This window comes from Pedobacter psychrophilus (assembly GCF_001652725.1).
In the GTDB taxonomy this organism is placed as follows: domain Bacteria; phylum Bacteroidota; class Bacteroidia; order Sphingobacteriales; family Sphingobacteriaceae; genus Pseudopedobacter; species Pseudopedobacter psychrophilus.
In genome coordinates, this window is the sequence record NZ_LWHJ01000030.1 from 1 (window position 1) to 57,671 (window position 57,671).

The 57,671-nt window shown below is 33.3% G+C and carries 54 protein-coding genes and 1 riboswitch (1 of these 55 running past the window's edge); of the genes, 44 read left to right on the plus strand and 10 right to left on the minus strand.

Going from position 1 to position 57,671, the window contains the following annotated elements; genetic code table 11:
• Positions 1-504 precede the first annotated feature (504 nt).
• From ybeY to A5893_RS13680, 3 genes are read right to left on the minus strand one after another with little or no spacing between them, the layout of a single operon-like run.
• Positions 505-945: an rRNA maturation RNase YbeY gene (ybeY, locus tag A5893_RS13670; RefSeq protein WP_068823152.1), complete on the minus strand. Its 441-nt coding sequence runs from the start codon at positions 943-945 to the stop codon at positions 505-507.
• Positions 945-1,370, minus strand: coding sequence for an ATP-binding protein (locus A5893_RS13675; RefSeq protein WP_082911448.1), 426 nt, complete (start codon positions 1,368-1,370; stop codon positions 945-947). Before A5893_RS13675 ends, ybeY begins: the two co-directional genes overlap by 1 nt.
• A gap of 3 nt (positions 1,371-1,373) precedes the next feature.
• Positions 1,374-4,697: a DUF4175 family protein gene (locus A5893_RS13680; protein WP_068823153.1), complete on the minus strand. Its 3,324-nt coding sequence runs from the start codon at positions 4,695-4,697 to the stop codon at positions 1,374-1,376.
• A gap of 116 nt (positions 4,698-4,813) precedes the next feature.
• Here A5893_RS13680 and A5893_RS13685 point away from each other — a divergent pair, with 116 nt between their 5' ends.
• The 3 genes from A5893_RS13685 (at position 4,814) to A5893_RS13695 (ending at position 8,930) form a co-directional block, all read left to right on the plus strand.
• Positions 4,814-6,217: an ATP-binding protein gene (locus A5893_RS13685; RefSeq protein ID WP_068823154.1), complete on the plus strand. Its 1,404-nt coding sequence runs from the start codon at positions 4,814-4,816 to the stop codon at positions 6,215-6,217.
• A gap of 11 nt (positions 6,218-6,228) precedes the next feature.
• Positions 6,229-7,890 (plus strand): FAD-dependent oxidoreductase, encoded by a 1,662-nt coding sequence (locus A5893_RS13690; RefSeq protein WP_068823155.1) that lies wholly within the window; start codon positions 6,229-6,231, stop codon positions 7,888-7,890.
• A 173-nt stretch (positions 7,891-8,063) separates the two neighbouring features.
• On the plus strand, positions 8,064-8,930 hold the full coding sequence (locus A5893_RS13695; RefSeq protein WP_068823156.1) for an OmpA/MotB family protein: 867 nt from the start codon (positions 8,064-8,066) through the stop codon (positions 8,928-8,930).
• Between the two features lie 72 nt (positions 8,931-9,002).
• Here the strand turns inward: A5893_RS13695 and A5893_RS13700 are convergent, their stop codons facing one another.
• Positions 9,003-9,737 carry a LytR/AlgR family response regulator transcription factor gene (locus A5893_RS13700; RefSeq protein WP_068823157.1) on the minus strand — a complete coding sequence of 245 codons (735 nt, stop codon included), beginning with the start codon at positions 9,735-9,737 and terminating at the stop codon, positions 9,003-9,005.
• Between the two features lies 1 nt (position 9,738).
• The gene (locus A5893_RS13705) at positions 9,739-10,731 is read right to left on the minus strand and encodes a sensor histidine kinase (protein ID WP_232456865.1); all 993 of its coding nucleotides are present in this window, start codon (positions 10,729-10,731) and stop codon (positions 9,739-9,741) included.
• 231 nt (positions 10,732-10,962) lie between these two features.
• Here A5893_RS13705 and A5893_RS13710 point away from each other — a divergent pair, with 231 nt between their 5' ends.
• The 3 genes from A5893_RS13710 (at position 10,963) to A5893_RS13720 (ending at position 12,783) form a co-directional block, all read left to right on the plus strand.
• Positions 10,963-11,166: a hypothetical protein gene (locus tag A5893_RS13710; protein ID WP_068823159.1), complete on the plus strand. Its 204-nt coding sequence runs from the start codon at positions 10,963-10,965 to the stop codon at positions 11,164-11,166.
• Positions 11,167-11,245: 79 nt separating this feature from the next.
• The gene (locus A5893_RS13715; protein WP_068823160.1) at positions 11,246-12,319 is read left to right on the plus strand and encodes a DNA topoisomerase IB; all 1,074 of its coding nucleotides are present in this window, start codon (positions 11,246-11,248) and stop codon (positions 12,317-12,319) included.
• 68 nt (positions 12,320-12,387) lie between these two features.
• Positions 12,388-12,783, plus strand: a complete 396-nt coding sequence (locus A5893_RS13720; RefSeq protein ID WP_068823161.1) for a hypothetical protein — start codon at positions 12,388-12,390, stop codon at positions 12,781-12,783.
• A gap of 121 nt (positions 12,784-12,904) precedes the next feature.
• On the opposite strand, the gene A5893_RS13725 is transcribed toward A5893_RS13720, so the two are convergent.
• Positions 12,905-14,320 (minus strand): voltage-gated chloride channel family protein, encoded by a 1,416-nt coding sequence (locus tag A5893_RS13725; protein ID WP_232456866.1) that lies wholly within the window; start codon positions 14,318-14,320, stop codon positions 12,905-12,907.
• Positions 14,301-14,380, minus strand: a riboswitch (Fluoride riboswitch). Its footprint overlaps the gene before it by 20 nt.
• Positions 14,381-14,640: 260 nt before the next feature.
• Here A5893_RS13725 and A5893_RS13730 point away from each other — a divergent pair.
• On the plus strand, positions 14,641-15,606 hold the full coding sequence (locus tag A5893_RS13730) for an isopenicillin N synthase family dioxygenase (protein ID WP_068823162.1): 966 nt from the start codon (positions 14,641-14,643) through the stop codon (positions 15,604-15,606).
• A gap of 98 nt (positions 15,607-15,704) precedes the next feature.
• Here the strand turns inward: A5893_RS13730 and lpcA are convergent, their stop codons facing one another.
• Genes lpcA through A5893_RS13750 form a run of 4 tightly spaced genes read right to left on the minus strand, consistent with a single transcriptional unit; the run spans position 15,705 to position 20,143 of the window.
• Complete coding sequence (gene lpcA, locus A5893_RS13735; protein ID WP_068823163.1) at positions 15,705-16,286, minus strand: D-sedoheptulose 7-phosphate isomerase; 582 nt, start codon at positions 16,284-16,286, stop codon at positions 15,705-15,707.
• Position 16,287: 1 nt separating this feature from the next.
• Entirely contained in the window at positions 16,288-17,268 is a 981-nt protein-coding gene (gene pfkA / locus A5893_RS13740) for a 6-phosphofructokinase (RefSeq protein WP_068823164.1), read from the minus strand.
• Complete coding sequence (locus A5893_RS13745) at positions 17,265-19,340, minus strand: protein-disulfide reductase DsbD family protein (RefSeq protein WP_068823165.1); 2,076 nt, start codon at positions 19,338-19,340, stop codon at positions 17,265-17,267. The genes pfkA and A5893_RS13745 overlap by 4 nt, the downstream gene beginning before the upstream one ends.
• Before the next feature lie 29 nt (positions 19,341-19,369).
• Positions 19,370-20,143, minus strand: a complete 774-nt coding sequence (locus A5893_RS13750) for a biotin--[acetyl-CoA-carboxylase] ligase (RefSeq protein ID WP_068823166.1) — start codon at positions 20,141-20,143, stop codon at positions 19,370-19,372.
• Positions 20,144-20,189: 46 nt separating this feature from the next.
• Here A5893_RS13750 and rsfS point away from each other — a divergent pair, with 46 nt between their 5' ends.
• The 37 genes from rsfS to A5893_RS13945 all read left to right on the plus strand — a co-directional run.
• Complete coding sequence (gene rsfS, locus A5893_RS13755) at positions 20,190-20,567, plus strand: ribosome silencing factor (protein ID WP_068823167.1); 378 nt, start codon at positions 20,190-20,192, stop codon at positions 20,565-20,567.
• 23 nt (positions 20,568-20,590) lie between these two features.
• Positions 20,591-22,675, plus strand: coding sequence for an ATP-dependent zinc metalloprotease FtsH (gene ftsH / locus A5893_RS13760; RefSeq protein ID WP_068823168.1), 2,085 nt, complete (start codon positions 20,591-20,593; stop codon positions 22,673-22,675).
• Positions 22,676-22,746: 71 nt separating this feature from the next.
• Entirely contained in the window at positions 22,747-23,391 is a 645-nt protein-coding gene (locus tag A5893_RS13765) for a LutC/YkgG family protein (RefSeq protein ID WP_068823169.1), read from the plus strand.
• Positions 23,392-23,740: 349 nt separating this feature from the next.
• Positions 23,741-26,239 carry a zinc-dependent metalloprotease gene (locus tag A5893_RS13770; RefSeq protein ID WP_068823170.1) on the plus strand — a complete coding sequence of 833 codons (2,499 nt, stop codon included), beginning with the start codon at positions 23,741-23,743 and terminating at the stop codon, positions 26,237-26,239.
• A 432-nt stretch (positions 26,240-26,671) separates the two neighbouring features.
• On the plus strand, positions 26,672-28,555 hold the full coding sequence (htpG, locus tag A5893_RS13775; RefSeq protein ID WP_068823171.1) for a molecular chaperone HtpG: 1,884 nt from the start codon (positions 26,672-26,674) through the stop codon (positions 28,553-28,555).
• Positions 28,556-28,684: 129 nt separating this feature from the next.
• Complete coding sequence (locus A5893_RS13780; RefSeq protein ID WP_068823172.1) at positions 28,685-29,527, plus strand: hypothetical protein; 843 nt, start codon at positions 28,685-28,687, stop codon at positions 29,525-29,527.
• Between the two features lie 533 nt (positions 29,528-30,060).
• Positions 30,061-30,630, plus strand: coding sequence for a transposase (locus A5893_RS13790; RefSeq protein ID WP_068823174.1), 570 nt, complete (start codon positions 30,061-30,063; stop codon positions 30,628-30,630).
• 161 nt (positions 30,631-30,791) lie between these two features.
• Positions 30,792-31,310 carry a hypothetical protein gene (locus A5893_RS13795; protein ID WP_157687563.1) on the plus strand — a complete coding sequence of 173 codons (519 nt, stop codon included), beginning with the start codon at positions 30,792-30,794 and terminating at the stop codon, positions 31,308-31,310.
• A 114-nt stretch (positions 31,311-31,424) separates the two neighbouring features.
• Positions 31,425-31,934, plus strand: a complete 510-nt coding sequence (locus A5893_RS13800) for a thioredoxin family protein (protein ID WP_068823176.1) — start codon at positions 31,425-31,427, stop codon at positions 31,932-31,934.
• A gap of 108 nt (positions 31,935-32,042) precedes the next feature.
• Positions 32,043-33,557, plus strand: a complete 1,515-nt coding sequence (locus A5893_RS13805; protein ID WP_068823177.1) for a cryptochrome/deoxyribodipyrimidine photo-lyase family protein — start codon at positions 32,043-32,045, stop codon at positions 33,555-33,557.
• A gap of 81 nt (positions 33,558-33,638) precedes the next feature.
• Positions 33,639-33,854: a CsbD family protein gene (locus tag A5893_RS13810; RefSeq protein WP_068823178.1), complete on the plus strand. Its 216-nt coding sequence runs from the start codon at positions 33,639-33,641 to the stop codon at positions 33,852-33,854.
• Positions 33,855-34,141: 287 nt separating this feature from the next.
• Positions 34,142-35,734 carry a hydroxymethylbilane synthase gene (gene hemC / locus A5893_RS13815; RefSeq protein WP_068823179.1) on the plus strand — a complete coding sequence of 531 codons (1,593 nt, stop codon included), beginning with the start codon at positions 34,142-34,144 and terminating at the stop codon, positions 35,732-35,734.
• A gap of 109 nt (positions 35,735-35,843) precedes the next feature.
• Positions 35,844-36,812, plus strand: a complete 969-nt coding sequence (gene hemB, locus A5893_RS13820; protein ID WP_068823180.1) for a porphobilinogen synthase — start codon at positions 35,844-35,846, stop codon at positions 36,810-36,812.
• A 37-nt stretch (positions 36,813-36,849) separates the two neighbouring features.
• On the plus strand, positions 36,850-38,220 hold the full coding sequence (gene hemL, locus A5893_RS13825) for a glutamate-1-semialdehyde 2,1-aminomutase (protein ID WP_082911450.1): 1,371 nt from the start codon (positions 36,850-36,852) through the stop codon (positions 38,218-38,220).
• A 2-nt stretch (positions 38,221-38,222) separates the two neighbouring features.
• A complete protein-coding gene (locus tag A5893_RS13830) occupies positions 38,223-39,092 on the plus strand; it encodes a sensor histidine kinase (RefSeq protein ID WP_068823181.1) in 870 nt (289 codons plus the stop codon).
• 10 nt (positions 39,093-39,102) lie between these two features.
• The gene (locus A5893_RS13835) at positions 39,103-39,807 is read left to right on the plus strand and encodes a response regulator transcription factor (protein ID WP_068823182.1); all 705 of its coding nucleotides are present in this window, start codon (positions 39,103-39,105) and stop codon (positions 39,805-39,807) included.
• A gap of 6 nt (positions 39,808-39,813) precedes the next feature.
• Positions 39,814-40,116 carry a hypothetical protein gene (locus A5893_RS18105; protein ID WP_068823183.1) on the plus strand — a complete coding sequence of 101 codons (303 nt, stop codon included), beginning with the start codon at positions 39,814-39,816 and terminating at the stop codon, positions 40,114-40,116.
• The gene (locus A5893_RS18110; RefSeq protein WP_068823184.1) at positions 40,082-40,330 is read left to right on the plus strand and encodes a hypothetical protein; all 249 of its coding nucleotides are present in this window, start codon (positions 40,082-40,084) and stop codon (positions 40,328-40,330) included. The genes A5893_RS18105 and A5893_RS18110 overlap by 35 nt, the downstream gene beginning before the upstream one ends.
• Positions 40,327-41,352 carry a uroporphyrinogen decarboxylase gene (gene hemE / locus A5893_RS13850; protein ID WP_068823185.1) on the plus strand — a complete coding sequence of 342 codons (1,026 nt, stop codon included), beginning with the start codon at positions 40,327-40,329 and terminating at the stop codon, positions 41,350-41,352. The genes A5893_RS18110 and hemE overlap by 4 nt, the downstream gene beginning before the upstream one ends.
• 89 nt (positions 41,353-41,441) lie before the next feature.
• Entirely contained in the window at positions 41,442-41,981 is a 540-nt protein-coding gene (locus tag A5893_RS13855) for a CopD family protein (protein ID WP_068823186.1), read from the plus strand.
• A gap of 44 nt (positions 41,982-42,025) precedes the next feature.
• Complete coding sequence (locus A5893_RS13860) at positions 42,026-43,282, plus strand: pyridoxal phosphate-dependent aminotransferase (RefSeq protein ID WP_068823187.1); 1,257 nt, start codon at positions 42,026-42,028, stop codon at positions 43,280-43,282.
• Positions 43,283-43,448: 166 nt separating this feature from the next.
• On the plus strand, positions 43,449-43,823 hold the full coding sequence (locus A5893_RS13865) for an NADH-quinone oxidoreductase subunit A (RefSeq protein WP_068823188.1): 375 nt from the start codon (positions 43,449-43,451) through the stop codon (positions 43,821-43,823).
• A 119-nt stretch (positions 43,824-43,942) separates the two neighbouring features.
• A complete protein-coding gene (locus tag A5893_RS13870) occupies positions 43,943-44,485 on the plus strand; it encodes an NADH-quinone oxidoreductase subunit B (protein ID WP_068823189.1) in 543 nt (180 codons plus the stop codon).
• Entirely contained in the window at positions 44,485-44,988 is a 504-nt protein-coding gene (locus tag A5893_RS13875; protein WP_068823190.1) for an NADH-quinone oxidoreductase subunit C, read from the plus strand. The genes A5893_RS13870 and A5893_RS13875 overlap by 1 nt, the downstream gene beginning before the upstream one ends.
• A 9-nt stretch (positions 44,989-44,997) precedes the next feature.
• Complete coding sequence (locus A5893_RS13880) at positions 44,998-46,233, plus strand: NADH-quinone oxidoreductase subunit D (protein WP_068823191.1); 1,236 nt, start codon at positions 44,998-45,000, stop codon at positions 46,231-46,233.
• On the plus strand, positions 46,226-46,741 hold the full coding sequence (locus tag A5893_RS13885) for an NADH-quinone oxidoreductase subunit NuoE family protein (RefSeq protein WP_068823192.1): 516 nt from the start codon (positions 46,226-46,228) through the stop codon (positions 46,739-46,741). Before A5893_RS13880 ends, A5893_RS13885 begins: the two co-directional genes overlap by 8 nt.
• Before the next feature lie 345 nt (positions 46,742-47,086).
• Positions 47,087-48,448 carry an NADH-quinone oxidoreductase subunit NuoF gene (gene nuoF, locus A5893_RS13895; RefSeq protein WP_068823194.1) on the plus strand — a complete coding sequence of 454 codons (1,362 nt, stop codon included), beginning with the start codon at positions 47,087-47,089 and terminating at the stop codon, positions 48,446-48,448.
• Positions 48,449-48,593: 145 nt separating this feature from the next.
• On the plus strand, positions 48,594-49,598 hold the full coding sequence (locus A5893_RS13900; RefSeq protein ID WP_068823195.1) for a 2Fe-2S iron-sulfur cluster-binding protein: 1,005 nt from the start codon (positions 48,594-48,596) through the stop codon (positions 49,596-49,598).
• Positions 49,598-50,635, plus strand: coding sequence for an NADH-quinone oxidoreductase subunit NuoH (gene nuoH / locus A5893_RS13905; RefSeq protein ID WP_068823196.1), 1,038 nt, complete (start codon positions 49,598-49,600; stop codon positions 50,633-50,635). Before A5893_RS13900 ends, nuoH begins: the two co-directional genes overlap by 1 nt.
• A gap of 37 nt (positions 50,636-50,672) precedes the next feature.
• On the plus strand, positions 50,673-51,197 hold the full coding sequence (locus A5893_RS13910) for a NuoI/complex I 23 kDa subunit family protein (protein ID WP_068823197.1): 525 nt from the start codon (positions 50,673-50,675) through the stop codon (positions 51,195-51,197).
• A gap of 81 nt (positions 51,198-51,278) precedes the next feature.
• Positions 51,279-51,782, plus strand: coding sequence for an NADH-quinone oxidoreductase subunit J family protein (locus A5893_RS13915; protein WP_068823198.1), 504 nt, complete (start codon positions 51,279-51,281; stop codon positions 51,780-51,782).
• The gene (gene nuoK, locus A5893_RS13920) at positions 51,775-52,104 is read left to right on the plus strand and encodes an NADH-quinone oxidoreductase subunit NuoK (protein ID WP_068823199.1); all 330 of its coding nucleotides are present in this window, start codon (positions 51,775-51,777) and stop codon (positions 52,102-52,104) included. The genes A5893_RS13915 and nuoK overlap by 8 nt, the downstream gene beginning before the upstream one ends.
• A gap of 16 nt (positions 52,105-52,120) precedes the next feature.
• Positions 52,121-54,022, plus strand: a complete 1,902-nt coding sequence (gene nuoL / locus A5893_RS13925; protein ID WP_068823200.1) for an NADH-quinone oxidoreductase subunit L — start codon at positions 52,121-52,123, stop codon at positions 54,020-54,022.
• 20 nt (positions 54,023-54,042) lie between these two features.
• Positions 54,043-55,500: a complex I subunit 4 family protein gene (locus A5893_RS13930; protein WP_068823201.1), complete on the plus strand. Its 1,458-nt coding sequence runs from the start codon at positions 54,043-54,045 to the stop codon at positions 55,498-55,500.
• 8 nt (positions 55,501-55,508) lie between these two features.
• On the plus strand, positions 55,509-56,891 hold the full coding sequence (locus A5893_RS13935; protein ID WP_068823202.1) for an NADH-quinone oxidoreductase subunit N: 1,383 nt from the start codon (positions 55,509-55,511) through the stop codon (positions 56,889-56,891).
• A gap of 52 nt (positions 56,892-56,943) precedes the next feature.
• Entirely contained in the window at positions 56,944-57,609 is a 666-nt protein-coding gene (locus A5893_RS13940) for a DedA family protein (RefSeq protein ID WP_068823203.1), read from the plus strand.
• Positions 57,599-57,671, plus strand: the 5' end (the start) of a protein-coding gene (locus tag A5893_RS13945) for an inorganic diphosphatase (protein ID WP_068823204.1). 476 nt of this gene lie beyond the right edge of the window; the window shows 73 of its 549 coding nt (coding positions 1-73); it begins with the start codon at positions 57,599-57,601; the stop codon falls past the right edge of the window. The genes A5893_RS13940 and A5893_RS13945 overlap by 11 nt, the downstream gene beginning before the upstream one ends.

The window sequence follows — 57,671 nt, forward strand, 5'->3', positions numbered from 1 at the left end:
GCCCGCCTGAGCCGATGGTACTGCGGTAAAACGTGGGAGAGTAGGTCGGTGCCAGACCTTAACGCCCCCCTTCCTTAACGGATCGGGGGCTTTTTTTTGCCCTAAATTTTTCTATCTTATTATAGCCATTTAAGCTTTGCGGTTGCACAACTTAATCCTATTATTCGTTTATAAAAATATCCTCTCTGTATGATAATTTCCCTTTTTGACTCAAAATCCTTGTACTATTTAAGTCAACCGCCTTTTATAAATTAGTAATTATGTTAATTAAGAATGGCGTTTAGTATTAAAGGTATTTACGATTTTATTGTAAAATGAACATTATTAAAAGACTTTATTATTAATCTTTGCAATTATAATAAACTAGAAATTGGTTGCTAAATAGAAGTGCGATAGGTTTTGCGTTAGGGATTGAAACGGCAGCTTTTTTGATAGATTTTCGCTATCAAAAAACTATAGTGGAAAGCCCGTTAAAACGCCATAATTAAAAAAGCAATAAAAATTTTAGGAAATTGCAGGATATAGTTTGGACAGATAACTGTTTTCTTTGGCAGTCATTAACTCTTTTTGCTTTGGGGATTTATCTTTATAACCCAAAAGATGCAACGTACCATGGATCATTATTCGGTGTAACTCGGTATAGAGTTTAACTTTATAAGATTTTGCATTCTCTTTAACACGCTCTATACTTATAAAAATATCGCTTTCTATTTGTTTTTTTATTTCAGAATTATCAAATGTAATAATGTCTGTAAAGGTATCGTGATGAAGGTATTGTTGATTTATTTTTAAGAGGTATTGATCTGAGCAAAAAATAAAATTTATACTTTTTAAACTGTAATTTTCAGACTCAATAGTGTTATTTATCCAATTTCTTGTTAGATTAATCTGTTTTAATTTAAAATTGGAATCTTCATTAAAAAAGTTGATGGCAATTTTTTTCATTAATATTTAAAGTGCAATTCAACTTCGTTACCCTTGCTATTAAAGATGCATTGATCAGCTAACCTTTTCATAATATAAACGCCGCGACCTGTTAGTTTTTCTAAATTTTCTAAATTGGTTGGGTCAGGAATGTTTGTAAAATCGAAACCATTACCTTCATCAGCAATTGTAAATACTAATCTTTTATTATTTACCACTTCCAGGTTAACAAATACTTTTTTATCTGGATCTTGTTTATTACCATGATAAATGGCATTTGTTACTGCTTCATTTAAACAAGTCATTAGGTTCGCATATACATCGTCGCCAATATTTAGTTGTTCTACCAAATCATCGACAAAGTTTTCCATTATGGCAACGCTTTGGGTGGTAGATTGAAGTTGTAGAGAATATAATCCGTCCATAGTTTCTGTTAAATTATTCATATTTTATTCCCCAAGATTTAATTTTTTAAAGTACTCACTTATTTTTGATTTATAAAAATAATTTAACGCTGGAGGTAAAGTTTTTATTTGCTCTACTTCTTTTGCTTTTTGCTTTTGATATTCTTGTAAAATCAAATCATAATTTGGAGTAAAGTCTTTACCTTCTTTACTCTCTCTCTTGTCATCTTGCTCTCTTTCTCTATCAGCTTTATCTGCTTCTAATAATCGGCTTTGAATTTCTTGCTGACGTAAAAGAGCTTCTTGTGTAATTTTTTTGTTTACGAGTTCTGTCTCGGTTTGTTCCATTTGTTTAATGGTTTTATCTAGATTCCCGAGTTTTCCTTGACCGTCTTTATTTAAATTGTTGTTTATTTCTTGTAATGCTTGCCTAATCATCTGCTGTTCCTGAGCCATTTTGGCCATTTGCTCACTCATTTGTTTATTTTTAGATTGACCAGGTTGCATACCCTGTTGCTGCATTTGATCTTTTGCTTTCTGCATATTTTTATTTAACTGCTTCTGCATTTCATTCAATTGGGATAAACCAGGTTTTGATTTTCCTTTACCACCAGATTGAGCATTTTTCATGGCATTTTGCAATTGCTGTAATGCTTCACTCAACATTAAAGCCAAATTATTTATAGATGTTAAAGCAAACTGTTGATTTCTATTTGCTTCATCTATTTTTCTATCAGTTAGTTTATCAATGCCCTGTGTTATTTGCTGATTTATTGTGCTTATTTCTTTATTAACAGTACTTGCAATTTGAGGGACTTTCTTACTTAAGCTATATAAACTATCTTCGACAGTTTTTAAATTATCCTTTATTTCTCGTTGTTTTTGGGCAAGTTTGATAAAGTTAGGGTCGTCTGGATTGATGGTTTTTAAACTTATCATTACTTTTTCCTGATCAAAGGAGGTTTTAAGTAAATTTTGTAATATCTGCCTCAGTTCCTTTTCATTTACTTTATTTTCTTCTTCCTGTCCTCCACCTTGCATTTGGTCTAATTTTTTAGACAACTGTTGCATTTTTTGTGCTGCAGATTTTTGCGATTCTGATGCTTTTTGAGTTTTATTATTTTCTAAATTGTTTTCTGCGTTTTCTAAATCTTTATCAATTCCTTTTTGATCTTCTTCCGGATTTTTAAAATCTGCTGGTTTATCTAATTGTTGATTTTTTTGATCAAGATTATCTAAATCCTTTTTAAGACTATCAAAATCTTTTTGGACATTTTTTTGTTTTTCAAGATTTTCATTTTTGTTTTTATTTAGATTTTCTTTGCTTAAATCTTCTTGTTTTTTAGCAATGTCATTTAATTTATCAATAGCGTCATTAAGTTTTTGTTCTACTTCAAGTTTTTTATATAGTTCTAAAATTCTATCCAATTCTTTTTCTAAAGATTTATTGTCCACTTGCATTTTCTGCAATTGATCTTGGGTAAGTTCTTTTTGATTTTGTTCCATCAGCTTTTGAAGGTTTTCCAAAAGCTTTTTTGTTTTATCATCTAGAACATTATCAAACAAATCTTGAATTTGCTTTTGTTTTTCTAACAGTTTTTGTTGGTCTGGTTTTACTTCTGTCCTTTCTAATAAATTCTGTTTACTATCTTTTTGGATGTCTTTTATTGCTTCTTCTAACTTCTTTTGTTTATCAATTAAATTTTCTATCTGTTTTTTTTGTTCGTAACCTATTGCCTTTTGATCAATTAAATCTTGATTTAATTTTTTTGTTTCCTTTTGTATATTCTCAGCTTGTTTTATAGCAGATTGCATTTTTTGTTTGATGGCTTGAGATGTTTCTCCAATTTTTTTAATGCTTTCTTCTTTTGAAGCTAATTTATAAATAGACGTAGCAGATTTGGTATGCTTAGGCCCAAAAACGCCATCGTTATCTGCAACTTCAAAATAATATGCTATTTTTTCGCCAGGTAAAACTCCTAATGCTTTTAATGGCCATAAATAGAAAAAATTAGTATTTGAAGACGTATTATCAAACTTTATTGGAACATTTATCAACTTTCCTTTTCTGTTTTCATCTTCAGACTTTAAGATTTGATAATGAAAAAACAAACTAGTTAGTCCGTGGTCATCATCGGCTTTGCCAATAAAATAAACCACAGTTAAATTAGCAGAATCTAGTTTTTGAGTGACTTCTATTTTTGGATAAGCATCCGGAATGATATTTAGCTGATAACTTATGGAATCTTTAGCTGCAACATTTTTGTTTTTTAATACGATGCTGTAAATGCTATTTTTTAAAACTTTAGTTTGATAAGAAAATTTGTTTTCTTGAGCAGGATTAAGGTTAATAATGTTATTTGATGTTTTAAACCCTATTGAAGAAACGTTTTCTGTATTGAAACCCCATTTTACTATTGTGCCAATGGGTAAAGTCAAATCACCCGGGTTTTGTATGGTTTCTGATGGTCTATTTAAATACTTAGGATAAATAAGTAGTGCCTGATAATTTATTAAAATAGGTTTTTTTTTAACAATGATGTCATATTCTTCAGACGAGAACTCTCCAGCAACCAATCTAAATTTTTTATTTTGTTGGAGGTTTTTAAATTGATAATTGAAATTAATGATGTCTTTTTTATCTAGCTTAAAAGTATTTACGCCATCTTCTAAATAAATATCCTGAGGGATTTGCTCTCCGCTTATTTTTACGGATAGATTTAAATCATCGCCTTGTACAACCTCTAAACTTTTGTTAGTGATATTGAAATCAAAAGGCGCTTTCTTTTTATAGAAAGTATTGTAATGGATAATTCTTTTAGTGCCCTCTGTTAATATTGATGGGGCTGCAAAAGCAATTACCACAACTGCAGCTAAAGGTATTAAGGCATATCTCAAATATTTTCTGTTATCTCTAATATTAACTGCTGATACAAACGGAATGGGCTTAAATGAGGCAATCCTTTGATCAATACTGGCTGATATCAAGCTATTTTGCTCTTCACTATCTTCTGATTGCCTTTTAAGTTGTAAAGTATTAATTAGCTTATCGCTGATGGTGGGAAAATGGGCTCCAATAATTACTGAAGCTTTCTCATGATCAATGGATTTTCCCAGATGGAAGTAATTAATTAGGTGCCTTAATATTAAAAACCAAGCAAGAATAATCTGAGAAAAGATAAAGATGTAGAACAAAGAAGTTCTTGTATTAATTCCGAAGTAACCATAATATTCTGATATGATTATAAAAAGATAAGAAGCTATAAAAACACCGGCCTGCCAAATTATTCCACGCACTATTTTATTCAGATAATATTTCCTGATAAAATCGTCTATTTTTTTTAAAAGTTGTTGATAGCCAGTATTCATTTCTAAAACATAAACTTAATAAACCAATTGATATTTTAAGAATCTTAATTATTTTAACTAATTATTTAAAAGCACCTTTTAAAATGATTACTAACTTTATGTAACAATATTACTTTATGGACACATTAACACCATTAATGCTTAATCAAATAGAATCCTTAAATGAAGTTCCTAAAGAGCAACTTCAATGGTTAATTGAGAAAAGTATTTTCAAAACTTATCAAGCTGGTGAAATTTTATTCAGTCCGGGAAATACTTTATTAGGAACCCATTTTATCATTAAAGGAGCTTTAGAAATCTATATCTTAAGAAATAATAATAAAAGTATAATTTCTGAGATTGTTGAAGGGGGGATAACAGGAATACTCCCTTTTTCCAGGGCAAATAAAGCTACAGGATATGGACAATGTATCAAAGATTCTTCAATCTTAACTTTTCCTAAAGAATACCTTAAGGAGATGATTTTAGATCACTATGAATTAACACAGGCATTGGTTCATGTGATGACTTCTCGGGTAAGAGATTTTACAGCATTGCAACAACAGAACGAGAAAATGATGGCTTTAGGGAAACTTTCTGCTGGTTTAGCCCATGAGCTTAATAATCCAGCTTCTGCCATTGCCCGAGGTGCGGCTTCATTAAAACAACATCTGCAATTACAACCTGATACATTTAAACAAGTAATTTCTATCAAACTGTCTTCAGAGGCAATTGATGTTATCAATAAAAGATTATATGAGGTATTATCAATTAAAGCAATACCGCCGCATCTAACTATGGTTCAAAAGATGGATTTGGAGGGAGAGATTGAAGATTGGCTATTTGAGAATCAGATTAAAGATTTTAGTGATGTTCCTGAAAATTTTATTGATTTTGGGTTAGGCATTAAAGATTTGGAGCTTTTAAAAAACACAGTACCAAATGACAATCTGCAAGCAATTATTTTATGGATAAACAGTAATTTAGTTACAGAAAGAATGGTATCAGATATTGAAGAATCTTCTAAAAGGATTGCTCATTTAGTAGGGTCTGTAAAAAACTTTGCCCATATGGACGGGGGAGGTGATAAAAAAATTATAGATATTCATTCTGGGATAAAGAACACTTTAACAATGCTTAATCATAAATTAAAAAGTTCAAATATTAAAGTAGAGCAACAATTTGATACAAATATCCCCCAGGTAAAGGTTTTTGTTGGGGAGCTAAATCAAGTATGGACAAACCTGATAGATAATGCATGTGATGCTTTATTTGGTATAGAAAACGCAAAATTAATAATTAGTACAAAGCAAGAAAACGGATTTATAAAAGTAAATATCGAAGATAATGGTGGTGGTATACCAGATGATGTGATTACAAAAATATTTGATCCTTTTTTTACCACAAAAGAAATAGGCAAAGGGACTGGCCTAGGGTTAGATGTTGTAAACCGAATTGTAAGGCAACATAATGGAAGTGTGAAAGTAAATTCTAAACCCGGCGAAACAAACTTTGAGGTTTGTTTCCCAATTGAAAATTAATTATTAAAAAAATGAGCCTACCAATTATATTTTCTATCGATGATGATGTTCAGGTTTTAAGAGCATTAAGCAGAGATTTAAAAACTAAATATCGCGAAAGCTATAAAATTTTGAGTACCAGTTCTGTTTCTGAAGCTTTTGAAGTACTTAAAGAGTTACAGAATAAAGGAGAAGAAATAGCGCTTTTTATATCTGATCAAAGAATGCCAGATATGCAGGGAGTAGATTTTTTAGAAAAAGTAAAGGAGTTATTCCCGTTTGCCAAAAAAGTATTATTAACCGCCTATTCTGATACTGATGCAGCTATAAAAGCAATTAATGCGGTACAATTAGATTATTATTTGATGAAACCTTGGGATCCGCCAGAAGAAAAGCTCTATCCTGCTATTGATGAATTATTAAATGATTGGCAAGCAAACTATCGTCCTGATTTTAAGGGAATAAAAGTTTTGGGGTATCAATTTTCTGCTCAATCGCATCAAATCAAAGATTTTTTAGCTGGTAACCTCATCCCATATTTATGGATGGATATAAAGACAAATGATCAAGCCATCCAACTTTGTAAAGCAAATAATTTAGAGGCTAAAGATTTTCCTACCATCATTTTTGAGGATGGCACATTGCTTAAAAACCCTACTATTATAGATGTTGCAACTATGATTGGGCTTAATCCAGATGTAAAAAATCAAATTTATGATGTGGTAATAATTGGGGCAGGCCCAGCGGGTTTAGCTGCTTCTGTTTATGGTGCATCAGAAGGTTTAAGTACTTTGCTGATCGAAAGAAAAGCACCAGGTGGCCAAGCCGGAACTAGCTCTAGAATAGAAAATTATTTAGGTTTCCCCACTGGTTTAAGTGGTGCAGATTTAACAAGAAGAGCTATTTCGCAAGCTACTCGTTTCGGAACCGAATTTCTTTCCCCTCAATCAGTTCAGGATATTAAACAAAAGGATAATTATAAAATCATCACACTAGAAAGTGGGAAAGAAATAAATGCCAAAGCCATTGTAATTACTACCGGGGTAGATTATAAAAAGCTAGATACAAAAGGCATGAACAATTTTTCTGGAGCGGGGATTTACTATGGCGCAGCAATGACAGAAGCCGCGTCTTGCCGCGATAAACAAGTTTATGTTTTAGGTGGAGGAAATTCTGCTGGGCAAGCAGCTATGCATCTCTCTAAATTTGCAAAACAAGTATATATCATCATTAGAAAACCTGATTTAAGATCTTCTATGTCTTCTTACTTAATTGATCAAATCTTAAACACACCAAATATTAAAATCACGGCTTGTACAGAAATAATTGAGGCTTATGGTGATGATCATTTAAATGCTTTACGATTAGTTGATTTGAATAGTAATGAAGAAAAGAATGTAGATGCCGATGCGCTATATATTTTTATCGGAGCCAAACCTTATACGGATTGGATTGGACTAAATATCATTAAAAATGATAAAGGATTTATAGAAACAGGAAGAGAATTAAATAGTTACGACAATTTTAAACAAATTTGGAAAAAAGGGCGAGATCCGTTTTTACTTGAAACAAGTGCCGCCGGAATATTTGCAGCTGGTGATGTAAGAGCAGGAGCAATGAATAGGGTAGCTTCGGCTGTAGGAGAAGGATCTATGGCTATCAGCTTTGTTCATAAATATCTAGCTGAAATTTAATGAAATCATCTTACAAACTATTGATACGAATGGTTTAAATATCCATTTAAATATTCCAATCAGTATATTAATAAGGCATAATTTTATTTTAAAAAATTAGCGAGGTTAAAATAAAGTAATTAGCATAATAATTGTAGATGAGTCCATATTCATTGTACTAAAAAATTATTATTATGAAAATTAAATCAATATTAGCAGTAGCTGGAGTGGCCTTAATTATGGCATCATGTTCGGCACCAAAAAAATTAAGAGAGGCACAAGTAGAAAACAGAAGATTGGACAGCCTTTACAGAGACCTCCAAAATCAACTTTTGGCCTGTGAGAATGCTAGTAAAAGCAGCAGTTCTGATTATGAGATGAAAATCAAAAATCTAAACGATCAGTTATCCAACATCAAAACCAATAATAACCAAATGGTAAATCAGTTGAAAGATTTATCGGTTATCTCAGGTAAACAAGCAGAAAGTATTAATAAATCTTTAGAAAATATTGGTGCTAAAGATAGTTATATCATGAATTTGCAATCGGCTATAGCCAGAAAAGATTCATTAAATATGGCCTTAGTAATGAATTTAAAAGGAGCCATTGGTAATTTAGATGATAAAGACATTAACATTAAAGTAGATAAAGGAGTTGTTTATATTGATATTTCTGATAAACTTTTATTTAAAAGCGGAAGTTACGATGTTAACGAAGGAGCAAAAACCGTTCTTGGAAAAGTTGCAAAAGTGTTATTGAACCAACCAGATATTGAGTTTATGGTAGAAGGACATACAGATAATGTACCTTATAAAGGAAGTGGCGTTTTATTAGATAACTGGGATTTAAGTGTTAAAAGAGCTACTTCTGTTGTAAGGATTTTGCAAGATCAATATAGCATTCCTGCCGCTAAAATGACTGCTGCTGGAAGAGGAGAGTTTGTACCCGTAACTTCAAACGCTACCGTAGAAGGAAAGGCAGCAAATAGAAGAACGAGAATTGTTATTTTACCACAGTTAGATCAGTTTTTTAAATTATTAGAAACTCCTAGAGGAAAATAATAAGAAAATATATTAATAAGAAAAAGCCATCTCAAGAAATTGAGATGGCTTTTTTTATATGATAGTAAACTATTATATGTTTTTATCTTCAATCATTTTAAAAAAATATTCTCTATGAGTATCTCCAATTGGGATAATTTTATCGATTATCAGGATACGACTACGTTCTATACTTTCAATTTTATCTAAAGCTACAATATAAGATTTATGCACCCTTACAAACAGATGATTAGGCAAAACTTCATCAATCTTTTTCATGCTTTGCAGAGTGATGATACGCTCTGTTTTAGTATAAATTGAGATATAATCTTTTAAGCCTTCAATAAAAAGGATATCATTTAAATATATTTTTTGGATTTTATATTCTGTTTTAACAAAAATAAAATTGTGGGTAAAAGCATTTGTAACCGTGTTGGGTTCTGCCAAAGGAGCTACAACCGGAGGAGCAACATTATTAATAAGATCATTTGCTTTTTGAGCAGCTTTGTAAAAACGATCAAAAGCGATAGGTTTTAATAAATAATCAACCACATTATGCTCGTAGCCATCTAAAGCATATTCTGGATATGCAGTTGTTAAAATTACTTTACACTTTCCGTTTGCAATTTTTAAAAATTGGATTCCAGTTAACTCCGGCATTTGAACATCCAAAAAAACCAAGTCAATTTTTCCTTCTTGCACAATAGAAAGTGCATCAATTGGATTTTGAAAACTTTTATAAAGCGTAAGAAATGGAATTTTAGAAATGTAATCTTCTATAATATCTATAGCCAAAGGCTCGTCATCTACTATTAAGCAATTGATCATGTTATAAATTTAGATATAATTCAGAAAGATACTCATGTTCATGATTTTCTACACTTAATTTATATTTATCGGGATAAGTTAAGTCTAAACGCCTTACTACGTTAACCATACCTATACCGCCAGTTTGGTCTTTATTTTGTTGATTTTTTTTATTCTTTATCGTAAACAACATATTATCTTCAAAAACAGAAATGTTGATAATGATAGGATGTTTTTTATCCGTTGCTAATCCATGTTTAAAAGCATTTTCCACAAATGAAATTAATATGAGCGGAACAATTTGTTGGTTTTGAATTTGCCCTTCTACTTCTAAAACTACATGTGCATTCCCTTTAAATCTTAATTTTTGCAATTCTATAAAGCTTTTTAAATAGGTAATCTCTTTTTCTAAAGCTACCCTATTATCATTACTTTCATAAAGCATGTAACGCATAATTTCTGAAAGTTTTAGAATGGCATCAGGTGTTGCTTCAGATTTTTGATAGGCTAAAGAATAAATATTATTTAAAGAATTAAACAAGAAATGAGGATTAATCTGTGATTTTAAAAAAGCCAATTCCGCAGTTAAGCGTTGTCTTTCTAGTTCCGTTTTTTCTCGCTCATTAAAAAACCAATCAATGGTGAATTTATAAACAGTACTTAAAAAAATAAAAAAACCATTAGTTACAAAAGTGCTTATCAATAGCCTTTCTGGTTCAGAAAAAGACATTTCTTTTGTATTTGTAACCATCCTTAAGCCGCTTATCTTGTAAATATAAAAGCTAAAACCATACTTAATGGCCAAGAATGTAACCACAATAGTTAAGCACCCTAGCATCCAGAAAAAGAATTTTCTTTTATCAAGCGTAAGCGGAATTAAAAAATAAAGATTGAGGTAAAAAACAGCAATATTTAATAACGACAAGCCTATAAACAGGATATATACACCTTTGCTGCTTTCAAAACCCGCTGTTGCCACAAACGTAAAAAGCGTGATTAAAAATAACCACGCCATGATATGAAGCATAAACTTTTGTAATCGGCCCATGGATAAAAGTAAACAAAGAAAATTTTAATTAAGCAAATTTAGACCAACGCCTAAATTTTATCTACCAACGCTTAATAAAGTCTAGAAATTAGCTCATCGACATAAAACACGGTTGGTCTATTGATATTTGCAATTGGTCTAATAGATTTTACTGGTTCCAAAATATGTTGAATATTTGATCATCAAAACAAACAGACGATGAAAAAATTATCCACAAGTACTTCTCCATTTTTAATGATGATTATTCCTGTGATCTTATTTATAGGCTTATCATTAACTTTTAAAAATACTGAGATCAAAGCTGATGATCAATTAACAACCACATCAATTAGTAGCAAGGCAACTTCTAAAATTGTAAAAGTTGGCGAACAATCAATCATCAGATTTTTATTAAACCAATAATAGATATTAGCCTATTAATTTTGGTCTGATTTTAGATTTAAGTCTGATTGCCTTACCAGCAAAAGATTTATCTACTAAAATGACCAGATTAGAAGCCAAACTACAAAAAATAGGTAGTGATAAAAAAGTTACAGCTAAAGCAGCCGGACTTAAATATATAGAAGACAGAACCAAGGGATTTTACAGAAAAAAATCTGGTGCTGATTTTTACTACGAGGATTATACAGGCGAAAAAATAAAGGATAAAGAACTTTTACAACGCTTTAAAAATTTGGTAATCCCTCCAGCTTATCAAGATGTTTGGATTTCTCCTTATCCAAATAACCATTTACAATTTACAGGTTATGATGTTAAAGGTCGTAAGCAATATCGCTACCATGCAGATTGGAATAGCATCCGTAATCAAGCAAAATTTTATAGGATGCGAAATTTTGCCAATTGTCTGCCATCAATCAGAAAACAAGTTGATAAAGATTTAAATAGAAAAGGCTTGCCCTATGAAAAGGTATTAGCGTTGGTTGTCCGTTTAATTGAGCTAACGCATATCCGTATCGGAAATGAATCTTACAGTAAATTATATGGCTCATTTGGATTAAGCACTTTAAAGGATAGACATGTTAAATTTAAAGGCGATCAAGTTAAGTTTGCATTTAAAGGAAAGAAAGGTGTTTATCACGATATTGAATTGAAGAGTAAAAAACTTGCAAACCTTGTAAAAAAATGTCAAGATATACCTGGAAAAGAGCTCTTTCAATTTTATGATATTGAAGGGAAACATCATTCAATAGGTTCTGGAGATGTGAACCATTATTTAAAAGAAATTAGCGGAGAAGAATATACGGCAAAAGATTTTAGGACTTGGGCGGGTAGTGTACAAGCAGTTTGTGCATTCAAAGAACTAGGTAAGTTTGAAAAAGACAGTGATTCAAAAAAGAACATTGTTAAAGTAATTGATGATGTTGCCAAAAAGTTAGGTAATACGAGGTCAGTTTGTAAAAAATATTACGTACATCCTTCAGTAATCAATTCTTACCAAACAGGAAATATTCATAAATATATTGTGAAAGATTCTACAACACATGCACTTACAAAAGAGGAAAGACTTTTAGTAAAATTGTTAGATAAAGAAATGATAGCGAAAGTTTTAGGCTAAATTTTAGAGGCTAATCATTATTTTACACTAAATTTAACTGATAATAATTAATATCTAAAAACTTGATTATGATAAATTCAAAATTACACGGCATTATAGATTATTTAGTGGTTATCTTTTTGTTGGTTGCCCCGAGTATTTTTCATCTACAAAACACAACAGCTTTAATCACCTATATTTTAGCAGGTATTCATTTCACTTTAACCATCTGTACTAATTTTGAATATGGTTTGGTCAGATTTATTCCTTTTAAAATTCACGGTTATGTAGAGTTAGCAGTTTCTATTGCTTTAGTTGGCTTAGCATTTTATTTAGGTGGTATTGATGGAGACTCTTCTAGAAACTTTTATATCGGCTTTGCTATTGCAGTTTTTGTAGTTTGGGCATTAACAGATTATAAAAGTAGCCACACTAAACAAGAGATCCCTGAAATTGAATCTAATAGTAATGGCAGCATGCTTTAGTGTAAATTTTTAGGAGTTTTAACATGCCTTTCAGTGTATGTTTTTTGCAATTAGCTCGATGGCTAAATCCAAAATAGCATTCCTTTTTTGTTAAAGCAATTGCCAGAGAATTTAATTCAGTTTAAAATTTATACTTACTAAACTTCATTGCCAAATAGCCGTCTCTCTTTTCCTGTACGTCTTTAAGCGTGGTTTCATCTGCGTATTTATTGCTCCACCCTTTAGCGATTCCAATTCTTTGTGAACTGTAAATTCCAGTATGTCCGCTAAAGAAATAGGCTATAAAACAAGCTAAAGCGAAATACAAAATATACTCGCCTCCAAAAAGTTCAACTCCCATAATTGTACAGGCTAGGGGAGTATTTGTTGCCCCCGCAAAAACTGCTATAAATCCTAGAGCAGCAAACAAACTTACAGGAGCATCCATTAAAACAGCTAAAGAATTTCCTAACGTAGAGCCAATATAAAATAAAGGAGTTACTTCGCCACCCTTAAAACCAGTTCCTAAAGTAATAGCAGTAAAAACAGTTTTCCATAACCAGCTCAAGGCATCAGCACCACCGTTTGTAAAAGAGGAAAGTATGGTTACGCTTTCAGGATATTCTGGATTTACACCCAAGCCCAAATAATCTGACTTACCAACTAAAAAAGTCAATAGTATAATAATAACTCCTCCAATAAAAGGAATTAACCATTTAACACTTATAAATTTTAAAAACAATTTTTTGATGTTATGTATCATTTCAGAGAAAACATAACTCGCCAAACCAAAAACAATTGCTGCAATCATTATCTTACTCATCAGCAATAAATCCCAATGTAAATATCCTGAAAATAAAAAATTGTTTCCCTGTGTAAAGTTTATATGATATCCTGTGTGCTTAATTTGCCAAGCATTTACAGTAATGTCTCCAATTATGCTAGCAAAAAGGCAGGGTATTATGGCATCATATTTTAATTTTCCAAGGGCAATAACCTCAATTCCAAATATAGCTCCAGTTAAGGGTGTCCCAAAAACCGACCCAAATCCCGAAGCGATTCCAGCCATCAATAATACTTTAATATCTCGTTCAGAAAGTTTAAACCATTTTGCAAAAAGCCGGGCTATACTCCCTCCAATTTGCACTGCTGTACCTTCTCTCCCTGCCGAACCGCCAAATAGGTGCGTTAATACTGTAGTAATTAAAACTAGCGGACCCATTTGTGGTGGAACGCCGCCACCAGGTTTATGAATTTCATCTATAATTAAATTATTCCCTTTTTCTGAAGATTTCCCCCAAGCTTTATATATGAAATGAATAGCTATCCCAGCTATTGGTAAAAAATATAAAAGGTAGGGATGTGAAAACCTAAAAAGTATGGAAGTATTTAACAGCCATATAAAAAGCGCAACTACACTCCCTGTGGCAATGCCTAATGGCAAAGAAAGAAATAGCCACTTAAGCAAATATTTAAGAATAGAATAGTGTTCTAACTGTGTGATTTTACGTAACATACCCACCAATAAAAAATAAGATTTATAAGTAGGTGTCATCATACCTCAAACAATATACTTGAGGGCGGTTTAAATAGGTGGTACACCATCACCTTTTTTGATATTTTCAAATATAATGGTTTTGAGCATTTTAGCCGGCTTATATGTATTTTTTATCATTTTTAGATTATATAGCTTGTATCTAATATAGAAGTCCAGCATTATCAAATAAAGGAATTAACAATAGAAAACATCATTTTGAAATTAGAAATTGTTAATAACTCAAACAATTAAAAATCAAATAGTTAAAGGATTGCTATAAAAAAATGCTTTGCCTTATTAACAAAAATAGGTTACATTTATCATTGATAAACAATGTTGATATGTCTTCAAATGTGAATATTCCTCGTTTAGATTTAAACGATTATTTAAATGGAACTCCAGCTCAAAAGGAAAAGTTTTCTAATGATATTGGAAATGCTTTTAACGAAACTGGTTTTGTTACCATTACAAATCATGGTTTAGACGCTGATCTCATCAATAAATTATATAGTGAAGTTCAAAATTTTTTCACCTTACCAGAAGAAGCAAAGCTAAAATATGAAAAGGTGGAATTGGCTGGTCAACGGGGTTATACTTCTAAAGGAAGAGAAAAGGCCAAAGATTCTAAGACACCAGATTTGAAAGAATTTTGGCAGACAGGTCAATATGTTGAAGATGGCGATTCAATAAAAGATGAATATCCTGACAATGTTAAAGTAGAAGAATATCCAGGTTTCAATGAAGTAACTAAAGAAGTTTATCAAAAACTAGAAAAAGCAGGAAAGCAAATCTTAAACGCAATCTCTGTTTATTTAGGCTTGCCAGAAAATTATTTTGAGGATAAAGTAAATAATGGAAATTCTATTTTAAGAGGAATTCATTATTTCCCTATTGAAAACCCGGATGTTTTACCCGCAGATGCCGTTAGGGCTGGTGCGCATGAAGATATTAACTTAATTACTTTATTAATTGGTGCAAGCGCTGATGGTTTAGAGGTTTTAACACAACAAGGAGAGTGGTTTGCAATTAAAGCACATGGTGAAGATATTGTAGTAAATGTGGGCGATATGTTACAACGTTTAACCAACAACAAATTGCGCTCTACCACACATAGGGTGGTTAATCCGCCAAGGGAGTTAATGAAAAATTCAAGATACTCTGTTCCTTTTTTCTTACATCCAAAATCTAGTATGGATTTGTCTTCATTAGATTCTTGTATTGATGATAAACATCCTAAAGTTTACGCTGATATTACTGCTGGAGAATATTTAGATGAGCGTTTAAGGGAAATAGGTCTTAAAAAATAATTCTCTTAATAATTAGAGAATAGGAAAGAAGGCGCCTCAAAAGGGTGCCTTTCTTTGTATAACTGAATTGAAGATTAATGAAATATAGATAAATGGAACTAATTTAATCCCATCCTGGTTTCTATAAAATCTATCAATGAATGAATTATTTTAATGTGGATTTCTTGAATCCTATCTGAAAAACCATCGTGGGAAACCCTAATCTCTACATCACAAAGCGTTTTCATTATCCCGCCATCTTTTCCGGTTAAACCGATAATTTTCATCCCTTTTTCTTTTGCTGCTTTTATAGCATTCAAAATATTTAATGAATTTCCGCTGGTACTTATCGCAAATAAAACATCATTTTTATTTCCTAAGGCATCAATAAATCTGGAAAAGATATGATCAAAACCATAATCGTTTGCTGTACAGGTAATGTGAGATGAATCTGAAATGGCAATAGCTGGTAATGCTTTTCTTTCATTCCTGTATCTACCAGATAATTCTTCTGCAAAATGCATGGCATCGCACATAGAACCTCCGTTGCCACAAGAAATTATTTTATTTCTATTTAAAATGGCATCAACAATTAGAAGTCCGGCTTTTTCTATGTTCTTAAAATTCTCATCTTCAGATAAAAACGTTTTTAAAACATCGTCGGCTTGTTCAAAATGACTTTTAATCGCTTTGTAATCCATTTTAAAGTGATAAAATTTCTACAATTTTTAATAAATCGAGGTTAATTTCAACATGATGTTTTATAGCGAGATCAAAAGGGGTAAATGCAATTTTACCATGTATTAAACCAACCATTTTGCCTTTTTTGCCCGTCATTAAGTTTTCTACAGCAGCTACGGCTAGTCTACTTGCTAAAACTCTATCCATACAAGTAGGTTTTCCACCCCTTTGTATATGTCCTAATACAGAAACACGAGTATCATATTGAGGGAATTTCAATTTAATTTTATCAGCAATTTCAAATGCTCCGCCAGAATCACCTTCGCCTTCTGCAACTATTAAGATTTTTGATGATTTATCTTTTCTACCCATTTCTAAGCGGTTAAATAAGGCCGCCATATCGGTTTTCATTTCTGGAATCATGATAGATTCTGCGCCAACACCAATTCCACTTCTTAGAGCAATTAATCCACAATCCCTTCCCATCACTTCTACAATAAATAATCTATCATGAGATTCTGCAGTATCTCTAATTTTATCTATAGCATCAGTTACTGTATTTATGGAAGTATCATAACCTATCGTAAAATCAGTACCAAAAAGATCATTATCAATTGTTCCAGGCAAACCTAATATTGGAAAATTATATTCTTCACCAAATATTTTAGCCCCAGTGAAAGTTCCATCTCCACCAATTGCAATTAAAGCGTCAATCTCTGCTCCTTTTAATTGATCATAAGCTTCTTTTCTTCCTTCTGGAGTCATAAAAGCCATGCTTCTTGCTGTCTTTAATATTGTTCCTCCTCTTTGGATGATATTTGCTACGGACTTTCTATCCATTTCTACAAACTCTCCATTAATCATTCCTTCGTATCCTCTTCTGATACCTAAAACTTGGATATCATAAAATAATGCAGTTCTAACAACAGCTCGTATTGCAGCATTCATGCCCGGAGAATCCCCTCCAGAAGTAAAAACGCCTATTTTTTTAATCTTATTCATTTATTATTTTTGCGATAGGCAGTTAAACCGCTATCTAAAAAGTTTGTATAATTTTTAATTTCTAAATTAAAGGCTTGTGGCGGAACTAATGCTTTACCTGTATTGTTAACAATTACATAATAAGGCTGCGAGTTAGTCGCAAAAGTTGATGCTTGAAAATCGCTCCATTTATTACCTAAAGTTTTAATCTTTTTACCAGAAAATTTTGAAACATATTGTTCTGATTCTGGAAGATCAGTTTTATCATCAACATATAAAGATATTAAAACGTAATTTTCTTTTAATCGGCTCAATACTTCTTTATCACTCCATACAGAAGCTTCCATTTTCCTGCAATTTACACAACTATGTCCGGTAAAATCAATTAAAACCGGTTTGTTTTGTGATTTTGCGTAAGCTAAACCTTGTTCGTAATCAAAGAACGCATCTAAATTATGAGGCGCTTTAAACAAGCCTGCATATTTTTTCTTAACAGTATCCTGTTGGATATTTGGCGAAGATAAGCTATTAGTATATAAATCAAAATCCTGGGTGGTTTGTGGTGGTAGCCATGCACTAATCGCTTTTAAAGGTGCACCCCATAATCCAGGAATCATATATATAGTAAATGAAAAGATAATTATCGATATAAAAAGCCTTGGAATAGTGATGAAAGGTAAATCGCTATCATGTGAAAATTTGATTTTACCTAGTATGTAAAAACCTAACATCGCAAAAATCACTATCCATAAAACCAGGAAAACCTCTCTATCTAATAACTCCCAATGGTATGCTAAATCTACATTAGATAAAAACTTTAAAGCCAGGGCTAGTTCTATAAATCCTAGAGTTACTTTAACGCTATTTAACCAACCCCCAGATTTTGGTAACGATTTTAACAAAGATGGGAAAGCGGCAAACAAAGTAAATGGGATAGCTAATGCCAAAGCAAAACCAAACATACCAACTGCTGGACCAATTCTTTCTCCCATTGAAGCCGCTTGAACCAGTAAAGTCCCAATAATTGGCCCTGTACAAGAAAAAGAAACCAATGCCAAGGCAAATGCCATAAAGAATAAACCTGCCAATCCGCCTTTGTCAGATTTTTCGTCCATTTTATTTGCCCAGGAATTTGGCAAAGTAATTTCAAAAGCTCCAAAAAATGAAACAGCAAAAACCACCAGTAAAAGAAAAAACAAGAAGTTAAATGTACCGTTGCTTGCTAAATCATTAAGCGCATCAGAACCAAAGAAAATAGTGATTGCTAACCCCAGTAAAACATAAATTATTATAATTGATAAACCATAAATAAAGGCGTGGGATATTGCTTTTGCCCTTGACTCAGCTTTTTTGGTAAAAAAACTAACCGTTAAAGGTAGCATAGGAAAGATACAAGGCATTATTAAAGCCAGTAATCCGCCAATAAATCCAGCAATAAATATTGCCCACAAACTTTGTTTCGAGCTTTTATCTTCTATTGGTTTTGCCGAAATTTTAATCGCATCTACTGAAACAGGGTTTGTTACTGCCGTTACAGTATCATTTACTATTGATGAGCTGTCATTTGCTGTAATTGCTATTTCATTATTTTCAGGTATCGATGTCGTTTTAACATCGGCGGAAGCCAAATTATTATTTTTAATTGCTTTTACGGAGATTGAAAAGTCTACATCTTCTGGCGGTAAACATTGTTTATCATTACATACCATAAATTCTAACGTTCCTTTAACCGTTAATTCTGGTTTATTAAGCTTTATTTTTTGTTTGAAAATTGCTTTGCTTTCATGCCACGAGATTTGCATCCCAAAATTATTATCATAAGCAGAAACTGCTTTTGGGGTTTCTGTAGTTTTGCCTTCTAATTTATAATCGCTAGATTTTACAAATGTTAAGGTTGTAGGTATTGGACCACCTTCACCAATATCTTGAGAGTAAACATGCCAACCCTTTTCTATTGTAGCGGTTGCAATTAAATAGGCTTCCTTTTCATTGATGTTTTGAGAAGAAAATGACCATTTAACGGGTTTAAGAATTTGAGAAAACCCAAAATAACTAATTAAAAAAAATGCAGAAAATGCAAATAGTTTTTTCATGATTGTTTTAAAAAATTTGATTTTACGGCTTAATCGAAAATGAATTTTACTTCTTTTAAATCTAAATCAATTAGCTTACCGTCTTGTTCTTGCAATGTTAACCGTCCAGTTGTAGTTATGCCTTTAATTGTTGCTTTGATGGTTTGACTTTTAATATGATAATGATGTAACTCATTTATTCTGTATAGCGCCTTTAAATAATCATCATGCAAAAGCGTTAGTTTGCCAGCTTTTAACTGCAGATAACGTTTTTCTATCGAGCTACAAATTTGAGCTAATAATTTATCTAAGTCATAATCCTGATGTAAGATTTTTGATAATGAACTAGCTCTTTGATTAAGTAATCCAAAATCTTTTTGATTGATGTTTAAGCCAATGCCAATTATGCTATCTTTTAATTGATAGCCCTTTGTAACATTCTCTATTAAAACACCTCCTATTTTTTTATCTTGATAATAGATATCATTTGGCCATTTTATCTTGCATTCATCACCAATAATTGGTTTTAAGCAATCAATCAATCCCAAACAAACGACTTTGTTTAATTCAAATTGTTGATTTAAGGGCAGAAATGATGAATTTAGATAGATACTAAAGGTGAGATTTTCGCCGGGTTTACTTTCCCAAACATTATTGTTTTGCCCTTTTCCCGCAAATTGATGGCCTGCCATAATAACAGTACCATCTAGCAATGGCTTAGAATTTGAAAGTAGTTCTTTAACATAAGTATTTGTTGAATCTACCTCTGATAATTTTACAATGGTTTGTCCAACAAAAAGTGTTAAAAATGTGTTATTTTGCAAAGTGCTATATAAAATTAATAATATAGCTCAAAACTAAATCTTTTTAATGATAAAAAATAAAAACGCTAACCTACTCTCCACAAGTTTTTCTGAGATCATCATCCACGGTATTCAAGAAAAAAAAGGGAATGATATAGTGAGATTGGATTTAAGAAACATCCACAGTTCCGTTGCCGATTATTTTGTTATTTGTCATGCCGAATCTTCTACTCAAATAAAAGCTATCGCAGATAGCGTGGAAAAAGAAGTTTTTGAAGCAACTGGGCAAGACCCTTACAAAAAAGAGGGTTTACAACATGCAGAGTGGATATTATTAGATTATTTCGATGTGGTAGTACATATTTTTAGAACCGATAAAAGAGCATTTTACGGGCTTGAAGATTTGTGGGGAGATGCAGAATTTGAACACTACAAAAGTGCTTAGTAGTAAGCCAAAACAAAAAAGAGATGAAAGAAAGTTTAGATAAAAAGAAACAAATAAAAAAAGTTCCTGGTAAAAAAATAATCCCAAAACCACCCAAGTTTAATATTATGTGGGTTTATGGGATTGTGATTTTAGTTATTTTGGGTATTCAATTTTTTATGAGCAGTAATAACGCCCGTTTAATAACTTATCAAAAGTTTGAGAACGAGATGTTAAAGAACGGTGACGTTGAAAAGCTAATTGCCTATAAACAAGAAGATTTAGTGGTGGCAGAAGTTTACATCAAAAAAGACAGGCTGTCAGAAGGGAAATACAAAGACCTTAAGGAGCGCAACAATTTTTCTATAAGCGGAAGTAATCCTCAATATTACTTTACTGATGGTTCGTTTGAGTCTTTGCAAAGTCGTTTAAAAGAATCTCAAAAAGATTATACAGAACAACAAAAAGTACCTTTAAGTTATGAGTCCAGGACAAGTCCATTTTCATCTCTTTTCTGGTCATTTATAGTTCCTATCGGGATATTTGTAGTGGTTTGGATTTTTATAATGAAGAGAATGGGCGGTGGCGCCGGAGGCGGTGCCGGTGGTCAAATCTTTAATATTGGTAAATCTAAAGCTACACTTTTTGATAAAGAATCTCAGGTAAGCATCACATTTAGTGATGTGGCTGGTTTGGAAGAAGCCAAACAAGAGGTAATGGAGATTGTAGATTTCCTTAAAAATCCTACAAAATATACCAATTTAGGTGGTAAAATACCTAAAGGAGCTTTATTAGTGGGCTCTCCTGGTACTGGAAAAACTTTAATGGCTAAGGCTGTTGCTGGTGAAGCTCAAGTTCCTTTCTTTTCCCTTTCCGGTTCTGATTTTGTGGAAATGTTTGTGGGTGTTGGAGCTTCTAGAGTGAGAGATTTATTTAAACAAGCAAAAGATAAAGCGCCTTGTATTATTTTTATTGATGAGATTGATGCCATTGGAAGAGCTCGTGGTAAAAACAGTATGGTTGGTGGCAATGACGAACGCGAAAACACATTGAACCAACTACTGGTAGAAATGGATGGTTTTGGTACCGATTCTGGAATTATCATTATGGCGGCAACTAACCGTCCAGATGTACTGGATTCTGCTTTGTTAAGACCAGGTCGTTTTGATAGACAAATTTCTATTGATAAACCAGATTTAGTAGGTAGAGAGCAAATTTTTAAAGTTCATTTACAGCCTCTAAAATTAGCAGAAGGAGTTGATCCTAAAAAACTATCAGCACAAACTCCAGGTTTTGCCGGAGCAGAAATTGCCAACGTTTGTAATGAAGCCGCTTTAATTGCTGCTCGTAGAAATAAAGAGGCAGTAGATATGCAAGATTTTCAAGATGCTGTGGATAGGGTGATTGGTGGTTTAGAAAAGAAAAATAAAATCATTTCACCAGAAGAAAAGAAAATTGTTGCTTATCATGAAGCTGGTCACGCTATTGCGGGTTGGTTTTTAGAACATGCTGATCCCTTGGTAAAAGTTTCTATTGTTCCACGTGGTGTTGCAGCTTTAGGTTATGCGCAATATTTACCTAAAGAACAGTTTTTATACACAATTGAGCAACTTTCTGATGGAATGTGTATGACAATGGGTGGACGTGTTGCTGAGGATATTACTTTCGGAAAAATATCAACAGGTGCGCAAAACGATTTAGAGCGCATTACTAAACTTGCTTACGCAATGGTAACATTGTATGGAATGAGTGAAAAAGTTGGTAATGTTTCATTTAACGATCAAGGAGGAGAATACAACTTTAATAAACCTTATTCCGAAAAAACTGCCGAGTTAATTGACTCTGAAGTAAGAGAATTAATAGGAGGCATTTATCAAAAAACAAAAGATTTATTAACCGAAAAAAGAGATGGTTTAGAGGCTTTAGCTGTTAAATTATTAGAAAAAGAAATTCTTTTCCAAAGTGATTTAGAAGAGATTTTAGGTAAACGTCCGTTTGATAACCGTACAACTTATGATGAATTTGTGAATGGAAAAGAAGGCGGCGATCAAAGTATTATTGCAGAAAACATTCATCCTGAACCAGTAGGCGATTCTACAGAGCCTTTACAGGTTTCAGAAACGAAATAATATTTTCAAAATAGCTCAAGCTTATTAAGCTTGGGCTATTTTTTTATCACCAACCCAGTTAAAAATTTTACATGAAGGATAACACTACTTCAAAAGAGCAATTATTAAAAAAAATAAGAAAAGCACTTTTAGAAAAAAGAGAAAATCCTTATCCTAATTTAGAAGACTTACCTCTTTACCCTCCAACAACAGAATCTCCAGAAGTTATTTTTGCCGAAGAATTTACCAGAGTTTCTGGGCAATTTGTTTACTGTGAAGATGAAATCACATTTATAGAAAACATTTTGCTTTTAGCCGAGGAAAAAAAATGGCGAAAAATCTATTGCTGGGAACCTCAACTTCAAGAATTATTAACTACTTACGAATACCCTTTCTACGCTACCGATAAAGATTTTGAATTAGCAGAAGTTGGTTTAACACTTTGCGAATGTTTGATTGCGAGAAACGGATCAATAATGGTGAGCAATGGCAACGCCGCTGGCAGAAGATTAAGTATTTATCCTCATGCACATATTGTGGTTGCTTATACCTCTCAAATGGTAATGGATTTAAAAGATGGGTTTAATTTGGTCAAAAAAAAATACGGCAACAATTTACCTTCTATGATTTCTAATATTACAGGGCCAAGCCGTACTGCCGATATAGAAAAAACATTAGTTTTAGGTGCTCATGGTCCTAAAGAACTTTATGTTTTTTTATTGGATGATGGTGTATAGCTAATCCAATAATTCAGTTTCAAGTAAAGGTTTCTTTTCCGCTTTTGTTATTTCGAGCAACTAGAAACTATTTTCATCGAGGATTAATCTCATAATATCATAAGCTATTTTTTACTATTTAATATGACTTTATCTTTTGCGTTAGGGATTGAAATGGCATCCTTTTTTTGCCTTTGCCACAAAGCAATTGCAAAAAAAGATAAAATGTAATCCGCCAGCTGGCGGATAAAACGCCCAAATAAATCAAAAAGTTTAAATTTTATAGCAGTTTAAGTAACAAAACAGTTAATATTTCCATCATTTTTATTTATTAGCTACATTGTGAAATTAAAGAAACCTTAATAACTATATGAAAAGAAATTTACACACCCTAAAACTAGCGGGATTACTTTCTCTAGCGGTGGCTGTATCTGCTTGTTCTGCACAAAAAAAGAAAGAGGCAGAAAAAGCGAAGATGGCATCTTCATCGGCAGCTAAACCCGCAGCTCCTAAAAAAGAAGGAGGCATTAAACCTTACAAAGAGGTCATAACTGCTAAAGCTAAAACGGATGTCGGCTTATTTACTGTCCATAAAGTGGAAGATAAATATTACTATGAGATTCCTGATTCTTTATTTGGCAGGGAAATGTTAGCAGTAACTCGTTATTCTAAAACCCCAGCCGCAGATGGAACTTATGGCGGTGAAGAACTAAACGAACAAGTTTGGGTTTGGGAAAAAAGAGGAACACAAGTTATGATTAGAGTACCGTCTTATACAAATGTTGCTGCACCAGGAACAGATATGTATGAATCAGTTAGAAACTCTAATTTATCCCCAATCTTAGCATCTTTTGATATCAAAGCAAAAGGTAAGGATTCAACAGCGGTTGTGATAGATGTTACAGACTTTTTTGCTAAAGACGTACAAGCTTTAGGATTACAACAAAGCACAAAAACGCAATATAAAATCACCAGATTGGACGATACTCGTTCTTATATAGATTCAATCAGATCTTTTCCTATTAATATCGAAGCTAGATCAATTAAAACTTATGCAGCGGCTAGCCCTCCGGGAGATGGTTCTTTAGGTTCTGTAACTGTAGAATTAAACACATCAATGGTGCTTTTACCAAAAGTGCCTATGGCAGCTAGATTAAACGATGAAAGGGTTGGTTATTTTTCTCGTCGACAAACTGATTACGGAATTGATGCCCAAAAGGCAACAGTTACTCGTTACATTGCAAGATGGAAGTTAGAGCCAAAAGACGAAGCCGCTTATGCAAGAGGCGAATTGGTAGAGCCTAAAAAACAAATTGTTTATTATATAGATCCTGCAACTCCAAAGAAATGGAGACCTTATTTAATTGAAGGTGTAAAGGATTGGAACAAAGCTTTTGAAGCAGCCGGTTTTAAAAACGCAATTACTTGTTTAGAAGCACCAACTAATGATCCAGAGTGGTCGCCAGAAGATGCTAGATATTCTGTAATTAGATATTTTGCTTCTAATATTGCAAATGCTTACGGGCCTCACATTTCTGACCCACGTTCTGGTGAAATTATTGAGTCTGATATAGGTTGGTATCATAACGTAATGAATTTAGTAAGAAACTGGTTTTTTGTGCAAACAGCCGCTGTAAATCCAGCTGCTCGTATGCCTAAATTTAGTGATGAGGTTATGGGACAATTGATACGTTTTGTTTCTTCTCATGAAGTTGGCCATACTTTAGGTTTGCCACATAATTTTGGTTCTTCAGTTGCTTATCCGGTTGATAGCTTACGTTCGGCATCATTTACCCAAAAAATGGGTGGTACTGCACCTTCAATTATGGATTATGCCCGTTTCAATTATATCGCACAGCCAGAAGATAAAGGAGTAGTATTATATCCAGGAATAGGTCCGTACGATCAATGGGCTGTTAAATGGGGATATACCTATTTTCCTAATAAAACAGAAGAAGAACAAGCTAAAATTTTAAATAAATGGACAGTTGAAAGAGCTGGAAATCCTATTTATTTTTACGGAGCACAAACAGGTAATCCAATTGATCCAAGAGCACAATCGGAAGATTTAGGGGACGACGCTATTAAAGCCTCAACTTACGGGATTGCAAACTTAAAGCGCATCATTCCAAATATCCAAAAATGGACTTATGAAGAAGGTAAACCGTATGATAATTTGGAAGAATTATATGGTGAAGTTTTAGGTCAGTTTAACCGTTACATGGGCCACGTTAGGGCAAGTATTGGTGGAATTTATCAAAATGATAAAACCTATGATCAGGCCGGTGCGGTTTATACTCATGTAGATGAAGCTAAGCAAAAAGCAAGCGTAAAATTTATTGTAGATCAAGCTTTTAAAACACCAAATTGGATGTTTAATAGTGCTGAAACTAACAAGTTTGATAATGCAGATTTGGACGACAAGGTAAGAAGAGTTCAAGTTTCTGCATTAAATGGAATTTTAGATCCAGCTAGATTGGCTAGAGTAATAGATAATTCTACAAAGAATGGTTCTAAGGCTTATTCCTTAGATGAATTATTTGCTGATTTACACTCAGGTGTTTGGTCTGAGATAAGCACTGGATCAAACATTGATGTTTTCCGTAGAAATTTACAAAGAGCTTATATTGATAGATTAGGATTTTTATTAACTCCTCCAGATCCCACACAAGCTTCTGCATTTGCAAGATTTGGAGTAACAAGTGTAGATCCTACAAAAACGGATATTACACCAATGGCAAGATTAGAGTTGGTTAATTTACAATCAGATATTAAAAGAGCATTGCCGAGATATAGCAACACCATTATTAAAGCCCATTTAGTTGATGCTTTAGCAAGGATAAATTTAATTTTAGACCCTAAAAAGTAATAATTAATTAATTTTAATATAAATCAGCATCAATTTATTTTGGTGCTGATTTTTTTTGAATAAATTTTTTTGAAAAGCAAAAACATTCGTCAACTAATAAGGATAGTCCTGCTTTTCGTTGCAATCTTTTCTTTCCAAAAAAAGAAAAGGATTTTCACTTCAATCAGGTTTAGATAACTTAAATCGTCGGGGTTAATTTAATTTATGCAATAATTTTCACCTCTTCCACCTAGGTCTGTGTCCTCACAGACCGAAACGAAAAAGAGATGTTCTGTGAGGACACAGACCATGGAGTTTGAATATAATTCGAGGCCTACCGAATGCAAATCATAATCCTCTTTACTGTCAACTTGACACACCAAATCCATTTGGAACAAGCATTGATGTTAGCTCTATCGTAAACATAAAATTTAAAATTGACATAAATATATCATGAAGGAAAAAGGAACGATTTCAATCCACACGGAGAATATTTTCCCAATCATCAAAAAGTTTTTATACTCTGATAACGAGATATTCTTAAGAGAACTAGTTTCTAACGCTGCCGATGCAACTCAAAAAATTAAAAGGTTAGCTGGTTTAGGTCAGTATAATGGAGAGTTGGGCGAATTAGAAGTGAACGTATCTTTTGATAAGGATAAAAAAACCATTACCATTTCTGACAATGGCTTGGGAATGACTGCTGAAGAAATTAAAAAATACATTAACCAAATTGCTTTCTCGGGAGCGACAGAATTTGTAGAGAAATTTAAAGATGCTAAAGATGCCAATGAGATCATCGGTAAATTTGGTTTAGGATTTTATTCTGCTTTTATGGTTTCTGACCATGTAGAGATTCAAACTTTATCTTATCAGGATGGTGCAGAACCAGCCTCTTGGATTTGCGACGGAAGTACAGAATTCGAGATTAAAGAAGGAACAAGAACCACCAGAGGAACAGACATTATTTTACATGTAAATAGTGAATCGGAAGAGTTTTTAGACCAACAAAAATTACAAACTATTTTAGATAAATACTTCAAGTTTTTAACCGTAAAATTGGTTTTCGGTACCACAACTGATAGCATTGAAGATGGCGAAGATGCAGAAGGAAAAAAACAATACAAATCTGTTGAGGTTCCAAATGTAATTAATGGGGCAAAACCAATTTGGACTCAATCTCCAACAGAATTAACTGATGAGGATTACATAAAATTCTACAAAGAACTTTATCCTTTTCAAGAAGATCCATTATTCTGGATTCATTTAAACGTAGATTATCCTTTCAATTTAACAGGAGTTTTATATTTCCCTAAATTGAAAAATGATGTAGAAATCCAAAGAAATAAAATTAAATTATTTAGTCGCCAGGTGTTTATTACTGATGAGGTAAAAGACATTGTTCCTGAGTTTTTGATGTTGTTACATGGTGTTATTGATTCGCCAGATATTCCATTAAACGTTTCTAGAAGTTTCTTGCAAGCTGATAGCAATGTGAAAAAAATCAATAGTTACATCACCAAAAAAGTGGCTGAAAAATTAGGAGAACTGTTTAAAAAAGACAGAGCTGCTTACGAAACCAAATGGAGTGATATTGGCTTATTTGTAAAATACGGAATGATCTCGGAAGAGAAATTCTACGAAAAAGCTAAAGATTTCGCTTTGTTTACCAATACCGAAAAGAAAAACTTCACCATGGATGAATACCGTGATAAAGTAAAAGACATCCAAACGGATAAAGACGTTAATTTAGTTTATTTATATACCGTTGATCCTGCAAAACAAGATGGTTTTATCCAATCTGCAACCCGTAAAGGTTACGATGTTTTATTAATGGATACACCGATAGATTCGCATTTTGTGAGCCAGATGGAGCAGAAATTAGAAAAAACACAATTGAAACGTGTGGATTCTAGCACTGCTGATAAGCTGATTGACAAAGGCGAGAAAATGGAACACGTTTTAAGCGAAGACCAAACTAAGCAAGTAAAAGAAATCTTTGAAAAAGCGATTAACAAACCTGCTTACCAAGTAGAAGTGGAAGCTTTAAGCCCGGATGAATTGCCAGTAACCGTTACTATGGACGAGTTTATGCGTAGGATGAAAGACATGGCTGCAATGGGCGGTGGAATGAGCTTCTACGGAAATATGCCAGATAGCTACAAAGTTGCCATTAACGGAAACCATAAAATAGTCAACAAAATTTTGGCTAGTACTGATGAAGCTGAGCAATCTGCTTTAGCTAAACAAGCTTTTGATTTAGCTTTACTTTCTCAAGGAATGTTGACTGGTGCTGAATTGACTGCTTTTGTGAATAGGAGTGTTTCATTGATTTAAGTTGAATTGTAAAATTTAGAGTTAAAAGTTCTAAATTAAATATTTGAAATCCCTTCCGGAATTTGTTTTCTGGAAGGGATTTTTTATGTTTGAGATTTTAAAAGATTTTTAAATTCTTATTCATCTATCATGAGAAATCTTATAATATTTATTTCGATATCAATTAGTTTGCTTTCTTGCTCAAAGAAGGAGGATTTAAATAAAATTGATAAAGTAATTGAACCTGTTTTTTTTCTTGCTAACAAACCAGTTATTAGCAAATCTGACACCTTAATTCTTGGTCTACGATATAATAAAAATTACAATGAAAAAGATGAAGTTTATTTAATGGCAAATGGAATTAAAATTTCCTCTACCTTAAACAGTTACGACTCATCTACTGGATATGATTATCTATTTAAAGTAGCTCCAATTAATCAAGTTGGTAACTTAAATATTAAATTAATTATAAAAAACAATCAAAAAAGTTTTGAAAATGAGAGTTTACTAAGAGTTGTAGAGAACAGAAATTTAGAGACAATTTGGGATAAATTGGATTTGAACTACATTAACAGTACATATCCTTATATCTCTGTTGATTACAATACTGGTTATTTTACTGTTTTTCAATATAATAGTAGTAATTTGAATGTTATTTTGGGGTCTTTTTTAGATGGAAAAATTAAGATTACAATGCCATATATTAAAAACGTGTTAATCGATGGAATTTATGGGAGGTATGAATTAAAATATGATGATGCAAAAAATTTAAAGGAAATATATGTTTTAAATGGTGAGCCTCAGATTTTTCAAGGATTAACCTATGAAAGTATTTTAAGTGATGTAAGTGAGTTTTACGGACCTGCAAAAACCTCTGTATATGATGCCACTAATAAGAGAGTTACTACTTTTCAAACTCCAAGATTTAATATTGTTGTTGGCGAAATTAGTAGTCAAGGATCTCCGGTGTTTACCAGAATAACTTTAAAATAAATTCCGTCCAAGCAGAGTCCCGATGGAGACTCTGCCTAGACAGTGAACTATCTCAATCCCTTACGTTTCCTGTCCAAGCAGGGTCTCTCGCAGAGGACCCTGCGTTAAATATCCCTGAAATCACTACCTTTAAATATGGCAATAAAAACCATTCATGATACAACTAATAAAACCTGGTTCATCACTTTTACCTTCTTCAACTGGATTCCTTTATTTCAAGTCACAAACTCGTATGATTTAATTTACAATTGGTTTAATTTGATTAAAGAAAAATATTCAATTAACATCAGTGCATTTGTGATCATGCCCAATCATATTCATGCAATTTTGCATTTAAATACTTCTAACAATCTTAATAAAGTTTCGTCCCAGCAGGGTCTTCAAAAAAAGCAGAGTCCCGAAAAGGAGACTCTGCCTAGACAGTGAGATACAATACAACCGGTTCTTGTATGTAAGTTTTACATCCACAGTCCAAGCAGGGTCTCTCGCAGAGGACCCTGCGTTAAATATCCCTGAAATCACTACCTTTAAATATGGCAATAAAAACCATTCATGATACAACTAATAAAACCTGGTTCATCACTTTTACCTGCTTCAACTGGATTCCTTTATTTCAAGTCACAAACTCGTATGATTTAATTTACAATTGGTTTAATTTGATTAAAGAAAAATATTCAATTAACACCAGTGCATTTGTGATCATGCCCAATCATATTCATGCAATTTTGCATTTAAATACTTCTAACAATCTTAATAAAGTTATCTCAAACGGAAAGCGATTTATGGCTTATGAAATTGTAAAAAGATTAAAAGCTCAAAATCAAAAAGATATTCTATTAAAATTGAGTGAGGCCTGTTCAGATGATGAGAAAAACAAGGGACAACTGCATAAAGTATTTGAACCATCCTTTGATGCAAAACCAATTATTACTGATTTTTTCCTTTATCAGAAGCTATCCTATATACATAACAACCCCGTTTCTGGAAAGTGGATGTTAGCTGAGACATTTTTAGATTATGAACATAGCAGTGCGGGTTTTTATGAGAAAGATATTGTTAATGAAAAGGTTTTATTAAAACATTATTTAGATATGGAATTTTAAAATAGCGCAGGGTCCTCTGTGAGAGACCCTGCTAAAACTATATAGCGCAGGGTCCTCTACGAGAGACCCTGCTAGAACAAAAACTAATTATCTACTCAAAATAATCTTATTTCAATAATCATTACAAAATGCTTAATTTCAACTCATTATAATAATCCATCATGAAGCGCTATCTTACCTTAATCCTATTCCTAATTTTCTGCAAAGCCACAATTGCTCAAACCTTAATGGACAAGTATAAAGTGGAAGACTTTACGGTCAATTTACCTGATTATATGAGCAAAACAGGAGGCTTAAACAATGATGCCGCCATACAGTTTAGAAACATGGTAAAGGATGTTTCTGGTTATGTAATTAAGGAGGGGAAAAGTGTGAAATTATTTGATGACCCTGCAAATCAGGATATAAACCAATATTATGATCAGTTTATAAAAGATTTTTTACAAGATAAACCAGAAAGGAAAATTGGTTCTGTTATACAAAGTACAAACGGTGATGTAAAATTTATGAGTACAGATCTTACTTTTTTAGACGATGAGACGATGATTTACTACTATTATTTTATTGGAATTGCAGAAACAAAAAACAATTTTTACAAAGTAATATGTATTAGCACTTTAGATAATAAAAATCTGTTTAAAAGTGATTTTCAGAAAATATTTAACAGCGTAAAGGATTAGGGTATAGATATTTCCTTTCCATTTTTTTTTATCAAAAAAGGTGGAATTCTTACCTAATCATTACCAACATTTCTTTTCAAATTCCCATATTTACCTCTCAATAAAATTCACCTCATGAAAATCAAAACAATAATAATTGCCTTCATATTTTTAGCCTCTGCTTCAACATTAATGGCGCAAACAGAAACAGAAAAACCAAAGCTTTACAATCCAGAAGCAAATGCTAAGAAAGAAATTTCTGATGCAGTAACTAAAGCAAAAAAAGAAGGGAAAAATGTTTTCATCCAAGTCGGCGGAAATTGGTGTGTTTGGTGTTTAAGGTTTAATAAATTAGTGACAGAATCTATAGAACTCACAAAAATCATGAATGATAGTTATGTGGTGCTTCATGTAAATTATAGTAAAGAAAATAAGAATGAAGAAGCATTAGCTTCACTAGGCTATCCGCAACGTTTTGGTTTTCCTGTATTTGTAGTTTTAGATGCAAATGGAAAACGTTTAAATACCCAAAATTCTGCTTATTTAGAAGATGGAAAAGGCGCACATAGCGAAAAACTGGTTTCAGAATTTTTACAATCATGGACACCTACAGCAATTAATCCTGAAACTTACAAAGCCAAATAAATTTTAAAAAAATAAGTGAAAACTCTCCGAATTTTGGAGTTTTTTTGTTTCAATAAATCTACATCAGCAAAACAATCTATCTAAAAATTCTCTTTTCTTAATTCATAAATGATCAGAAAAGAAAGCCCAACTAAAGAGAAGATCAACATTGTTTGGTTTAAACGAGACCTTCGTTTTACTGATAATGAAGCTTTGTATTTTGCCCAAAAAAGTGATTTACCTATTTTGTTGATTTATTGCTTTGAGCCTTCGGTCATGGCTTACGCCGATAGTGATATCAGACATTGGCGCTTTGTTTACCAATCCTTAATGGATATGCAAATAAAGCTTAAAGAGCTTCATAGCGAAATCTATATCTTTCATCAAGAAATTGAAGCTGTTTTAAAAACTATTCAAACCCACTATCAGATTCAGCACATTTTTTCTCATGAAGAAACCGGAAATAAAATCACTTTTGATAGAGATATTTGGGTTCAAAAATTTTGCGATAAAGAAGGGATTAATTGGAATCAATACCAGCAGTTTGGCGTAATAAGAGGATTAAAATCCAGAAAAAACTGGCAGCAAAAATGGGAAGAAAAAATGTGCGAATTTCCCAAATTTGTAGAAGAAACCAATTGGAACATTGTTAAGCTTAACGCCGATTTTTATCAATCATTTAAAGGAGAAAGCTTATCAACAGAAATCACCACACCAAACAAAAATTTCCAACCTGGCGGCGAAACCTTTGCCTGGCGATATTTGGAAACCTTTGTAAAAGAGCGTCATAAAAATTACAGTAAACACATTTCTAAACCGGCATTAAGCAGAAAAAGTTGTAGTCGGCTATCGCCTTATTTGGCATACGGAAATATTTCAATGAGAATGGTTTATCGCTACACTCGGCAACATTATAAAGCCTCAAATAACAAAAGAGACCTTTCAAATTTCATATCAAGATTACATTGGCATTGCCATTTCATACAAAAATTTGAAAGCGAATGTAGCATGGAGTTCTCTAATGTAAATAAAGGGTATGATGCGTTAATAAAGCCAAAAAACTTAAAATTTATCAAGGCATGGGAAGAAGGTAAAACTGGTGTTCCACTAATTGATGCTTGTATGCGATGCTTGGTAGCTACAGGTTATATCAATTTTAGAATGCGAGCAATGGTGGTTTCTTTTTTTACTTTTAATTTATGGCAGGATTGGCAAGAACTCGGTTTCTTTTTGGCGAAACAATTTTTAGATTATGAACCAGGCATTCATTATCCGCAGATTCAAATGCAAGCTGGCGTAACCGGCGTTAACACCATTAGAATATATAACCCAATTAAAAACGCAGAAGAACATGATGTTGATGGCGTTTTTGTGAAGCAATGGCTTCCTGAATTAAATAATATTCCGTCAAATTTAATTTACGAACCCTGGAAACTTAGTCAAATGGAACAAGAACTTTATCATTGTAAAATCGGTGAAACATATCCATTTCCTATTGTTGATTTAGAAGAAAGCAGAAAGTACGCAAGTGATATTATTTATGGTTTAAGAAAAAGTCAAGCCGTAAAAAAGGAAGGAAAACGCATCTTAAAAAAGCATGTAAATATTGGAGACGCTAGTCAAATTAATGAAAATAGAACCTAAGATGTTTAGTCAGATTAAAATTAAAACGCTTAAATTTCTCAAATCACAATCTATCTGCTATTTTTGCAGCAAATAAATATCATGGCAGAAATTACCATCAGTAACCAAAACTGGGACAGATTAAAAATAAAGCTTCAAAGAAAGTACAATCATTTATCTGATGATGATTTGATATTTGAAGCTGGCCAGGAAGAAAAACTCATCACTCACTTACAAGAACGTTTGCACAGAAAACGTGAATACATTGTTTTTACCTTAAAAAAAGGGCTTTTAAACATCGAGAATAATAGGTTATAATTTTATTTGGGCGTTTTAACGGGCTATCCGCTGTATCTTTTTTTTGCTGAAAAGCAAAAAAAAAGGATGACGCTCCTATCCCTAACGCAAAAAGAGCCGTCATGTCAACGAATGGAGATATCACATTTTAAGTTTTCATTTTATAGGCTAAACACAACAATAAGGAGTGCTTTTAATATCCCACAAACTCCTCTTCTTCATAACATTGTCAATAGATACAATTAAAACCAGCTAAACACCTTAAACCATTTCTTAAATTTTATTTTTGTGCAACAAATCAAATAAAATTGGACAGAACAATTACCATTGGTACCCGAGGGAGTGATTTAGCATTGTGGCAAGCAAACTTTGTAAAGGCAGAATTAGCAAAAATTAATGTCAATACCAAGCTAAAAATCATTAAAACCCAAGGAGATAACATTTTAAATCTTCGTTTAGATAAATTAGAGGGAAAAGGCTTTTTTACCAAAGAATTAGAAGAGCAATTATTAGATGGTAGTATAGATTTGGCTGTACATTCTCATAAAGATTTGCCCACAAAAAATCCAGAAGGGTTAATTATTGCTGCAGTATCTGATCGAGAAGACCCTTCAGAAATCATTATAATTTTAAAAGATTGTGTAGATGCTACCAAAAAACTTTCTGTAAAACATAACGGTACTGTTGGTACATCATCAAACAGAAGGCAATCTCAATTACATGCCATTCGCCCTGATTTAGAGTTTGAAAATTTGCGTGGCAACGTTCCTACTCGTATCCAAAAACTCCGAGATGAAAAATATGATGCCATCATCATGGCAAAAGCTGGTGTTTCCAGGTTAAATATAGATTTATCAGAGTTTTACGTCGAAGAGATTGAACCAACAGCAGAAATGGTTCCTTCGCCAGCGCAAGGTGTTTTAGCTATTCAAATCCGAGAAAACGATAATGATTTATTTGAAATTCTTCAACATATAAATAACAAAGAAGTTGCCGAGCAAATTGGTGTAGAACGTAAAGTTTTAAATCTTTTTGATGGTGGTTGCCACATGCCTTTAGGTTGTTATTGTGAAAAAGATGAAGAAGGAATTTTCCATACCTGGACAACAAAATCTTTAGATCAAGATGAATTTCCAGACAGGTTATACTATACTTCAAATACCACGGAGGGTTTGGCAGAAAAAATCTTGGCAAAGTTTGATATCTCAAATAGAAAAATACCAAAATCGATTTTCATTTCCAGGGAGCTTAGCGAGTACAGTTATTTTAGAAAAGCTTTAGAAAAACATCAAATAAAAATAGAAGACCGTTCTTTAATTAGAACAGTGCCAACTATCCATAAATTAGATTCATACATTTTAAAACAAATTGATTGGATTTTTTTTAGCAGTAAAAATGGTATTGAGTATTTCTTTAAGCTAGAACCTCTGTTACCAAAAGATGTAAAATTTGGTGTAGTTGGTAGAGGATCAGAAGATTCCTTAAAGAATTTGGGTAAATCTGTTTCTTTTGTCGGCGAAAGTAGTGATACAGCGGAAGTTGCAAAAGAATTTGCAGAGATAGCTAACGGAAAAACCGTTTTATTTCCGATGGCTAAAGATTCTTTAAAAAGCATCCAAAAAGAATTATCAGTAGAAACAAAAATCATCGAACTGGTAATTTATGAAACCATTTTAGAAGAAAACGTGGCTCAAAGTTTTTCTGATGTATTGGTGTTTACAAGTCCATCTAACGTGGAGGCTTATTTTGAAGAAAATCTTTTAGAACCCGGACAACAAGTGGTTTCAATAGGGAAATCAACCGGACAAAAATTTGATGAAATGGGCGTAAAATATATTTTACCAGCGTCGCCGGATGAGATTGGTTTGGCGGAAGTAGTTTTTGGAATAGATGTTTTGTAAAATCAAGAAGAAAGAATCAAGAGCAAAGACATAAGCAGTAGTAAATTTTTTGTACCATGGAATTAAATAATTAGCAAACACTGCAATCAAGAAGACATAAAAAAACAAAATGTTACAAAGACCAAGAAGAAATAGGAAATCACAAGTGATTAGGGATATGGTTCAAGAAACGCATCTTCACGCTTCCGATTTTATTTTCCCATTATTCATTATCGATGGAAAAAATCTAAAAACGGAAGTGGCTTCTATGCCTGGCATTTTCAGGTACTCTATTGATAATTTATTACGTGAGGTTGAGAGCTGTCTTAAATTGGGATTAAAATCTTTCGACTTATTCCCGAATTTAGAAGAAAGTTTAAAAGATAAAACCGCTTCAGAAAGCATAAATGAAAATGGATTATACTTAAGGGCAATAAAAGAAGTAAAAGCAAATTTTCCCGAAGCCTGCGTAGTAACTGATGTTGCAATGGATCCATACAGTTCTGATGGGCATGATGGTTTTGTAGAAAACGGAGAAATTGTTAACGATAAAACTTTAAAAATCTTAGCTGATATGTCTGTTGCACAGGCAAAAGCAGGTGCTGATATTATCGCTCCTTCAGATATGATGGATGGGAGAGTGCGTTACATTCGTGAAGCATTGGATGAAAATGGTTTTACCAATGTTTCAATCATGTCCTATACTGCTAAATATGCGAGTGCATTTTACGGTCCTTTTAGAGATGCGCTAAACTCGGCTCCGAAATTTGGTGATAAAAAATCCTATCAAATGAATCCTGCAAACCAAAAAGAAGCTTTAATTGAAGCAACTTTGGATGTTGAGGAAGGAGCAGATTTTTTAATGGTTAAACCTGCAACCACGTATTTAGACATCATCAAATTATTAAAAGATAATTTCGATTTACCCATTGCAGCTTATAATGTAAGTGGCGAATATGCAATGGTAAAAGCCGCAATTGAAAGAGGTTGGCTAGATCAAAAAGCAATTGCCGAGAAGTTAATGTGCATTAAAAGAGCCGGTGCAGATGTGATTTTAACTTATCACGCCAAAGAAGTGCTAGAAAATAAATGGATATAAATTGCTTTCGGATTAGTGAAAGTATTAGCATAAAAACATGTTCGATTCTATAAAAAACATATTCAATTCTAAAGAAGAAAATCAATTGCCTTACGGCGATAAACCAGATATAGTAAGAGATAAATCTGCTGAACTTTACGAAAAAGCGAAGCAATATTTTCCTGGCGGAGTAAACTCCCCCGTTAGGGCATTCAAATCTGTTTATGGTACACCATTATTTATCGAAAAAGGTGATGGTTGTCGTTTATGGGATGCGGATGGAAATGAATTTATTGATTTTTGCTGCTCTTGGGGGCCGCTCATTTTAGGTCATAATCATCCTAAAATTAAAGAAAAGATAATTGAAGTAATGCAAAATGGGCTCACCTTTGGCGCACCAACAGCTTTAGAAAGTGAACTTGCCGAACTCATAATAAAAAACAATAAATACATAGAGAAAATTCGTTTTACCAGTTCTGGGACAGAAGCGGTAATGTCTGCCATACGTTTGGCTCGTGGCGTAACTAAAAGAGATAAAATCATCAAATTTGAAGGTTGTTACCATGGCCATACCGATGCACTTTTAGTTAAAGCAGGTTCTGGCTTAGTAACGTTTGGAGAAACATCTTCTGCAGGTATTCCAAAAGCTTACGCCGATGAAACCATCGTGATTTCATTAAATGATAAAGAAGCGGTAAAAGCTGCTTTTGAACAGTTTAAAGATCAAATTTCCTGTGTAATTATTGAGCCTGTCCCAGCTAATAATGGTTTGCTTTTACAGGACAAAGATTTCCTGCAATATTTGAGAGAAATATGTGATGAAAATTGCGCATTATTAATTTTTGATGAAGTAATTTCTGGCTTTAGAGTTGGCTTTGATGGTGCAGCAGGTTATTATGACATTAAACCTGATATCATCACTTATGGTAAAATTATTGGTGGTGGTTTGCCTGTTGGCGCTTATGGTGCTTCGGCAGCAATTATGAGTAATATTTCTCCTGAAGGAAGTGTTTACCAGGCAGGAACTTTATCTGGAAACCCAGTGGCTATGGCTGGTGGAATTGCACAATTGACAGAATTGGCAAAAGCTGGCTTTTACAAAGAATTAAATACAAAAACTGAGGATTTTACAAATGCCATTCAGCGGTATGCAAGTTCTAAAAGCTATAAATTCAAGGTTTTCCGAATTGGATCTATTTTTTGGTTTGCCTTTACAGATTTAGAAAAAGTGCAAACATCAGAAGCGATTGATCCAAAAAGTATGGAAAAATTTAAACTGATGCACCGTGAATTATTAAACAGAGGAATATATCTAGGACCATCTGGCTACGAAGTAGGCTTTGTTTCTGCGGCACACTCTAAGCTAGATTTAGAAAAAGCAAAAAGAGCTATATTTGAATGCTTAGATATCGTTTTCAGAAATAAATAGAAATGTCATTTAAACCCATTACTATATTTTATGCTTTAGCATGCTATGTTTTTGCGCAACTTTTTTGGTGGGCAATGTTATTGGTAGAATTACAGCCTGAAAGAAAAAGCATGGTTTTGGGCGAAGGTTTTGTTTTTATTTCTTTAATGAGTTTTGGTATTTATAAGCTGCATAGAGCCATAGATAGAGAGAAAAAGATTAGTGACCAACAAAAAAACTTTTTGCTTTCTGTAACCCACGAGTTAAAATCGCCTTTGGCATCAATAAAACTCTACCTTCAAACCATCCATAAAAGAGATTTAGATAAGGAACAACAAAAGAATTTTATTGCTAAATCTTTATTGGATATTGAGCGATTAAATGATTTAGTTGAGAATATGTTGCTGGCAACCAAAATTGAAAACAAATCATATTCTTTCCCTAAAGAAAAATTTAATTTATCAAACTTAGTAGAACAAATTGTTTCTCGTTTACAAATTCATGTATGTAGTAAAGAAGCAATTATTACATCAATTGATTCTGACGTTTATATCTCAGGAGACCAATTTGCAATGGCATCAGTAATTACTAATTTGATAGAGAACGCTGTTAAATATTCTCCAGAATGTGTGCCTGTCCACATAGATTTGCATACAAAAGATAATGGAAAAGTTTGTTTTAAAGTTGCAGATTTAGGGATTGGTATTAACGATGAAGAGAAACCTAAAATTTTTAACAAATTTTACAGAGTTGGAAGTGAAGACACCCGTAAAACTAAAGGTACTGGTTTGGGTTTATTCATTGTAAAACAAGTGCTTGATAATCATCAAGCTCAAATAAAAGTTAAAAATAACCAACCAAGAGGAACGGTTTTTGAAGTCTCTTTTAATTAAAGAAAAAAATATGTCTGTAAAGCAAAGAATTTTACTGATGGAAGATGAAGAGCATCTTCTTGAAGCCATTAAATTAAACTTAGAAATGGAAGGCTTTTTTGTTAGAGCCGTAACTGATGGCAAAAAAGCTCTTAAAGTATATAAAGAGGAGAAATTTAACCTTATCATTTTAGATGTGATGGTTCCAGAAATTGATGGTTTCCAAGTTGCGGAAACTATTCGTTTAGAAAACAGCGAAGTACCTATCATGTTTTTAACTGCCAAAAATACATCAGAAGACAGAATTACAGGTCTTAAAAAAGGAGCAGATGACTATTTAACAAAACCATTTAACCTAGAAGAGCTAATTTTAAGAGTAAACAATCTCATTAAAAGAAGCATGAAAGGAGATGATTTAAAAGAAATCAATTCTTATAAAATTGGCGATAAAACCATTTATTTCAATTCTTTTGAATTAAAGAATGATGATGGAACAATCACTCCGCTTACTAAAAAAGAAACCATGCTTTTAAAGCTTTTGATAGAGCGTAAAAATGAAGCAGTATCTCGTGAGCAAATTTTAGAGACAGTTTGGAATTACGATGTTTATCCATCAACAAGAACCATTGATAACTTTATTCTTACGTTTAGAAAATATTTTGAGCCAGATCAAAAAAACCCAATTTATTTCCATTCAATCCGTGGTGTTGGCTATAAATTTACAGACGGGCATTAATTAATAATGTTTACCAATCAAGCTAGAATTCTAGTATGTATTGCGCTGCTTTTGGTAGCAGGCTTGGCTGCTTTTTTTAAGGTTTATGAAATTTCCGCTTTAAGCGGAATGTTTGTAGGCGTAGTAATTTGGGGATATTATAAAGAAGGCCCATTAGTTTTAGCGGCAAAGCAATTTAAGCTAAAAAACTATGATAACTCATTAGCTCTTTTATCTTCTATAAAAAATCCAGACCTCCTTAATAAAAAGAAAAAAACCTTATTACTATTTCCTTTTGGGAAGTATTGCAATAAACCGACTAGATTATGAAAATGCCGAGCTAAATTTGGGGCAAGCGGCAATTGGGGGTTTAAGGGCAAATGATTTAGGTGTAGTATTGATGCATTTGGCAAACATCAGCCTTAGAAATCAAGATAAAGAAAGGGGAATGGTTTGGATAAATCAGGCAGAAAAATTACCACTAACCGCAAAATACAAAAGCATTTTAAGTAACATAGAAAAAGAATTACGCAATATTAAATGATGAATTCCTTATTTTTAAAAGCAGCATTTTCACAGCAAACAGAACGTCCACCCGTATGGATGATGAGACAAGCAGGTCGTTTTATGCCCCAATATTGGGAGATAAAAAACAAATATTCTTTTTTGGAGATGTGTAAAACCCCAGAAATTGCCGCCGATGTTACCATGTTGCCCGTTGATTTATTAGGAATAGATGCCGCTATTCTTTTTTGCGATATTTTGGTAACTGGAGAAGCCATGGGTGGCGATTTAGATTTTATTCAAGGTGTGGGACCGAAGTTTTCTAACCCAGTAAGAACTGCTCAGGATGTAGAAAATTTGCAAACCGACGTAAGTGACAAATTGCAATATGTTGCAGATGCTATTAAAGAAATCCAACACAGATTAAACGGTTTAATTCCGCTAATCGGTTTTGCAGGTGCGCCATTTACCGTAATGAGTTATTTGATTGAGGGCGGTTCTTCTAAAGATTTTAAGCTCACAAAACTTTTTATCCATAACCAACCAGAATTAGCTCATAAATTGTTAGCTAAAATTGCTGCAGTAACAATTGATTATTTGAACTTACAAATTGCTGCAGGCGTTAATGCCGTTCAGCTTTTTGATAGCTGGGCTTTAGCTTTAAGTTGGGATGATTATACCGAGTTTTCTCATAATTACAATAAAGAAATCATCTCTAAATTAAACAGAAAAGACGTTCCTGTTATCTCGTTTTGTAAGGGAAGTTCTGTTTTTGCGCCATTAATGGCAGAAGCAAAACCTGATGTGGTTTCTATAGATTGGAATGCCGATTTAAAAAATATCAAACAAATATTGCCAAAAGGAATAGCCGTTCAAGGAAATTTAGATCCACATATTTTATACGCAGATAAATCTGTCATTAAAAAAACGATACATAAATTATTTGAACGTATGCGTGGTGAGGAAGGATTTATATTTAATTTAGGTCATGGTATAATGCCAGATATTCCTTTTGATAATGTGAAATATGCAATTGATGTGGTTAAGGAATTTAGGTACTAAAAGCCTCATCCGAAATCCTTCTCTAAATGAGAAGGACTTTTGACCTACTGATTTTTAACTTTAACTTTTGATTTTTTACTTCAAGAAAAATGTACCAATATATTCTCGCCATCCATATCATTTTTGTAGTCAGTTGGATGGCTGGGCTGTTTTATATTGTACGTTTATTTATCTATCATACCGAGGCAAACGAAAAGTCTGAACCAGAAAAAAGCATCCTTCAAAAGCAATTTCAGGTTATGGAATCCAAACTTTGGAACATCATTACTACACCCGCAATGCTACTTGCAGTTAGTGCTGGTTTAATCATGCTGTATCTAAATCCACTTTTATTAGAAATGGATTGGATGTCGGTAAAATTGAGTTTTGTCGCTGGATTATTAATTTATCACATCATTTGTGGCAATATCATTGGTCAGTTAAAAAGAGGTAAATTTTGGATGACAAGCACTCAACTCCGTTTATGGAACGAGTTAGCAACCATATTTTTAGTTGCAATTGTATTTACAGTAATTTTAAAAAGCGCTATCGATTGGATTTATGGTTTAGTAGGTTTAATTGTTTTTGCTTTAGTAATTATGAGTGCGGTAAAAATTTATAAAAAATCGAGACTTAAAAACCAAAACTAGTTTTCATCCTTATATCACTTAAAGATTTTTATTTTAGAATTATTATGAAAGTATCTTCAATAGCACAAACATTAGTTGGATCAGAAATTATAAAAATTGCGGGTGAGGTAAATGAAATGAAAGCAAAAGGAATAGCAATTGCCAATTTAACCATCGGCGATTTTGACCCTAAACTTTTCCCAATTCCACAAGAACTACAAGATTATATTATTGAAGCTTATGAAGATCACCAAACAAATTATCCTACCGGTGATGGTGTTTTAGCATTAAGACAAAGTGTTGCAAAATTTATAACTGATAGACAAGGCTTAAATTATGATGAAAAAACAGAAATCTTAATTTCTGGAGGCTCTCGTCCTTTAATTTATGCCACTTATTTAGCATTGATTGATGCAGGAGATAAAGTGGTTTATCCAGCTCCATCGTGGAATAATAATCATTATGTTCATCTTCTAGGTGCCCATGGAATTGCAGTAGCAACTTTACCAGATAATAATTTCATGCCTACAGCCGCAGATTTAAAACCATTTGTAAAAGGCGCAACATTATTGGCTTTGTGTTCTCCTCTTAATCCAACAGGAACCATGTTTTCTGCTGAAGGGTTAAAAGAAATATGCGAAATGGTATTAGCAGAAAATCAATCTCGCAGAACTGATGAAAAGCCATTATACATATTATATGATCAAATTTATTCCCAATTAACTTTTGGTGATCATAAACATATCGATCCAGTTACACTAGTTCCCGAAATAAGAGATTATACCATATTTATCGATGGGAGTTCAAAATGCTTTGCCGCAACGGGTGTTCGTGTGGGCTGGGGATTTGGCCCTGCAAATGTAATCAGCAAAATGAAAGCAATTGTTGGGCACATGGGCGCTTGGGCACCAAAGCCAGAACAAGTAGCAAGTGCGAAATTTTTACAAAACACAATAGCAGTAAATAACTTTTTAAAAGATTTTAAAAAAGAAGTTAAAAACAGTTTGGATACATTGTATCACTGTATTTCAGAATTAAAAAATGAAGGTTTTGCTGTTGATGCAATTGAACCTATGGGTGCAATTTACCTAACCATTAAATTAGATTATGTAGGCAAAACTACTCCTCAAGGCGAACTTTTAGACACACCTGCAAAACTTAATTTCTATATTATAAAAGAAGCAAACTTGGCTTTGGTTCCATTTTCTGCTTTTGGTACAGAGGATATGTGTTGGTACAGAGCTTCAGTAGGAGCCTGTTCTGCTGAGGAAATTAAGAGCAAAATTCCTAATTTGAAAAAAGTACTGAATAGCTTGAGATAAAATTTAAAGTTTTATACTAGATAGAATAAAATCAATAAATCAAAGGCTTTCATTTTATCCTTTAATATTTTAAAACGAGATCACATAGAAATTTGGCACAAAAACACTTCACTCAAATTTCTCTTATTGTACAGTATACACTATATTTGCAAACTTAAACAATAGCATGGAAACAGTTAGTACGCCCATTAATTATTTACCCATCATTTTACAGTTGATTGTAGCTCTAGGTTTTGTAACCTTTACAATGGTTTTAACCCACATGATTGGGCCAAAACGCAAAACAACAGACGTTAAATTAACAGCTTTTGAATCAGGTATTGAAGTAATTGGTAATGCTCGTCAGCCGTTTTCTATTAAATATTTCTTAGTTGCTATTCTATTTGTCCTTTTTGATGTCGAAGTAATTTTTATGTACCCTTGGGCAGTTAATTTTCGTGAATTCGGTTTAAACGGATTAATTGAAATGTTCATTTTCATGGGGACTTTACTTTTAGGCTTCATATATGTATTGAAGAAAAGAGCATTAGAATGGGATTAAAATAGAATCGTTTTAAATAAGAAGCATGTCCTCAAATCAATGTAAATCTTAATAAATTTGAGACTTTAATAAAACATCAAAACGCCTTTTAAGTTAATACTATAAAGGAGACAATATTTATGAGTGATATTAATTTAGTAGAGGCTCCGGCCGGTGTAGAGGGATCAGGTTTTTTTGCCACATCATTAGAAAAAGTGATAGGTATGGCGAGGGCAAATTCTTTATGGCCATTACCTTTTGCCACTTCATGTTGTGGTATTGAGTTTATGGCTACTATGGGTTCTCATTACGATTTTTCTCGTTTTGGTTCGGAACGTCCTTCATTTTCTCCCCGTCAGGCAGATTTATTAATGGTAATGGGAACCATCGCTAAAAAAATGGCGCCAGTTTTAAAACAAGTTTATATCCAGATGGCAGAACCACGTTGGGTAATTGCCGTTGGTGCTTGTGCAAGTAGCGGAGGTATTTTCGATACTTATTCAGTTTTACAAGGTATAGATGAAATTATTCCTGTAGATGTTTACGTACCTGGTTGTCCTCCACGTCCTGAAGCCATTATTAACGGTTTTAACAAAATACAAGATTTAGTAAGGAGCGAATCTTTAAGAAGAAGAGATTCTGAAGAATATACAGCATTATTAGCAAAATACGGAATCCAGTAATGGGAAAAATAGCTAATCAAGAAATAATAGATAGGTTAAACGCAAAATTTAGCCAACAAATCGAAACAATTTCTGAGCCATATGGCTTATTAACTTTTGAAACTTCCACTGCGTTAATTTCAGAGGTTTTGGCATTTTTAAAAACTGACCCAGAATTGAAGTTTAATTATTTAACAGATATTACTGCAGTTCATTATCCAGAAAAAAAGGAAGCTTTAGGAGTAATTTATCATTTACATAGTTTAACAAATAATGTAAGGGTAAGAATCAAAGTATTTATTACTACTGCTAATCCAAATATTCCTACTGCAACAACACTTTGGGAAGGAGCAAATTGGATGGAGCGTGAAACTTTTGATTTCTTTGGGATTAATTTTACAGGTCATCCAAATTTGGTAAGAATATTAAATGTAGACGATATGACTGTTTTCCCAATGAGAAGAGAATATCAATTGGAAGATCCAAACAGAATAGATAAAAAAGATTATTTCTTTGGACGTTAAAACATTTTAATGAGCAAATTTATAACAGAAACTACTCCAAATCGTCCGGTTTATTATGATAATGATCCGCAAGGAGATTTAACTACATTAAACTTAGGACCAACCCACCCTGCAACTCATGGAGTTTTCCAAAATGTTTTGCAAATGGATGGAGAGCGTATTGTGAGCGGGGTTTCTACCATCGGATATATTCATAGAGCTTTTGAAAAAATTGCAGAGCACCGTCCTTTTTACCAAATTACTACCCTTACAGATAGAATGAATTACTGTTCATCTCCAATCAATAACATGGGTTGGCACATGACAGTAGAAAAACTTTTAGGAATTGAAATGCCTAAACGTGTTGATTATTTGAGGGTGATTGTAATGGAGTTGAGCCGTATTACTGATCATTTAATCTGTAACGGAATCTTAGGCGTAGATACTGGTGCTTTTACAGGGTTCCTTTATTTGATGGAGGAACGTGAACATATTTATGAGATTTTCGAGGAAATTTGCGGAGCTAGGTTAACTACTAACATTGGTAGAATTGGTGGTTTTGAGCGTGATTTTAACGATATCGCTTTTGCAAAAATTGAAAAGTTTTTAGCAAAATTTCCTCCAGTTTTAAAAGAGTTTGAGACTTTATTTAATAGAAATAGAATATTTATAGAACGTACATCAGGTGTTGGTGCCGTTGATCCGGAAACTGCTTTAAATTACAGCTGGAGCGGACCAATTTTAAGGGCAACAGGTGTTGACTATGATGTAAGGGCAAATGAACCTTATTCATCTTATCAGGATTTCGATTTTGAAATCCCTGTAGGGACAACTGGCGATGTTTATGATCGTTTTATTTTACGTAACGAAGAAATGTGGCAAAGCTTAAGAATTATTGAGCAAGCCATGGAGAAATTAAAGAAAGAACCAAAAGGTATTTTCCATGCCGATGTTCCAGAGTTCTATTTGCCTCCAAAAGAGAAAGTTTATAATAATATGGAAGCTTTAATCTATCACTTTAAAATTGTGATGGGCGAGGTTGATACCCCAAAAACAGAAGTTTATCATGCTGTTGAAGGCGGAAATGGAGAGTTAGGTTTTTATTTAATTAACGATGGTGGCAGAACACCTTATCGTTTACATTTTAGGAGACCAAGTTTTATAAATTATCAGATGTATGCGCCAATGAGTGGCGGAATGTTATTATCTGATGCCATTATTAATATGTCTAGTTTGAACATTATAGCAGGAGAATTAGATGCTTAGCGTAACAGAAACAAGAGAAATAATATTTTCTGCCGATTTATTAAATAAAATGGGCGAGGTAGTTAGTCATTTTCCAGATGGAAAACAGAAATCTGCTTTGTTACCTATTTTGCATGATGTGCAGGCAGAATTTGGATGGGTAAGTCCAGAAGCGATGGATAAAGTTGCAGATTTTTTAGAGATTGAACCCATAGAAGTATATGAAGTAGCTACTTTTTATTCGATGTTTTTCCTGAGACCTCAAGGAAAGTTTGTATTAGAGGTTTGCCGAACCGGACCATGTTGTTTAGTAGGTGCAGAAAAAATCATAAGTTATATTGGTGAGAAATTGGGAGTTAAAGAAGGTCAGGTTACTGCAGATGGTTTATTTAGCTATCGCGGAGTAGAATGTTTAGCTGCCTGCGGTTATGCGCCAGTTTTACAGATTGGTCCAGAATATACTTTCTATGAAAATTTGACAACAGAATCTGTAGATCAATTGATTGAAGAATTAAAAAATAAGAATTGAGTATTTAGATATGAGAATTGAGACTTTGTAAATTTCTCAAAAATTGTATTAGCTAAAAAAGGAAATTTAATATTTATATACATGGAAAGAGCCTTTATGATATTTAGAGATATTTCTTTTATAATTTTTGTTCTTTTCATTATTATAACTCAAAATTCCATTGAATTAGATTCAATGATGATTGTTTTAATTCTAATTGGTGGTTTGGGTTACTGTTTTATGGGGCATTTTAATTATTATAAGAAAACTAAAAAATATTTTTAAGACATAAGGAAGTGAAATTTAGAAGGGCAGACTATATAGGTCTCAATTCTCAATTCTCACATCTCATATCTAAAACAAAGAATGGGTCGTAAATTATTATTAGAACACATCAACGTACCGGGAATAAACACCTTAAAGGTTTATCGTGAAAAAGGTGGCTATAAAGCGCTTGAAAAAGCGATTAAAACCATGTCGAGTGACGATTTGGTGGAGGAAGTGAAGAAATCTGGTTTACGTGGCCGTGGCGGAGCTGGTTTTCCTACGGGGATGAAGTGGAGCTTTTTGGCAAAACCAGAAGGTGTAGCTCGTTACTTAGTTTGTAATGCCGATGAATCTGAACCTGGCACTTTTAAAGATCGTTATTTAATGACCTATATTCCCCATGCTTTAATTGAGGGAATGATAGTTTCTAGTTTTGCCTTAGGCGCAAATACCAGCTACATTTATGTAAGAGGAGAAATGATGCCTCAAATTCGCATTTTAGAAAAAGCAATAGCCGAAGCTAAAGAAGCAGGTTTTTTAGGAAAAAATATATTAGGAAGTGGTTATGATTTAGAATTATATGTTCAGCCAGGTGGTGGAGCTTATATTTGTGGAGAAGAAACTGCTTTATTAGAATCACTTGAAGGTAAAAGAGGAAATCCAAGAATTAAACCTCCTTTTCCAGCTATAGCTGGTTTATACGGTTGCCCAACAGTTGTAAATAATGTAGAATCTATTGCAGCGATAGTCCCAATTATAAATATGGGCGGCGATGAATATGCGAAAATAGGGGTTGGACGATCTACTGGAACCAAATTAATTTCTGCTTCAGGAAATATTAATAAGCCTGGAGTTTATGAAATTGAACTAGGACTTTCTGTAGAAGATTTTATTTATTCTGATGATTATTGTGGTGGAATTGCAAACGGTAAAAGATTAAAAGCGGTTGTAGCCGGAGGCTCATCAGTGCCAATTTTGCCTGCAAATTTGATATTGAATTTAGCCAACGGCGAAAAACGTTTAATGTCTTATGAATCTTTATCTGAAGGCGGTTTTATTACCGGTACGATGTTAGGTTCAGGTGGATTTGTCGTTTTAGATGAAGATCAATCTGTAGTAAGAAATACATGGAATTTTGCTCGCTTCTATTCTCATGAATCTTGTGGGCAATGTTCTCCTTGCCGTGAAGGAACCGGATGGATGGAAAAAGTTTTGCACCGTTTGGTAAACGGAAAAGGCAAAATGAGCGATATGGATTTATTAGTCGATGTTGCAAAAAAGATTGAAGGAAATACAATTTGTCCATTAGGAGATGCAGCAGCATGGCCAGTGGCAAGTGCCATTCGCCATTTTAGAGATGAGTTTGAATGGTATGTAAATAATCCAGAATTATCACAAAAACAAAACTACGGTCTAGCACATTACGCTGATCCATTACCTGTTTTAGAAACAGTAGAATAACAGATTTGAAAGGTTGCGTTAGGGATTGAAGCGGCATCCTTTTTTGCATTAGCCATTTAGCAGGTTGCAAAAAAGATACAGCATAAAGCCCGCCCGAACGCCCAAATAAAAATTAATAACATCAAACAGTTTAAAAATTTTAAAATTGGCTGATAAATTTAAAGTAACGATAGACGGAATCCCAACTGAAGTAGAAGCGGGAACAAGTATTTTGAATGCTGCTCGTCAGATTGGAGGAGACATTGTGCCTCCAGCAATGTGCTATTATTCCAAATTGGAAGGTAGCGGAGGGAAGTGCCGTACTTGTTTAGTTAAGGTGAGCAAAGGTTCAGAAAAGGATCCTCGTCCAATGCCAAAATTAGTAGCAAGTTGCCGTACCAATGTAATGGACGGGATGGAAGTGCAAAATATTACATCGCCAGAAGTGGTAGAAGCAAGAAAAGGAGTAGTAGAAATGCTATTGATTAACCATCCTTTAGATTGCCCAATATGTGACCAAGCCGGTGAATGTCATTTACAGGATTTAGGTTACGAACATGGCGCAGAGGCTACACGTTATGAATTTGACCGTAGAACTTTTGAAAAAATAGATATTGGCGATAAAGTTCAACTACATATGACGCGTTGTATTTTATGTTACCGTTGTGTTTTTGTTGCAGATCAAATTACCCAAAAACGAGTTCATGGAATTTTAGGACGTGGTGATCACGCCGAAATTTCTACTTATATAGAAAAAGCAATTGATAACGATTTCTCTGGAAACGTAATTGATGTTTGTCCTGTTGGTGCTTTAACCGATAAAACTTTTAGGTTTAAAAATAGGGTTTGGTTTACAAAACCTGTGGAAGCACATAGAGATTGCCCAACTTGTAGTGGCAAAGTAACGCTTTGGTATAAAGGGGAAGAGGTTTTGAGGGTTACCGCTAGAAAAGATGAGTTTGGTGAAGTGGAAGAGTTTATCTGCAATACTTGTCGTTTTGATAAAAAAGCAACAAATGATTGGGTAATAGAAGGACCAAGAAAAGTTTCTCGTCATTCAGTTATTAACTCAAATCATTATAATGAATTGCAACCTGCACAAGTAGTTAAGAAAAACTTGGAACTACAGGAAGCCAATAAAGAACAATTTGAAAGGGCAACTAAATTTTAATGGAACTAGCATTTTTATTTGAGAAATTAATTTTAGTTACTATACTTTTTGTTTTAACATTGAGTATTGCTGCTTATTCTACTTGGGCAGAGCGAAAAGTGGCAGCTTGGTTGCAAGACCGTGTTGGGCCTAACAGAGCTGGTATTTTCGGTTTATTACAGCCCCTAGCCGATGGTGGTAAAATGTTCTTTAAAGAAGAGATTATTCCTAGCGGCTCTAACAAATGGCTTTTTATAGCCGGACCATCTTTGGCGTTATTGGTTTCGTTTTTAGGCTCTGCTGTTATTCCTTTTGGTCAAAACATTGAGCTTTTTGGTAGAGTTGTTCCTCTTCAAGTAACGGATATAAACGTTGGTATTCTTTACATTTTTGGAGTTGTCTCATTAGGAGTTTATGGCATCATGATTGGCGGTTGGGCATCTAATAACAAATATTCATTAATGGGCGCTATTCGTGGTGCGTCTCAAAATATAAGCTATGAGATTGCGATGGGACTTTGCATTATCGCGTTATTATTAGTTACTAATACCTTAAGTTTTAAAGAAATTGCAGAACAGCAACACAGCTGGCATTGGAATGTGATTTATCAGCCTTTGGGCTTCTTAATCTTTATTATTTGTGCTTTCGCCGAAACTAATCGGGTTCCTTTTGATTTGCCTGAGTGTGAAACGGAATTAATTGGTGGTTATAACACAGAATATTCTGCCTTTAAAATGGGCGCTTACATGTTTGCAGAATACATTAACATGTTCGTTTCATCAGCCGTTATGGCAGTACTTTATTTTGGGGGATATAATTATCCTTTTATGGATAATGTGAATGCTTTATTAGGCCCAACTTGGGGCCCTTTAATTGGCGTTGCTGTAATGTTTATTAAAATTATTGCCTTCATATTTTTCTTTATGTGGGTAAGATGGACAATCCCTCGTTTCCGTTATGATCAGTTAATGGATTTGGGTTGGAAGATATTAATACCATTGGCAATTGCCAATATTGTAATTACCGCAATCGTAATTACTGTAGTAGATAAATTATAATAGTTTCCTCTTTTTTAGAGAGGATTAAAGTGAGGCTATGGAATCATTAAGTGGAAGAAAAAAAGTATTAGAACAAAAACCAATGAATTTTTGGGAGCGCATTTATTTGCCTGCAATTTTCAGAGGGATGGGAATTACTTTTATGCACATGTTCAAAAAGAAAGAGACCATTCACTATCCAGAGCAAGAACGCGAATTTTCTGAAAACTGGAGAGGAATGCATTCTCTAAAACGTGATGAAGACGGAAGAGAACGTTGTACCGCTTGCGGGTTATGTGCTTTATCCTGTCCTGCAGAGGCAATCACCATGATTTCTGCTGAACGTGAAAAAGGAGAAGAGCATTTATACCGTGAAGAAAAATATGCAGCAGTTTATGAAATTAATATGTTGCGTTGTATTTTTTGTGGTTTATGTGAAGAAGCTTGCCCAAAAGAAGCAATTTATTTAGATGGGCCAATTGTGCCTGCAGATTTTTTACGGAAAGATTTTATTTACGGAAAAGACAAGTTGGTAGAGATGCCAATTAATGAATTAGAAGCTTTAAAAGGAGCAACTGTTTAGAATTGGTATTTATTAATATTCTTTGAGCAAAATTTTTACCTTTGCGCATCAATCAAAAAAGGTAATAACATAGCATACGATATGAGTTTATTTTACTTTGTTGCATTTCTTACCATACTGTTCTCACTTTTAGTGATTTTCACTAAAAATCCAGTATATAGCGTATTATATCTTATTGCTACCTTTTTCACTTTTACCATTCATTACATTTTATTAAACGCACAATTTTTGGCAGTGGTAAACTTCATAGTTTATATGGGTGCAATTATGGTGCTTTTTCTTTTTGTATTGATGTTAATGAATTTGAACAAAGAAACAGAGCCGGTAAAATCTAATTTGATAAAGATAATAGGTGTAATTGCAGGAGGAACTTTATTAGTGACTTTAATAGGCTCAATTCATGCATTGCAAACAACTGCTGCAAGCGCAACTCCAAATTCTGAAATTGGTTTGGTGGCAAATTTAGGTAAAGTACTCTTTAGTGAGTTTCTGTTGCCTTTCGAGCTTTCTTCCTTACTATTGCTTTCTGCGATGGTTGGAGCAGTTTTATTAGCTAAAAAAGATAAAAGAACTCAAAATGGATAATATCAGCGCAACCATTCAAGTAGTTCCACTTAATCATTATATATTATTGAGTGCAATTATTTTCACTATTGGAGTAATAGGAGTTTTGATTAGAAGAAACGCCATTATTATTTTCATGTCGATTGAATTAATGTTAAATGCAGTAAACTTATTATTAGCGGCTTTCTCAGCTTACAGCGGAGATGCTTCTGGTCAGGTTTTCGTATTTTTTATTATGGCATTGGCTGCTGCTGAAGTTGCCATTGGTTTGGCAATTATTGTGATGGTTTACAGGAATACGAGTTCCATCGATATAAATATTTTGAATAGGTTAAAGTGGTAATTTTTTATAAAGCTTGATGATAGATTTAGTTTGGTTAATCCCTTTATTCCCTTTTATCGGATTCTTGATTTGCGGTCTTGGAAGAAATGTATTGCCTAAAGTGGTAATTGGTTCTGTTGCAAGTATTGCAGTAATCGCCTCTTTCGTAATTAGTTTGGGTATATTTTTTGAGTTCGATAGCTCAACCCCAACAATAATTCACCTTTTTGATTGGATTAAAGTTGGTGGGATAGATATTCCTTTTTCTTTTCAAATAGATCAATTGAGCATTTTGATGCTATTGATTATAACGGGAATTGGTTCCTTGATACATATTTATTCTATTGGGTATATGAGCCATGATGCAGGTTTTGGGAAATTCTTTTCCTATTTGAACCTGTTTATTTTCTTCATGTTATTATTGGTTTTAGGATCTAATTACGTAATCATGTTTATTGGTTGGGAAGGCGTAGGTTTATGCTCTTACCTTTTAATAGGCTTTTGGTTTACAAATGGTGCTTACGCCGATGCTGCAAAGAAAGCTTTTATCATGAACAGGATTGGAGATTTGGGTTTCCTAATCGGCGTTTTTGTAATCATCGCAACTTTTGGAAGCACTTCATTTGCTGATATTTTTCCGAAAGCACAATCTATGATTTCAGGAGATGCTACTTTAACATTAATCACCATATTATTATTTATAGGAGCAACTGGTAAATCTGCACAATTGCCTTTATTCACTTGGTTACCAGATGCAATGGCTGGTCCAACTCCAGTTTCCGCATTGATACATGCTGCAACTATGGTAACGGCCGGTATCTATATGATTGCGAGGTCTAATATTTTATTTACGCTTTCTCCAGTAACCATGAGCATTATTGCTGTAATTGGTTTAGCTACTGCAATTATAGCAGCAATTATCGCGATTACGCAAACAGATATTAAAAAGGTATTGGCCTATTCAACGGTTTCCCAATTGGGTTATATGTTTTTGGGATTAGGCGTTGGCGCTTATACTGGTGCTTTTTTCCACGTCTTAACTCATGCATTCTTTAAAGCTTTATTATTTTTAGGAGCAGGTTCAGTAATCCATGCCATGAGTAATGAGCAGGATATGCGTAAAATGGGTGGTTTAAAAAAGAAACTTCCAATCACTTTTATTACCATGTTAATGGGAACTTTGGCCATCTCCGGACTTCCTCCATTTTCAGGTTTCTTCTCTAAAGATGAAATATTAGCCCATGTTTATGAGCATAATCAAATCCTTTGGATAATTGGTGTTTTAGGTGCGATGTTAACTGCATTCTATATGTTCAGGATGATGTTCCTAACTTTCTGGGGAAATTTCCGCGGAAGCGAAGAACAAAAAAGTCATTTACATGAATCCCCAATTTCAATGACTATTCCTTTAATTATTTTAGCTGTACTTTCCGTAGTTGGAGGATTTATTGGAATTCCTGAAGCTTTGGGCGGTTCTCATTGGTTAGCTGGATATTTAGCTCCAGTTTTTGAAGGTTCAGGAACAAGAATGTCAGAATTGGCTTTAAGTCATTCTACAGAATATATTTTAATGGCTGTTTCTGTTGGAGGTGTTATTGTTGCAATCATTTATGCTTATATCAAGTATATGAAAAACAGTCATGTGCCAGTTATTGATAGCGAGCCTCGCTCGGCTTTTGCCAAAATATCTTACAACAAGTTTTATTTTGATGAGTTTTATGCAGCTATTATTCAAAAACCTTTAGATGCACTTTCTGGGTTTTTCTACAAGATTATAGAGAAATCAGGAATTGATGGGGTGGTAAATGGTTTAGGAAAAGGCTCAATAGAGGCGAGTAAAGGATTAAGATTGCTACAAACAGGGAATGTTGGTTTTTACATTTTTGCGATGGTAATTGGTGTTGTGGTGATTTTGGTATATAGTTTTTTAAAATTTTAAGGTTCTGAATTAAGATATAGATGGATTATTTATTACTCTTATTGGTTTTTCCACTTATTGGTTCGTTAGCTTGTTTACTTAACAAAAAGGCAGCAAAAGAAACGGCATTTATCAGTTCCTTAATTACCCTTGCTTATGCAATTGTATTGCTAACAAAGTTTGTTCCTGATGATAGCCGTCAGTTTGTGGTAGACTATCCATGGATTGCTCAATTCGGAATTCATTTTAAAGCGGGAATAGATGGTATCAGCATGATCATGGTGCTTTTGACAACGGGTTTAATTCCTCTAATTATTCTTTCTTCTTTCAACAGAACGTTCAAAAATTCCTCTGCATTATATGCTTTAATACTATTTATGCAATTTGGTTTGCTAATCGTTTTTACAGCTTTAGATGGATTTTTATTTTATGTAGGTTGGGAAATTGCTTTGATTCCGATCTATTTTATATGTGCAATTTGGGGTGGTGTGGATCGTATCCGTGTAAACATGAAGTTTTTCATTTACACTTTTGCAGGTTCTCTTTTCATGCTTTTGGGTATCATTTATTTGCATTTACAAACCACAGGAAACAGTTATGATATTGATGCTTTTTATGCATTGGATTTAGATTCGGTAACACAGGGCTGGTTGTTTTGGTGCTTTTTTATTGCTTTTGCCATTAAAATGCCGATTTTTCCTTTTCATACCTGGCAACCGGATACTTATACAACCGCTCCTACAATGGGAACAATGTTGTTGGCCGGTATCATGTTAAAAATGGGGATTTATGGTGTGATTAGATGGTTAATTCCAATTGTGCCAATCGGATTTATGGAGTGGAAACAATTGGTGATTATTCTTTCAATTATCGGAATCGTTTATGCTTCCATTATCGCTTTTAAGCAAAAAGAAATCAAACGTTTAGTTGCTTATTCTTCCATTGCTCACGTTGGTTTAATTGCAGCAGGTATTTTTGCCTGGAATGCAGAAGGTGTACAAGGAGGAATGATTCAGATGTTAAATCATGGAATTAACGTGATAGGATTGTTTTTTGCAATGGATATCATAATAGATAGATTAAATACACAAGATTCCTCACAAATGGGTGGTATTGCCAAAGTAGCTCCAAAATTTGCAATTGCTTTATTGATTATCATTTTAGGAACTGTCGCTTTGCCTTTAACAAACGGATTTATTGGCGAGTTTCTGTTGTTGAACGCTGTTTACCAATATCAAATTTGGTTTGCTGCAGTTGCAGGACTTACTATAATTTTCGGAGCAGTTTATATGTTGAGGATGTATAAACACGTAATGCAAGGCGAGTTGAACGAGTTAACTTCTAAATTTAGAGATATTAAGGGAAGCGAGGTTTTGGTTATGGGTATCATTTGTGCTTTAATCATCATCATCGGGGTTTACCCTAAACCAATTTTAAATATTTCTGCGGCAGCGGTTGATACTTTAATTGTCCAAGTGAATAGTAAATTAGCATTTTAAACAAAAGAATGAATTCTTTAATAGTTATATCAATTTTAGCAATCGTAGTTCTTTATCTAGGATTATTTAAAGCAAAAAATGCAGTATTGCCGGTAACCATTATAGGGTTAATTGCAGCATTGGTGTTATCTATTATGGAGTGGAATAGTGGAGCAGCGCCAATATATAGTGGTATGATGTTGTTTGATAACTTTGCGGTTGCATTCTCTAGCCTAACCATCGTTTCTACCATCCTTATTCTATTATTATCAAAAAATTATTTTGAAAAGATTAGTGAAAACGTAGCTGAGTATTATACTATTATTCTTTTTGCCCTTGCGGGGATAGTTGTCATGGTTTCTTATCATAATATGGCGATGTTATTTGTAGGGTTAGAAATCATGTCTGTTAGTTTATACATCTTGGCAGGGATTAAAAAGCGTGATTTTGCATCTAATGAAGCAGCGTTGAAATACTTTTTAATGGGTGCTTTCTCTACAGGTTTTTTGCTTTTTGGGATTACCTTAATTTATGGAGCCTCTCATTCTTTTGATTTAGAAGTCATCAAGCAATATGTAATTAACAGGCCAACAGGTATTGATCCTATGTTTTATGTAGGTATTCTGTTAATGATTATTGGTTTATCTTTCAAAATTGGTGCTGCACCTTTTCATTTTTGGACACCAGATGTTTATGAAGGTTCTCCAACTCTAATTACAGTATTTATGTCTACAGTAGTGAAGACTGCTGGTTTTGCAGCTTTCTTAAGGTTATTCTCTGTTTGCTTTGCGCCATTAGCAGAAGATTTTTGGATGCCAACTTTATTGGTCATTACCATCTTGACATTATTTATTGGAAATATCACCGCATTATATCAAACCAACTTTAAAAGGATGTTGGCATATTCTAGTATTTCACACGCTGGCTATATGTTATTTGCAATTGTAGCATTAGGTGCAACCTCTACCAACTCAGTATTTATATATGCTGCCGCTTATTCAATTGCTTCAATTATTGCTTTTGGCGTACTAATTTTGGTGAAAGAACAAACAGGCGGAGAGAATTTTAACAACTTTAATGGCTTAGGTAAAAAGAATCCTTTTTTAGCCTTTGTACTAACTATTTCTATGCTGTCATTAGCAGGAATTCCTTTAACTGCCGGATTTATTGGTAAGTTTTTTATGTTCTCTACAGCATTAGCGCAATATCACATTTGGCTGATTGTGTTTGCAATTATTAATGCGGTAATTGGCATCTTCTATTATTTTAAGGTGATTGCAGCTATGTATTTTAAAGATACAGAAAGAAAAGAATTAACCTCTACTCCCTATTATAAAATCGTATTGAGTGTTTCTGCTATTGTAACAATCATTTTAGGAATATACCCTTCGTTAATTACAGATTTGTTTTAAATTCTTGATGCATTATAAATTGCAATAATATTTGTAGTTTTATAAGATAGCTATGCATGAATTCTGGGAGAATATAACAAAGTTAGCCGATGCGCAACAGATCATTCATAAAGGAGGATTCTATTTAATTTTATTTGTAGTCTTTGCTGAGACTGGATTATTTTTTGGTTTTTTTTTACCAGGGGATTATCTATTATTTTTAGCTGGACTTTTTGTAGCAACCGGAAGATTAGATGTTGGCATTGCGACCATGATTTTAGGCTTGATTATTGCCGCTTTTGCTGGAAACTTTGTGGGTTATTGGTTTGGTTATCGTACTGGCCCGATTCTTTACAAAAGAAAGGATTCTTTCTTTTTTAAGCAGAAATATTTAAAAGCCGCAGAGGCTTACTATAATAAACAAGGAGCATTTGCTTTAATAATGGGTAGATTTGTCCCAATTGTACGTACATTTGCTCCAATATTTGCCGGTGTTGTAAAATTAGATTCCAGAAAATTCGCATTATATAATTTAATTGGCGCAGTTTTATGGATTGGTTCTTTAACCTTATTAGGGTATTTTTTAGGTAAAGAATTTGAAAGACAAATAGAAAAATATCTAGCTTATATAATTATTGGTTTTGTTTTAATCACAACAATACCATTAATAATTGCTTTTTTAAAAAGGAACATAACTACTAAAAACGAAAACAATCATTCAGAATTAAATGATAGATAATAATAATCACCCGTGGCATTCCATATCTCCAGGCGTAAACTCACCAGAATCTGTTACAGCAA

Coding starts and splice junctions, on each gene's coding strand:
- ybeY (WP_068823152.1), bottom strand. CDS start 945: ATGAAAAAAATTGCCATCAACTTTTTTAATGAAGATTCCAATTTTAAA.
- A5893_RS13675 (WP_082911448.1), bottom strand. CDS start 1,370: ATGAATAATTTAACAGAAACTATGGACGGATTATATTCTCTACAACTT.
- A5893_RS13680 (WP_068823153.1), bottom strand. CDS start 4,697: ATGAATACTGGCTATCAACAACTTTTAAAAAAAATAGACGATTTTATC.
- A5893_RS13685 (WP_068823154.1), top strand. CDS start 4,814: ATGGACACATTAACACCATTAATGCTTAATCAAATAGAATCCTTAAAT.
- A5893_RS13690 (WP_068823155.1), top strand. CDS start 6,229: ATGAGCCTACCAATTATATTTTCTATCGATGATGATGTTCAGGTTTTA.
- A5893_RS13695 (WP_068823156.1), top strand. CDS start 8,064: ATGAAAATTAAATCAATATTAGCAGTAGCTGGAGTGGCCTTAATTATG.
- A5893_RS13700 (WP_068823157.1), bottom strand. CDS start 9,737: ATGATCAATTGCTTAATAGTAGATGACGAGCCTTTGGCTATAGATATT.
- A5893_RS13705 (WP_232456865.1), bottom strand. CDS start 10,731: ATGGCGTGGTTATTTTTAATCACGCTTTTTACGTTTGTGGCAACAGCG.
- A5893_RS13710 (WP_068823159.1), top strand. CDS start 10,963: ATGAAAAAATTATCCACAAGTACTTCTCCATTTTTAATGATGATTATT.
- A5893_RS13715 (WP_068823160.1), top strand. CDS start 11,246: ATGACCAGATTAGAAGCCAAACTACAAAAAATAGGTAGTGATAAAAAA.
- A5893_RS13720 (WP_068823161.1), top strand. CDS start 12,388: ATGATAAATTCAAAATTACACGGCATTATAGATTATTTAGTGGTTATC.
- A5893_RS13725 (WP_232456866.1), bottom strand. CDS start 14,320: ATGATGACACCTACTTATAAATCTTATTTTTTATTGGTGGGTATGTTA.
- A5893_RS13730 (WP_068823162.1), top strand. CDS start 14,641: ATGTCTTCAAATGTGAATATTCCTCGTTTAGATTTAAACGATTATTTA.
- lpcA (WP_068823163.1), bottom strand. CDS start 16,286: ATGGATTACAAAGCGATTAAAAGTCATTTTGAACAAGCCGACGATGTT.
- pfkA (WP_068823164.1), bottom strand. CDS start 17,268: ATGAATAAGATTAAAAAAATAGGCGTTTTTACTTCTGGAGGGGATTCT.
- A5893_RS13745 (WP_068823165.1), bottom strand. CDS start 19,340: ATGAAAAAACTATTTGCATTTTCTGCATTTTTTTTAATTAGTTATTTT.
- rsfS (WP_068823167.1), top strand. CDS start 20,190: ATGATAAAAAATAAAAACGCTAACCTACTCTCCACAAGTTTTTCTGAG.
- ftsH (WP_068823168.1), top strand. CDS start 20,591: ATGAAAGAAAGTTTAGATAAAAAGAAACAAATAAAAAAAGTTCCTGGT.
- A5893_RS13765 (WP_068823169.1), top strand. CDS start 22,747: ATGAAGGATAACACTACTTCAAAAGAGCAATTATTAAAAAAAATAAGA.
- A5893_RS13770 (WP_068823170.1), top strand. CDS start 23,741: ATGAAAAGAAATTTACACACCCTAAAACTAGCGGGATTACTTTCTCTA.
- htpG (WP_068823171.1), top strand. CDS start 26,672: ATGAAGGAAAAAGGAACGATTTCAATCCACACGGAGAATATTTTCCCA.
- A5893_RS13780 (WP_068823172.1), top strand. CDS start 28,685: ATGAGAAATCTTATAATATTTATTTCGATATCAATTAGTTTGCTTTCT.
- A5893_RS13790 (WP_068823174.1), top strand. CDS start 30,061: ATGGCAATAAAAACCATTCATGATACAACTAATAAAACCTGGTTCATC.
- A5893_RS13795 (WP_157687563.1), top strand. CDS start 30,792: ATGAAGCGCTATCTTACCTTAATCCTATTCCTAATTTTCTGCAAAGCC.
- A5893_RS13800 (WP_068823176.1), top strand. CDS start 31,425: ATGAAAATCAAAACAATAATAATTGCCTTCATATTTTTAGCCTCTGCT.
- A5893_RS13805 (WP_068823177.1), top strand. CDS start 32,043: ATGATCAGAAAAGAAAGCCCAACTAAAGAGAAGATCAACATTGTTTGG.
- A5893_RS13810 (WP_068823178.1), top strand. CDS start 33,639: ATGGCAGAAATTACCATCAGTAACCAAAACTGGGACAGATTAAAAATA.
- hemB (WP_068823180.1), top strand. CDS start 35,844: ATGTTACAAAGACCAAGAAGAAATAGGAAATCACAAGTGATTAGGGAT.
- hemL (WP_082911450.1), top strand. CDS start 36,850: ATGTTCGATTCTATAAAAAACATATTCAATTCTAAAGAAGAAAATCAA.
- A5893_RS13830 (WP_068823181.1), top strand. CDS start 38,223: ATGTCATTTAAACCCATTACTATATTTTATGCTTTAGCATGCTATGTT.
- A5893_RS13835 (WP_068823182.1), top strand. CDS start 39,103: ATGTCTGTAAAGCAAAGAATTTTACTGATGGAAGATGAAGAGCATCTT.
- A5893_RS18105 (WP_068823183.1), top strand. CDS start 39,814: ATGTTTACCAATCAAGCTAGAATTCTAGTATGTATTGCGCTGCTTTTG.
- hemE (WP_068823185.1), top strand. CDS start 40,327: ATGATGAATTCCTTATTTTTAAAAGCAGCATTTTCACAGCAAACAGAA.
- A5893_RS13855 (WP_068823186.1), top strand. CDS start 41,442: ATGTACCAATATATTCTCGCCATCCATATCATTTTTGTAGTCAGTTGG.
- A5893_RS13860 (WP_068823187.1), top strand. CDS start 42,026: ATGAAAGTATCTTCAATAGCACAAACATTAGTTGGATCAGAAATTATA.
- A5893_RS13865 (WP_068823188.1), top strand. CDS start 43,449: ATGGAAACAGTTAGTACGCCCATTAATTATTTACCCATCATTTTACAG.
- A5893_RS13870 (WP_068823189.1), top strand. CDS start 43,943: ATGAGTGATATTAATTTAGTAGAGGCTCCGGCCGGTGTAGAGGGATCA.
- A5893_RS13875 (WP_068823190.1), top strand. CDS start 44,485: ATGGGAAAAATAGCTAATCAAGAAATAATAGATAGGTTAAACGCAAAA.
- A5893_RS13880 (WP_068823191.1), top strand. CDS start 44,998: ATGAGCAAATTTATAACAGAAACTACTCCAAATCGTCCGGTTTATTAT.
- A5893_RS13885 (WP_068823192.1), top strand. CDS start 46,226: ATGCTTAGCGTAACAGAAACAAGAGAAATAATATTTTCTGCCGATTTA.
- nuoF (WP_068823194.1), top strand. CDS start 47,087: ATGGGTCGTAAATTATTATTAGAACACATCAACGTACCGGGAATAAAC.
- nuoH (WP_068823196.1), top strand. CDS start 49,598: ATGGAACTAGCATTTTTATTTGAGAAATTAATTTTAGTTACTATACTT.
- A5893_RS13910 (WP_068823197.1), top strand. CDS start 50,673: ATGGAATCATTAAGTGGAAGAAAAAAAGTATTAGAACAAAAACCAATG.
- A5893_RS13915 (WP_068823198.1), top strand. CDS start 51,279: ATGAGTTTATTTTACTTTGTTGCATTTCTTACCATACTGTTCTCACTT.
- nuoK (WP_068823199.1), top strand. CDS start 51,775: ATGGATAATATCAGCGCAACCATTCAAGTAGTTCCACTTAATCATTAT.
- nuoL (WP_068823200.1), top strand. CDS start 52,121: ATGATAGATTTAGTTTGGTTAATCCCTTTATTCCCTTTTATCGGATTC.
- A5893_RS13930 (WP_068823201.1), top strand. CDS start 54,043: ATGGATTATTTATTACTCTTATTGGTTTTTCCACTTATTGGTTCGTTA.
- A5893_RS13935 (WP_068823202.1), top strand. CDS start 55,509: ATGAATTCTTTAATAGTTATATCAATTTTAGCAATCGTAGTTCTTTAT.
- A5893_RS13940 (WP_068823203.1), top strand. CDS start 56,944: ATGCATGAATTCTGGGAGAATATAACAAAGTTAGCCGATGCGCAACAG.